Consider the following 54,046-nt stretch of genomic DNA (forward strand, 5'->3'; position numbering starts at 1 on the left):
AAGGCGGATTGTTTATTTGGGTAGAGCTGCCCCAAGGAATCGATTCAGCACATATCTTTTCAGAATGTCTAAAAAATAACGTAGCCTGTGTTCCGGGAACACCATTCTTTCCAAATGGCACAAGAAACAACGCGCTGCGCTTGAATTACTCTAATATGTCTGCTGAACAAATCGTAGAAGGCATGAAGCGCATGGGAGACGTATTGCACCGTGAACTGGCGAGAGAAACGACTGTTTTATAAAAGAAATGAAAAAATTAAATAAAGCCATTTTATTAATTCATGAAATATACGGTGTGAACGATCATATGAAGTTTGTAAAACAGGAATTGTCTAAGTTAGAGGCAGATATTATCTGTCCTAACTTATTATCTAAAGACGTTTCTTATAGTTATGAAGAAGAAGGAATGGCTTATCAAAACTTTGTTCAAAACATTGGTATGGATGAGGGTTCAAGACAAATTACTAACATGTTAATTCAACTAAAACAAGAATATGAAGAAGTAGGAATCATGGGATTCAGTGTAGGAGCCACACTATCGTGGCTATGCAGTGAAAACAATTTGTGTAACTTTGTGATTGGCTGTTATGGATCGCGCATTAGAGATTATGTAAATAGAAGTCCTGTTTGTCCAACTCTTCTTATTTTTCCTACTAAAGAGGAAGCATTTGACGTGGACTATCTAATAAATTCATTAAAGCAAAAAAGAGAGCCGCTTTTGGAAGTTAAAAAGTTTCACGGCTTTCACGGGTTTATGAATCCTTTTTCACAAACTTTTAATAAAGAATCAGCAGACCAAGCCTTCCAATCAATAAGTGATTTTCTCGAAAAAAACTTAGCTGATAACTAGTATTATGCTGAAAGTGATACCTTACAATAAGCAGAAACTGACCCTTTTTCAGTACGTATACCTGTATTAACATTTTCTTTAAACGTATCAAAAAGGAGCGAGGTTATGCTAAAGTCAGTTGAACTTGTAGGACCCAAAGTAAAACTAGTACCGCTTGAAAACATGCATGAGCAAGGACTCTATGAAGCTGCAAAACCGAAAGAAATTTGGGAGCATCTCCCGGTAAAAGTTCATCGTCTAAGTGATATGAAACAGCTGATTGAAAGTTCTTTAAAAGCAAAGCAGGAAGGAAGAGAGCTGCCTTTTGCTGTGTTTGATATAGAGTCACATTCGATTATAGGAAGCACAAGATTTTTAGATATTTCCCTTCCCAACAAAAGCGTCGAAATAGGGTGGACGTGGTATCATCCATCCGTGTGGCGCACCCGGGTTAATACGGAGTGTAAGTATTTATTATTAAAATACTGTTTTGAAGAGCTGAAGCTTCACCGCGTTCAATTCAAAACGGATGTACGAAACAATCGATCTAGAGCGGCTATTAAACGCTTGGGTGCCACGCAAGAAGGCATCGCCAGAAAACACATGGTTTTACCTGATGGATACGTACGAGATTCGGTTATTTTCAGTGTGATTGACGACGAGTGGCCGTTTGTCAAAAAGCGACTAGAAGGTTTTTTACATGCAGCCAGTCAGGGAAATAAAGAAAATGCCAGCAAATAATGGCATGTAGAGATCAAAAGCACAAGCTATAGCTTGTGCTTTTGATCTTTACAGAGCTTCTTTAATAATTTTTTTATAGTAAAGAACAGATAAAATACCAAAAATAGAGTAGAGGACCGTATAGATAATCATGACGATAATCATTGGCATCCAAAGTTCAGTTCCAAACAAAAACCAGCCGGATTGCACGGCAAAATAACTGTGAAGCAAGCCTACGATTAACGGTATGCCGAAATTAAAGAGCTGCTTTATTTTTATTCCGTTTAGTAAGTCTTTTTCGGTAAATCCTAGCTTTCTAAGAATTGTATAGTTTGGTTTTTCATCTTCACTTTCGTCCATTTGCTTGAAGTAAAGAATGCACCCTGACGTGATTAAAAATGCCAGTCCTAGAAAAGCAACAATGAACATGATTAGACCCATAGTCTGCTTTTGGCTCCGTATCATATCCATACGGGAATCATTTAAGCTGTTATTGCTAAATTTCATCTCTCCGAAAAGCTCATTTGCTTTTTGTAAGTTATCTTCATTTGATATGTCTATTCCAGTGTAGATAGACGATTCTTTTTGAATAGAAGGGTCTACATTCTGTTTAAGCTCATTAAATACAGCATCATCTACAATGGCAGTAGGCAAACCGCCCCCTGTAAAATAAATAGATAGAAGAAACTTTCGCTTTAATCCTACAAACTTTTGCGGAATTACTTTTTGCTTTCCTTTTAGCTCAATACGCCCTGAATCTTTAAATGCCATTGTTTTTTGAAGCATATTATTATAGCCGGTAAACAAGGTTTCGTTTTGAGCTAGATTTATGCCATTAACGGATTTTTCACTAATCATTGGAATCATCATAGCGGACGAGTCCACCATTGGACTTTTTAGTTCATTTTCTAAGATGTTTTTTACGTTTGCTTTTACTTGGATGACGTCGATCTTTTTTTCTGTGTATGCTATTTTCTTTCCATCCAGCGCCGCTTTAAACGAAGCGACGTCTTTTGTATTATTGATAGAAAAATCGTTAGGTACATAGTCTCCAGCCGACTTTTCAGCAGAGTAATAGGAAATGTAGCTCAAGCATAAAAAACCGATAGCAAGAGCGGATACGGTTGTAATAACCGTTAGCAACAGTGCGTTTGATTTCATGCGAAACATAATCGAAGAAAGAGATAATACGTCGTTAATCGACAAATAGCCTTTTTTGCTTTTTCGCATAAGATTTAATAAAAAGCGAACGGACCCTTTATAAAACAAATAGGTTCCGATGATAACCGAAGCTAAAATGGATACCATTGCGATGGACAAAGCATTCATGCTTGTAAAAGATCCGTCAAACAATTTAGCAGAAATATAGTAGCCGGAAGCAATAAAGATCATGCCAAGAATTCCAATAATAATTTCAAGAATACTGATTTTTTTTGTTTTGCTTTCTGTTGATGACGTAACGCGGAATAGTGCTAAAATGGTCTGTCTTTTAATAAAAAGGTAGTTCATCGTCATAATCAGTAAATAGATGACTCCAAACACAATCAGCGTTTGAATCAAGGCTTCTTCTGAGAAGTGAAGCTGGGCAATGCCTTTTGTATCGGTGATTTTAAATAAAATCATGATGATTACTTTTGAAAACGAAAACCCAATTAAAATGCCGACAATCAGCGAGCTAAAGTACAGCATGAAATTTTCAACGGTCAAAATACGAAAAATTTTTATTTTGGTCATGCCAATTAGCTGAAATAAGCCAATTTCTTTACTGCGCCGTTTGATAAATATCGTATTTGCATATAATAGAAAGATAGAAACAATGGCTACAAGTAAAACAGAAGCGGCCCGAACGGCTGCGCCTCCTTTAATGGAGCCTTTGGTTGCATCAAGAGCAGGATCATACTGAAGCGTGACAAAAGCAAAATATAAAGCTGCGCTGAAAATCAGTGCAAAAACGTACAAATAATAGTTTTTTACATTCTTTTTGAAGTTGCGGAAAACGAGCTGATTAATATTCATCTTGCACTCCGCCCAGTACGCCTTGCGTTTTCATAATATCTTCAAAGAAGTCTTTTCGCGTTTGGTCGCCTTTATACAGCTGCGTATAAATTTGTCCGTCTTTTATAAAAATGACTTTACTGCAGTAGCTGGCTGCCACTGGGTCATGCGTTACCATCACAATCGTTGCGCTTCTTTTATTATTAAGCTCGGTCAGTTTGTTTAATAAATCGCTGGCTGCTTTTGAGTCAAGCGCACCCGTTGGTTCGTCAGCAAAAATCATACTTGGCTCATGAATAAAGGCTCTTGCGGCAGAGGTACGCTGCTTTTGTCCGCCCGAAATTTCATTTGGATATTTGTCTTTCAGCTCGTAGATGCCAAGCTGTTTGGCTAGCGCGTCAAATTTTTTGTGAGCTACTGCTGAAGGAGTTTTGACAACAGAAAGCGGCAAGAGGATATTTTCTTTGACTGTCAGCGTATCGAGCAAGTTATAGTCTTGAAAGATAAAGCCCAAATGTGTTTTTCGAAAGTTTGCTAACTGCTTTTCTTTCATTCTGCTAATTTCATTTCCTTCAATTTTGATGGTTCCGCCGTTGATTTTATCAATTGAAGAAAGCACGTTAAGAAGCGTCGTTTTACCTGAGCCTGAAGCGCCCATAATTCCTACAAATTCTCCTTTCATAATGGTAATATCTACACCTTTTAATACTTCTTGTTTATTAAATTTATTTCCGTAGCTTTTATGAATATTAGTAGCTTCTAATATGTTCATATGTATTCACTCCTTTGATTCGATACGTTTATTATAAAAAAAGAGACTTTCGTTTTCCTTTGATTCACCGAACAAATGAGGAAAGCATGTGACATTTTTGTCACATGCTTTTTATATCAACAAAATCATTTGATTTAGGAAAGGCAAGCGTAAATGTCGTGCCTTCGTTAAGAACTGACTTCACGCCAATGTGAATCGAAAGAGCGTGCGCCGCTTTTTGAGCGAGATACAGACCCATGCCTGTGGCACGGCTGTCTTCATGCTGAGTAGTGGAGGTAAAACCTTTATCAAAAATGCGCGGCATATCTTGAGGAGAAATGCCGCGTCCGCTATCTTTTACCTCGACGTACACTTGACCGTGGTGCTTGTAGCTTCTAATCATCACGTCAGATTCTTCACTGTACTTGACTGCGTTTGTTAAGAGCTGCCTCATAATAAACGACAGCCACTTTGCGTCACACAGTACACGTTCTGCCTGTATGTCCACATCAAACCCAATATTTTTTTGCATACACCAAGCTTGCAGCGTTTTGATCTCGGTGAAAATAAGGGACTCTAGATCCAGGTGCTCAATATACATATCATTTTCAATAAAGAAAATGCGCTTTTGATGCAGCTGCTGATCAAGTAAAAAGTGAATACGGAGCCATTCGAACGTCAAGTTCGCTTTAACTTCTCGATTTTCTAAGCGTTCAATTATTAAATGCATCGCAGTTAACGGCGTTTTAATTTCGTGAATCCAAGCTAACAGTTCATCTTTTTCCTGCGTCATGTGCAGCTGAATCTGCACGCCATCTTTTTTCGCTTGTTCTAATTGTTGCATCAGATTTCGCTGAACAATCTTTTCAAAGGGGCGCAGCGGATGAGAAAGAGTAGAAGAATCAAAGAAATCCTCTTCATCTTTTAGCTCTTGATAAAATTTTGTCTCTTTATGATAGCGGAAGACGCAAAAAATAAGAAAGACAATTGATGATAAAAACACGATATAAAGAATCGAAGACACAGGAATGGATTCATCAATATAAGCGATAAAAAGCATAAAAAGATGCATCATAAAAAAGAAAAGAATCCAGCTTAGACGCTCGCGAATAAAGAGTTTAATCATAGCGTTCCTCTTCAATCGCTACGTAGCCTTGACCAACTTTTGTTTCAATAAACGTTCCTAGTCCAATTTCATCTAACTTTTTTCGCAGGCGATTGACGTTTACCGTCAGCGTGTTGTCACTGATAAACCGTTTATCTTCCCACAAACTATTAATCAGCTCATCTCGGCTTACAATCGTATTCTTTTTATGGATTAAGCATTTTAAAATAAAGATTTCATTTTTGGTTAAATCAATAGCTGTAGATCCCGCTGATACTTTATTTTTTTCGTAATCAATCGTTGCGCCTTGCCACGAAAGAAGGTTTACTTGTTCAACGCTGTAGTTATATACGCGGCGAAGAAGGGCCTGTATTTTTGCTACAAGCACATCAAAATGAAACGGCTTTTGCACAAAGTCGTCGGCTCCGAACTGCATAGACATCACCATATCAGAAGGGTGATCACGTGAAGATAGGAAGATGATAGGGATTTTTGAATGAGAGCGAATCATTCTGCACCAGTGAAATCCGTCATACTTTGGCAGCTGAATATCCATAATAACTAAATCAGGTTTTACTTCACTAAACTCCTGCATAACGCTGCTGAAATCACGAATACCGTAAACATCATACGACCATTGCTCCAAACGCTCTTTCAGTTCGTTAAACAGCGTTGCATCGTCTTCAATTAAAAGAAGTTTAAACAATAACACGTACCACGCTTTCTGTTTTTATACTTATTTTATAGCAATATCCTTTTATTTACCATATGTGACAGTAGATTCACCGGCTTTCTTATTAAAATGTGAAAGAATAGCTTCCGACGAGCATAGCTTATAAACATATATTGAATGCTAGTGAGAAAAGGAGAGCTGCTATGAAAGCAATGGTATGTACAAAGTATGGTAAACCAGATGTTCTTAAGCTTAAAGAAGTGAAAAAGCCGGATCCGAAAGAGAATGAAATACTGATAAAAGTTCATGCCACCACGGTCACATCGGGCGACTGCAGAGTGAGGAGCTTTAATAGTCCACTATTATTATGGCTTCCTATGAGAATAGTTTTAGGATTACGGAAGCCTAGAAAACCAATACTAGGCGTAGAGCTGGCTGGAGAAGTAGAAGAAGTCGGAAAGAACGTCACACAGTTCAAAAAAGGTGATCAGCTTTTTGCGATGACAGGGATGAAGTTCGGAGGATATGCTGAATATATCTGCTTACCTGAAAAAGGAACAATAGCCGTAAAGCCAGAGAATGTAACCTATGAAGAAGCCGCCTCTATTTCTTTTGGCGGCACGACGGCTTTGCATTTTTTTAGAAAAGGAAACATTCAAGCTGGACAAAAAGTGCTTATCTACGGTGCTTCAGGCGCCGTAGGAACTGCCGCTGTACAGCTTGCCAGCCATTACCGAGCCGAAGTGACAGGCGTGTGCAGCGCTAAAAATAGTGAATTAGTAAAATCTTTAGGAGCAGACTACGTCATCGACTACCAAAACGAAGATTTTATTAAAAAAGAAGAAAGATATGATCTTATTTTTGATGCCGTTGGAAAACTTACAAAAAACCAGTGTAAGGAAGCGTTGACTCTAAATGGACGCTTTGTTTCAGTCGAAGGGCAAGGAATTGCGAAAGTGCAGACGGAAGATTTATTACTTCTTAAAAAGCTGATGGAAGAAGGGAGGATAAATTCAGTGATTGATAGATGTTGCTCTTTAGAACAAATTCCAGCAGCTCATGAGTACGTAGAGACCGGACATAAGGTAGGAAATGTGGTTGTAGTTTTAAAGGAATAAAACTACATATTTGAAAAGCTTATTTGACTTACCCGGATAGTAGGTATAACATGCAGATAAGTCAACTAAACAGCTATTTAAAACCGATCGACCAGACGACTGGAGATGCTTTGAACAATCAAAGCATCTCTTTTTTCCAAGTATTGATTTAATTATAGGAGATAGCAAGGAAGATGTAGAAAGAAGATATAGAGAGCTTGCCGCTTCAATTCCAATTGATCATGCCATTACATATCTATCTCGTTTTTTTGATGACTACGACTTTCATCAATTTGACGTAGACGTACCGTTTCCAGAGTTAGGGGATATCGGAGCCAATGCCTTTCAAAGTACTACAAATAAAATTAAACAAGCGGCGGCTGCTAGGAAATTAACGTTAAGAGAAGTCGCGCTTGAAACAATTTTGCCTCGTTCGCCGTTTTCAGGAACACCTGAGCACGTAGCGGATGGATTTGTGCTTCGTCCGTTTATGAGCGAGACGTTTCATCAATTTGTGGAAAAAGTGGTGCCTATCTTACAGGAGCGTGGGCTTTACGACACTTCATATGAAAGCGATATGCTGCGCGGAAATTTAAATCTTTCCGTTCCATCCAATCGATATAGTCAAACAAAGGGGGAGTTTGTTTATGGCAGTCAAATCAATCGGTGAATACAGCGTAACAGAAAGCTTAAAAAAGCAGGTAATTGAGTGGAGAAGACACTTTCATCGCTATCCTGAATTATCGTTTCAAGAGCATCGAACGGCTCAGTTTGTTGAAGATACGCTTCGTTCGTTTGGAAGCTTTAGCATTACGCGTCCTACAGCAACAAGTGTAGTGGCTAGATTAGTAGGAAAAGAGAAGGGAAAAGTGGTCGCGATTCGAGCGGATATGGACGCGCTGCCGATTGAAGAAGAAAACACGTTTGCATTTGCTTCGGTTCATAAAGGCGTGATGCATGCATGCGGACACGACGGTCACACGGCTATTTTGCTAGGAGCAGCTTCTGTACTTTCTCAATTAGGAAATGAATTTGAAGGAGAAATTCGCTTGATTTTTCAACACGCAGAAGAGCTGCTGCCCGGGGGAGCGCAGGAACTTGTCAAAGAAGGGGTAATGGAAGGTGTGGATTATGTAATTGGTACGCATTTGAATTCTGGTCTTCCGGCCGGAGAAATCGGCGTGCTTGCAGGTCCTATGATGGCTTCGCCTGACACGTTTAATATATCGATTAAAGGAAAAGGAGGACACGCCGCAGCGCCTCATGAAGCAGTGGATGCTATTGTTGTAGGAGCGCAAATTGTTACGAACCTGCAAACCATTGTTTCAAGAACGACGAACCCAATCGATAAATTAGTCGTATCGGTTACACAATTTCACGGAGGAACTACGCACAACGTACTTCCTGATAAAGTGGAGCTCAACGGTACCGTTCGAAGCTTTGACGCCGCTCTACGAGAAAGAGTTCCGGCACAAATCGACCGGATTGTAAAAGGACTAACAGAAGCCTACGGTGCAGAGTATACCTTCACATATGAAAAAGGCTACCATCCCGTCATTAACTCTGAAGAAATTACGCGTTTAATTGAAGAAACGGCTATCGAAGAATTTGGAAAAGAACGTGTTAAAACGCTGTCTCCTAAAATGGGGGGAGAAGATTTTTCAGCTTACCTGCAGGAAACGGAAGGAGCTTTTTTTAACATTGGAGCGCGAAATGAAGAACAAGGCGCTGTATACCCTCATCATCACCCGAAATTTACCGTAGATGAAGCCTCGCTTGAAGTTGGAGTAAAGATGTTTTTGCGCGTTACTGAAAAGCTGTTGGCTCGTTAAAAAAAGAACAAGAACCTATTTGGTTCTTGTTCTTTTTTATGTATTCTTACTTCGTATCTTTATAATTCGTCGCAAATCCTGCTGCAATCAAACCAATTAGACCCAGCACTCCTACAATAACCGTTATGACCACTATGTTCACCTCAATTGCTCTTAATAATGCGTTTCCATTTGTTTAATTTTACCATGAGTCTTCATGTGAAAGAAGTTTTTCTTTTAAAGGCTCTAGCTTTTTGAATTTTTGATCGTAGCTTTGTCGTTTTAACATGTCATTAGTGATGATTAACGCATCTTCTTTACGCCCTGCATACAAGTAGGCTTCAATGACTTCGTCAAATCCTTCTGAGTAAGGAAATTTTTCATATTTTGCTAGTTTAAATGAGGCGTCGTAGTGTTTCGTTGAGTCTTTATATTGCTTTAGTTTTAAAAGCATACGCCCGTTTGCTAAATGTAAATCAGCTCGTTCTAAATCGGTAAGGGTATGGAGTTCAATCCCTTGGTTGCGTATTTCAAGCGCATCGTCATATCGCTTTTTTTCTTCTAGCTCAAATGCTTTTTCGTAAAAATGGTCAAATTTTGTTAGCGGCCTTTTTGATTTATAGAACTTGTAAATGCCGTATAGGATCAAAAGCAGTAACCAAAGCAACTTGTTCAACTCTCTTCCATTTCTTTATGTATAATATTTATATTAAAGGAAATTAAATTCAATTGATAGATTTATTGAAAGAAAGACGTTTTTGGGGGGGATACGATGGTCATCAACCAGCAGATTTACCATGTGAAAGGACTTCAGTACATCATTCGCCCAGCTTACATTAGGGACGCAGAAGAACTGTCTCACCTAAGAGTTCAGCTAGACGGAGAAACGGAAAATTTAGATCGGGAACCAGGAGAAGGGTATATGGACAAATCGGATTTTGAAAAACTTATTCAACGTGACGCGGAAAGTAAACGAAACTTATTTGTAGTAGCGGTTGTACATAATAAAATTGTCGGATTTTCAAGGTGCCAAGGCAACGAGTTGAAACGATTTGCCCATAAAGTAGAGTTTGGCGTATGCGTCGCAAAAGCATGTTGGGGATACGGAATTGGCAAAGGTCTTTTACAGCAATCCATACTGTGGGCAGATGACGCCGGCATGAAGAAAATGACGCTGAACGTGCTAGAGACCAATAAAAAAGCCATTGATTTATATGAAAAGTTCGGATTTGAAGTAGAAGGAGTATTAAAAAATGACAAGGTGCTGTCAGACGGTAAGTGCTATAGTACGGTTGTAATGGGGAGGTTTAATGGATAAGAGAACAAGGCGCTGGAAAAACAGCGCCCTGTTCTCTTATTTTTTCGTTTCACGAACCCATTTCACAATATCATCAATGACATAAGAAGGAATGTTGGCTGAAACAGCATATTCATCGGGCGTGCTTTTTTCACCGCTTCCTTCTGTAAAAAAGTGGTTGAGCTTTGGATAAAGCTTAAAAGAAGTGTTGGAACGCTGAGACAAGCTTTGCTTCCAGCCTTCAAAATCCTCGGTCGTTACTTGATAATCACGCGCTCCTTGTAAAAAAAGCAGCGGCGTATGCTGAGATTTTGCAACTTCTGCAGGGTGCCAGTGAGCTAAGTCATACCAAAAATAAGGCGTGCCAAGCAGAAATTCTTTTGGCGGCTGAGCTGGCGAAAAGCTTGGGTCTTGCAATATGGCAAACTGCTGCTGGAAAAAAGCAAGCTGCTCTTTCGGAAGCTGATTCAGCGAGACAAGATAGGCAAATTGTTCGAGCATTAACTCTGGAAGTGTGCGGCTCGGTGCAGCAAGTAAAACAGAGCCGCGAACGCTTTTATCCGGCGTTTGATTTAAAATCCTAGGCATCATCATGCCGCCTTGACTGTGTCCCAGTAAAAAAATATTGCGGTTGTCGATGCCTTTTTGTTTTGCCATTGCTTCCACTGCGAGTACGGCATCATCCGTTGTTTCATCGTCAACGTTTATTTTATTTTCACCGGACATTTTAGCTGTATGTTCGTATGTACGCTTATTATAGCGTAAAACGGCGATTCCTTGAGAAGCCAGTCCTGAAGCCAGATCTCGAAACGGCTTTAAGCTCATAAAGGTTTCATCTTGATCAGAAGGACCTGATCCGTGAACTAAAATGACAACGGGTACATTTTGATGTTTTGAACGTGTTGGAAGAGTGAGCGTTGCTGGAAGTTCGTAAGGTGCTTTGCCGATTGAAAGCTGTTTTTCACTGTAGTTCTTAGGGGTGTCATAAGGCGGTGTGAAAAATGAAAACTGGCGCTCCTCCGGTACGATTCGCCAATCATCAATTTGACGATTTTGGCTAAAGCGAACGGTTAAAGTAGCTGATACGTGTTCAAATTCAATGGGAATGTCTATGTTTCGATGAACGGTATTGACGTCACCTTGTACAGCTGTACCAATCTTTTTTACAGCACCCAGCTGAGCTGTTAGAGATGACCACCATGTTTTTAAGTTGTCTTCACTCATTTTTGCCTGCAGGCTGCGGTTAAAGTAGCGCGTAGCTTCTTTTGTTTTTCCGTTCGCTACATTCGTTAAAAATGCATTTGCTCGTTTGACTTCGACTTTTGCTGAGTGATGAGCAGCATTCGCCGCTGCTTCAGCTTGAACGGTTGAAGTGGATATAGGGAGTACTTGAAACCCGAGTGCTAAAGAAACAGCGAGTGGAAGGGCAGCTTTTACTTTTTTCATACATCATCCTCCTTGGCAATTCTTTTACTCTACCAGTATACCAATTTTAGGTAAAAAGAGTCATGTCATTCTGAGATAAAAAGAAAGGCGATGCGCCGTAAATATGGTAAAATAAAGAAGTTTAATTATTTAGAAAATTAGAAATAAATTCAGAGGTGTAAAAGAGGAGGAGCTTTTTATGAACTATGATCCGCAGTATCATCCGTATCGATCATCCCGAGTGCCGGTCTATGCTAAAAAAGAAATGGTAGCTACATCTCAGCCGCTCGCAGCGCAGGCAGGTCTTGATATCTTAAAAAAAGGCGGCAATGTCATTGATGCAGCAATCGCAGCAGCGGCGAGTCTTACCATATTAGAGCCCGCATCAAATGGAATCGGAGGAGACGCTTTTGCGCTTATTTGGACTAATGATCAGCTTTACGGACTGAATGCTAGCGGGCCTTCCCCGCAGTCTATTTCCATTGACGCACTGAAGGAAAAAGGATACAGGGATATTCCTAAGTACGGAATGATTCCGGTTACGGTTCCTGGTGCTCCGGCTGCTTGGGCTGCTTTATCGAAGCGATTTGGCAAACTGCCTCTTTCTCAAGTGCTGCAGCCTGCCATTCAATATGCCAAGGAAGGATTTCCACTAGCTCCCACTCTCGCTAAACAATGGAAGCAAGCGTAAGATACGTTTAAACGAGTACATACAAACGAAGAATTTGAGTCATGGTTTCAAACGTTTGCGCCAAATGGACGAGCACCAAAAGCAGGAGAGATGTGGTCATCTACTGATCACGCTCGTACGCTTGAGCTCATTGGTGAAACAAATGCAGAAGCATTTTATAAAGGTGAGCTTGCAGAACGTATGGATGCATTCAGCAAAAAATATAGCGGCTTTTTATCCAAGGAAGATTTAGCTGCTTATAAGCCTGAGTGGGTGAATCCTATTTCCGCTCACTACCGTGGATATGATGTGTGGGAAATTCCTCCGAACGGTCAAGGGCCTATTGCGTTATTGGCATTACATATCGTAAAAGGCTTTGAGCTTCAAGAAAAAGATGCGGTGGATACGTATCATAAACAAATCGAAGCGATAAAGCTTGCGTTTGCGGACGGAGAAAAATACATTACGGAAGAAGCGCAAATGACCGTACCTGTCAGCGAACTGCTGTCTGATACATATGCAAGCTATCGCCGCAGCCTTATAGAAGAGCATGCCCTGCAGCCTGAAGCAGGAGAACCTGTTGGAAGCGGAACGGTGTATTTAGCCACCGCTGATGAAGAAGGCAACATGGTTTCATTTATTCAAAGTAATTATATGGGTTTCGGTTCTGGAATCGTTGTGCCAGAAACGGGAATTGCCTTACAAAACCGCGGACATAATTTTTCAATGGATCCTAATCATGATAACTGCCTTGCTCCTAATAAAAAAATGTTTCATACCATTATTCCAGGCTTTCTCACTAAAAATAATGCACCAGTAGGACTTTTTGGCGTGATGGGAGGGTTTATGCAGCCGCAGGGGCATATGCAAGTTGTTATGAATACGATTGACTTTCACCTTCATCCTCAAGCCGCTTTAGACGCGCCAAGATGGCAGTGGAAAAAAGATAAAACGGTGCTTGTGGAGCCGGCTTTTCCTTCACACGTAGCACAAGCGCTTGAACGAAAAGGACATAAAATTGAAGTAGCCGTGGATTCGATGGCATTTGGGCGCGGACAGATTATTTGGAGAGACCCTGAAAGCGGCGTGCTATGCGGAGGAAGTGAATCACGAACGGATGGATTTGTAGCTGGATGGTAAGAACAAAATAGATCAAGGAAGAAGCCCGTATTGAGTAGAGTCGGGCTTTTTTTCATGTCTCAACCATATGTATAAATCCCTTCAAAGAACTGAAAACTAAAACACATGTACGTACGTAAAGAGAACGTGATTAGAACAACCGTCTTAAGCTGCCAATCGACATGAAGGTATACTACCAACACTTGGTGAAAGGAGCGAAAAGGTTATGAGAAATAAAAAATTTGAAGTGGATTTTTTACGTGCAATGCTGATTATAGGGCTGGGAATGCTCCCTTTTTTATTTAGAAAACCACCGATTAAAGACTGGCTGCTGGCTTATGTATTTAACGCATTAACAAATGGTATTATTGATAAATTTATTGTCTCTCACGGCCTTCTTCGATATCCAACTCGCTTACTGAAAAAACAGTTTAGAATTAATGTATTGTTCGACTTTTTACTGTATCCTAGCATATCCGTTATGATTAATCAGGCTACGTATCACGATAAAGGGTTAAAAATTTTATATAAAATTGTACTTTTTACGATTCCCATGTTTTTTATTGAATTATGGGCTGAAAAACGAACGAAGCTTATCGAATGGAAAACAGGCTGGATGTGGTACCACACCTTTATTAGCGTAACGTTAAAATCCTATCTTAACCGGCTGCTGATTGGATGGATTCGGAAAATTGAAAAGAAGCAGGACGAAACGAAAATAAAATAACATTAGTTCTAAAAACGACGTTAGAGAGGTGAACAAAGGTGCATATTTCTGTCCTTCTATGGCTGATTTTTCAAAATATCCACAAAAAAACTTGGAACAAAATACGCGAGCTGTATGCCGGGGTTTTATACGTGAGCTTTTTTAATATTCTTTATTACTTTTTGTGTAACGATAAGTTGCTTTGGGATTTTAAATCTTCTTATCTTCCATTAAAAGGACTGCGTATTTTACACCTTATATTTATTACACCTCTCATGATTTTGTCGTTCTTAGCTACCTATCCGTCTACACTCGCTAAGCAGGTGAAATATATTACAAAATGGGTATGTACAGCTTCGTTTGTAGAATGGGTTGGGCTCAGGTGTAAGGGGATTACATTTAGGCACGGCTGGCATTTGGGGTGGTCAGCGCTTATTTATGTAATGATGCTTATCTTCTCGAGATGGTTTCAAAAAAAGCCCTTTGCGGTCTTACTGCTATCGGTTTTTGCAACAGTAGTTCTCAGCATTATTTTTAAAGTTCCCATTAGCAAACGAATGCTAAAACATCCGCTGAAACGAGTATTAACTCGGCCTTTAAAAGATCATGTGACTCAAGCTGTTGCTAACAAAATAAAGAGAAAATGCCTGCTTCTAAAGCTGTTTTCGTAAGTGCCTGCTCTCTGTAAAGAGCAGGTTTTTTAGCTCACGGGAGGAATAACGTCCGTCAGCAGCAGAATGAAAAAAATCAGGCCCACTCCCGTAAAGCTTAAAGAAGCAAGAAAATAAGCCGTCCAGCGCAAACGAAACGGATTATGTTCAATATTGGCTCCAGACATTAACCTCATGGAATGAGTTTTATAGTGAGAATGAGCGCTGTTGCTTCCGCTGCTTGAAAACCAAAAAGTCAAAACTGAAAACAAAAGTCCGCTAAAAAACATAAGCTCAATAAAGCGAATAGACAAAAATGATGAGCACGCATAGGTTAATCCAGCTTCAATAAGCAGGGTAATAACAAAAACAAGCTGAGGTTTCTTCAAAAAATCCCCCCCTTTTTCTCTTTGTCCACTTTTAACTATACAATAATTTACATGTATAAAAAGTCTCAAAAGTGCTTTTATTATGATATAATGGTAATTATTGTATGTTTGAAAGGTATTCAAAGTCGTGCGCATCACGATTAGAAGTTCTTTTATAATAATGACACTGATGATAGACACAGCGTTTAGTTTCAAGTACGTAGAATGAAAGTGAGGAACATGTATGGACTTAGGAGAGACAGTGATTGCCATACTGGCAGCAGGAGCACTCTTGGTATACGGTACGTTAGAGCTTTGGTTTGCACCTCGTAATTCTTCTTTTTTTAAAGGGTGGAAGCAAAAACTGGCCGTCATTTTACCGTTATATGGAGTTACATTCGGCATATGGTTCGCGTTTTTTTCGTAATACAAAGTCTTAAAAAAAGGAGGAATGAAAAATGGAAATCAATTCATACCTCATTCGGTTTTCATGTATGCTGATGCTGATGTTTGGAGGATTATTTATTATACGGTATGTAAAAACAGGTGATTTTTATTTAGATCAGCTTCTTGTCTTTGGAGCGGGTTTTGTTCTGTTTATCGGCTCACTTATTTGGAAAAGAAAACATCAGCAGCAAGGAAATAAAGAAGCTTGTTAAATTTATAAAAATGTGACAGTATAAAACAGATAAAAAAACGTAATCTCGTGACCTTGCTAACGTTTACGAGCTGCTGGAGGAAAAGAAAATGAATGTACCTAATTGTCCAAGCTGTCAATCACAGTATACATATCAAGATGGAAACCTGTTCATCTGCCCAGAGTGTGCGCATGAATGGGGGCAAGATGAAAAAGCAGAAAGCACGGAGGAACAGCTTACTGTAAAAGATGCAAACGGTAATGCTTTAAAAGACGGAGATTCAGTTACTGTCATCAAAGACTTAAAAGTAAAAGGAAGCTCATCGGTTGTAAAGATCGGAACGAAAGTAAAAAGCATTCGTTTAGTAGAAGGCGATCATAACATCGACTGCAAAATTGATGGATTTGGAGCGATGAGCTTAAAATCTCAATTTGTGAAAAAAGCATAACGATAAAAAAGTCAGGATGAAGAAGACTTTCATCCTGACTTTTTTCTATGTATTTTAACTGGCAAGATAAAATATATAGACCAATTTGTCTATTTTAGAAGGAATCTAGCTAAATGTCCCGAACTTACTTAAAGTGTCTGATGATTTGGATATTAATGGAATAGATGTCCGTTTCATGAAGACAAAGGGGAGGGAGAAATGTGAAAAAGTTTTTAGCGTTTCAAATTTTAATTGCATTAGTAATTGGAGCTGTTATCGGGCACTTTTTTCCGGACTTCGGGATGGCTTTAAGACCGGTAGGAGACGGGTTTATCCGCCTCATTAAAATGATTGTGGTGCCGATTGTCTTTTCAACCATCGTCATAGGTGCTGCGGGAAGCGGAAGTATGAAACAAATGGGGAGTTTAGGGTTAAAGACGATTATTTGGTTTGAAATTATTACTACCATCGTATTAGGAATTGGGCTGCTGCTAGTGAATTTGCTAAAGCCCGGAATAGGCCTCGATCTTTCTCATCTTGTTAAAAAAGATATCGGTGAATTGTCTCAGTATACCGACAAAGTCGTGGACTTTAAACAAATGATTTTGAACATCATTCCAACGAATATCGTAGATGTGATGGCAAAAAATGATTTGCTGGCCGTGATTTTCTTTGCTATTTTATTCGGTGTTGCTGCCTCAGGAGTTGGCAAAGCATCTGAACCTGCAATGAAATTTTTTGAATCCACCGCTAAAATTATGTTTAAATTAACGCAAATTGTTATGGTTACAGCGCCTCTTGGTGTATTAGCGCTGATGGCCGCATCTGTGGGGCAATACGGCATTGTACTTCTGCTTCCAATGCTGAAGCTAATTGGAACCGTCTTTTTAGGCCTTTTTATTATTTTATTTGTTTTATTTCCGCTTGTTGGGTTTTTGTTCAAATTCAACTACTTTGAAGTATTCAAAATGATTTGGGATTTGTTTCTTATTGCGTTTTCAACAACAAGTACGGAAACGGTGCTGCCACAGCTGATGGAGCGGATGGAAAAGTACGGATGTCCTAAACGAGTGGTGTCGTTTGTTATTCCGTCCGGCCTTTCGTTAAACTGTGATGGCTCCACGCTGTATTTATCCGTTTCATGCGTCTTTTTAGCACAGGCTTTTAATATTGACATGCCCCTAACTCAGCAATTATTTATGATGCTTATACTCGTGATGACAAGTAAAGGAATTGCGGCTGTCCCGTCAGGTTCACTTGTTGTGCTTTTAGCTACAGCCAACGCAGTAGGTCTGCCGGCTGAAGGAGTCGCAATCATTGCAGGAGTGGACCGCATCATGGATATGGCCAGAACAGGAGTTAACGTTCCAGGCCACGCCATTGCCTGTATCGTCGTCTCGAAATGGGAAAAAGTATTTCGAACCCAAACACCAATTCCGCCTGCATCTCACACGGAATCTCTATAAAACCAGCCCCGCTTTAGCTCATAAAGCGGGGGTTTTTTGTTAAATCTCCAAACATTTATTAACGATGTAGACTAGAGTAATTTGCCATACTCAGCCCTACTCAAAAAAAGAGCACGCGCCGCTCAAGTCTAAAAAATGCCCTGTGACTGTTTTTTGGTCACAGGGCATTTTTTTAGATGAATGTTCACAAAATGTTCACTTACGAAGAAGGAAGATAAAAAGCTATACTAAGCCAAGTAAAAAACATGAAAAGGATGAGGAATGTGCCAACAACTAAAAAAGAAAGTATGTATTTTGGAATGATGATGTGCGGAGGGATGGTGCTTGTGATGACGATGTATAACATGTTCATAAATGATGTCATCGGGCATATCACACTTGCAGAAGGTATTTTGAATTTGGTTATCACATTTGTAGTTGCCATGATTATCGAAACTTTCTTAGTAGGACCCGTAGCAAAAAAAGTAGCATTTTCACTGCCATTTGATAAGTCTAAACAGTTAAAAGTCGTGTTGATTTTATCATCATGTATGGTGATTGGAATGGTGCTTTCTATGTCTGTATACGGATTAATTACGATGTCACTTGCGAAAGGTTTAGACGGAGAGCCGATTCTTTCAAGCTATGCGTTGATTGTTATGAAAAACTTTATCGTAGCCTATCCGCTTCAGCTCCTCATTATGGGACCTTTAGTTCGCGGATTGTTTATGAAATTTGTTAAGAAGAATCCCGCCGCTGCTTAAGTCAAAACCCTAAGAACGCCTATTTTCTTAGGGTTTTGTTGTGCAAAGCTGTTCAGTCAGAAGAGAAGAAAATTCACGTAAAGCCGCCGATACAAAGGCATCTTTTCGCGTAATAAAAAAAGTAGGAACCTTTCTATACGGCTCTGGCAGCGGAGTTAACGTTAATGAATTATAGTTAGATACAATGGATTTCATCATTACAGCTACGCCCATACCTGCTTTTACACACCCAATAATGGCTTCAATCGTACCAAATTCTAATATGCGTTTTGGAAACACCCCTTCTTTTGTCAGCAGCATTTCTAACGTATGTCGATATGTGCATCCGCTGCTGAAAGCTAATAGGTTCATATCGTTTAGGCTGTAAAGAGAAGGAAGAGGATGCCGGCTCACAAGTACAAGCTCTTCATCTCGAGTAAATAAAGAGTTTAGATCGGGATGTTCACAGCTGTCTGCCACAAATGCGCCTTCAAGTTTTCGTTCTAAAACCAGTTGAATAAGAACATCGGTTGTATGTGTTTCTAAGATGAAGTCTACATCAGGATAGGCAGTGCAATAAGTAGAAAGCAAAGGCGGCAGCCGAAGAGCCGCGGTGGATTCAGTTGCACCTATTTTTAAAGGTCCTATCGGCGTGTGCGAGCTGCTTTGCACAGCTGCCGTGGCTTCATTGGTTAAACGAAGAATTTGTTCAGCATAACGATGCAACAGCTCTCCGCTGGAAGTTAACGTTACCCCTTTACCGCTTCGTTGGAAGAGCTGTATACCCAGCTCCGCTTCTAATTGCTGAATTCGCATCGTCACATTCGACTGCACGTAGCTTAAGCTTTTGGCAGCTTTTGAAATGTTTTTTTCTTCTGCTACCGTTGTAAAAACAAGCAAATCTTTTATATCCATCAAATCTCCTCCTGCAGCTATCATTTTTATTGATGACTTTTATCTTTATTGCTTATTTTACATGATATCACCGCTATTCTACACTGAAAGTAAAGGTGGAGGAGAGAAAATGAGCAGACAAAAAGCTTCTTATAAGTGGATGATTTTATTTATTGCCACGCTTTCTCAGGCGTGTGCAACGTTTGTCACGTATGGGGTAGGACCATTGGCAGCGCTTTGGCAAAGACTATATGATTTATCGCAGTTTCAAACAGGACTGCTCGTATCAGCCGTTCAAATTGGTCCGATTTTTTCCATGCTGTTCTTTGGAAACTGGATGGATCGCTATGGAGAAAGATGGCTTGTAGGAGGAGGATCTATTTTGCTGGGGATAAGCATGCTTTTTGCCTATAGAGCCGATCATTATTTGTATCTAACAGGCGTACTTCTTGCAGCGGGCGTGTGGTATGGAACAGCACAGCCAGGAGGAAGCAAAGCCGTGGTGAAGTGGTTTCCTTCTCATCATAGAGGCCTTGCCATGGGAATTCGGCAAACGGGAATTCCCATTGGAGGCGCTGTTGCTTCCGCGGCATTACCGCTGGTATTTTATCAATACGGGTGGCATGGGGCTGTTCTCGTACAGGTTGCGGCAGCTATTGGGGGCGGTCTTCTTTTTTTAGTATTCTATCGAGAATACCCATCATCGCCAGAAAAAAAAGAAACATTTACGCTTCGTCAAAAAATCATGCGTATTTCTCAAGATAAAACGCTCTATTCCTTATTCTTTGTAGGTATTTCAATGATTTCCCTTCAAATGATCATTGTGGCGCACTTTATAAGCTATTTAACGAAAGCCATAAAGATGGATTTTGCTTCAGCGGGCATGTTGCTGAGCGTCACGCTGTTAGGGGGAATGATTGGAAGAATTGCTTTAGCTTGGGTAAGCGATCATGTGTATAACGGAAATCGAAGAACACCTTTGCAAGCGACGGTTTGGGTGACTGTAGGACTAATCATAGCTATTTCTTATATTGGATTTACTTTGCCTTTTTGGCTACTAGCTGCAGTTTGTTTCAGCCTTGGCTTTTTTGCAATTGGCTGGTTTAGTTTGTTTATCGTGTTAATAGCAGAAAAAGCCGATGATCGTTTTATTGGTTTAACAGTAAGCATTGCGTTAACGCTCAATCAATTTGCCATCGTGTTCGCACCGATTTGGTTTGGACTCCTTGTGGATGGGTTCCGGAGCTACGCGTTGGCTTTTAGTACGGTTGCATGCTTCATTGCTTGTGGAGGGATATGGTTAAAAAAAGAGCGAGTTCATTCATTTTTAAATAAAAACGTCACTAAATGAAAAGTGATTTGGCGTTATTTATTTAGGAATACTTACTCTGTAAAACGTTTCAAAGTAATGCTCTCGGGTACACACAACATTAATGAGGAGGAGATAGTATGGAAGCAAAAGTTAAGAATGTTGTGGGAGTATATGAAACGGAACAAGAAGCAATTCATGCTGTAGAGAGTTTAAAAAAAGAAGGATACGCATCAGAAGAAATATCTATCATAGGTAAACATAAAAAGACTAAAAAAGTTCAGAAAGAAACGCATACAAAAGCAGAAGGCGCAGCAACTGGAGCGCTTACCGGAGGTACGCTAGGGAGCTTGACCGGAATATTAGCAGGTGCCGGCGCTCTTGCAATCCCGGGAATAGGTCCAATTGTAGCGGCTGGTCCGATTGTAGCTACATTAACAGGTGCAGCAGCTGGTGCGAGTGTAGGAGGTCTGTCAGGTATTTTAGTCGGTATGGGAATTCCAAAACAGCAGGCCGAGCACTATAATGATTCTGTTAAAGAAGGCAGCCTGCTTGTTTTAGTAGACAAAGAAGACTGGGATCATGATGGAAACCCGAAAGCGCCTTTAACCGGAATGATTTTATAGAACGTATGATATGTAGGAGAAAGCTGTCGCAGTGCGGCAGCTTTTTTTATGCGCTGATTTTGTTTAGGTGAAATTGACGTACAATAATATTCCATAATAGTTAAAAATATCAAAATATATCATGGTGTATCGAGTAATAATATGCCTTAAATTATAATGTAATATTATTGTAACAATAATGTATTTATTGTTTTATTTTGGAATTTGAAATTCAATAAAAGCTTTAACAACGGGATTTATGCGCAAAATACATCCATAAATTAACTGTAAACTATTATACGAAGTAGAATAATTTTCTAATTTATTTTCAAGAATTAATTTTTAGCAAATTATTCATGTTTGAAAGATGGTTAAAAAGTATATTTCAAAAGTATGTTTACTTAAAAAGTTAAGCAGGTTGATTAGTAGCATCATTCATTTAGCTAAATTTCGAAAGGAGCTGCTAAAAATGAGTATTCAAAAAAGTACAGATAGTTCTAGTTTAGCAGAAGTGATTGATCGAATTCTCGACAAAGGAATTGTCATCGATGCTTTTGCCCGAGTATCACTCGTAGGAATTGAAATTTTAACGATTGAAGCGCGAGTCGTTATTGCAAGTGTCGATACGTGGCTTCGCTACGCAGAAGCGGTCGGGTTATTAACCGACAAAGTAGAAGAAGAAGGGCTGCCTGGCCGAACAGAAGAGCGAGGTGCAGGGCTTAGCTTTTAAGTCTTTTAATCGCAAGAAAATTCATTAAATAAATAATAATAAGAGAAAAGAGGATGAAACATGTCAACAACTGATAATAATGTGCAAAATGAAAAACAAGAAAATCAGCAGCAGGAAGAAAAAACGCAAAACTCTTTAAATCTTGCTATTTTAGGAGGCGTAGTAGGAGCGGGAATTGGCCTTCTTTCAAGTCCTCAAACGAGTAAAAAAGTACTCAGCCGCTTAGGACAATCAGAAATTGTACGTGCGACAGGACAAGAGTTAAGAAGAAACGCACAGGATATTCTAACGCAGCAAGCGATGGGAGCATTAAGACAGACGGCTACAGGCTATCTTGAAAAAGACAATCTAAGCAAGCTGCTGTCACCTAAAAAGAAAAAAGAAGAAACATCAAATGAACAGGGAAATTCGCAGGAAGAAGTCAGCCAAAGCGCAGAAATGGAAACGTCTCAGTACGAAGAGCTAAAAGAAGAAAATAAAAATATGAACGACCAGCTGCAGCGCATTGAAGAGATGCTAAACAAACTCATGGACGCGAAGAAGTAAGATATCCGTCCTTAAGGGGAATTTCATGGATAAAAAAGATGTGGAGAAAGCAGCCTTAAAAGCAGGAAAAAAGATCATCGATCATACGCCTGAACCTGTTAAGGAAAAGGTAGAAGAAAAGGTTAAAGAAAAAGCGAAAGAAAAATTTGTCGAAAAAACTGAAGGGAAACTGCAGGAAAAAGCAAATGAAGCGTCGGAAAAACTGCAGGAAACAAAAGAAAAAAATGCCCAAAAGGTACACGGCAAAGGGGAAGGCGCAAAAGAAAAGCTTCAAGACGTCTTACTATCAGTAAAAGATAAGCTTAGCGATGTGAAAGAAGCTGGAGAAAACTTTCAAGAAAAAGTTTCTTCTTCAGACGATAAAGAGAAGTCAAAAAATAAGCGGAAAATAAAAGGCGCAAATCAGATTAAAAAAGCAACGGATATTAAAAGCTCTACTAAGATTAAAAGTTCCAATGATATTAAATCATCTACAGATTTAAAAACAATGGGATCATAAGCGAAAGGAGAAATGAGATATGTCTATTCAAAAAAGTACTAATAGTTCAAGTTTAGCAGAAGTCATTGACCGTATTTTAGATAAAGGGATTGTTATTGATGCTTTTGCAAGAGTGTCTGTGGTAGGGATTGAAATTTTAACAATTGAAGCACGAGTGGTTATTGCCAGTGTTGATACATGGTTACGCTATGCAGAAGCAGTAGGGCTTCTTCGTGACGACGTAGAAGAAAACGGTCTTCCTGAACGTTCAAATTCAAGTGAAGGACAGCCGCGTTTTAGTATTTAGTATTTAGTATTTAGTATGAAATGATACGGAACCTTCCTTTTTTAAGGGTGGTTCCAGCTTTTAGATTTAACTATTGGAGGCTACTAAAGATGGAAATTAAAAAAATTATGCAAGCCGTGAACGACTTTTTTGCTGAAAACGTAGCTCCTCCTCATAAAATTACCTCGGTGGAAACTACTGAAGATGAAGGCTGGAGAGTTATTGTTGAAGTCATTGAAGAACGAGAATATATGAAAAAGTACGCAAAAGATGAAATGCTCGGAACATATGAGTGCTTTTTAAATAAAGAAAAAGAAGTCATTTCATTCAAGCGACTCGACGTCAGATATAGAAGCGCCATTGGCATTGAAGCATAAACGATAAGATGGCAGGAGGAACGTAAAAATGACCGTCTTAACAGACAAAAGGAAAAAAGGCAGTGGAGCTTTTATACAAGATGACGAGACAAAAGAGGTTCTTTCAAGAGCGCTGAGCTATTTAAAATCCGGCTATTCCATTCATTTTACAGGTCCTGCCGGCGGAGGCAAAACCTCCTTAGCGCGAGCGCTTGCTAAAAAGAGAAAGCGTCCTGTGATGCTGATGCACGGGAATCACGAGCTCAACAACAAAGATTTAATTGGCGATTTTACGGGCTATACGAGTAAAAAAGTGATCGACCAGTACGTTCGTTCAGTCTATAAAAAAGATGAACAAGTGAGTGAAAACTGGCAGGATGGCCGTTTACTTGAAGCTGTAAAAAATGGCTATACGCTGATTTATGATGAATTTACTCGGTCCAAGCCGGCAACGAATAATATCTTTCTATCAATATTAGAAGAAGGCGTGCTGCCGCTGTACGGAGTAAAAATGACTGATCCTTTTGTACGCGTGCATCCCGATTTTCGCGTCATCTTCACAAGCAACCCAGCTGAGTATGCCGGCGTATATGATACGCAAGATGCGCTTCTTGATCGACTAATTACCATGTTTATTGATTATAAAGATATCGAGAGAGAGACAACGATTTTAACGGAGAAAACGGACGTAGAAGAAGACGAAGCGCGCGCCATTGTAACGCTCGTAACAAACGTTCGAAACCGCTCTGGAGACGAAAACAGCAGCGGACTTAGCCTGCGGGCTTCGCTCATGATCGCTACTCTTGCCACGCAGCAAGACATTGCTATCGATGGAAATGACGAAGATTTTCAAACGTTATGTATGGATATTCTGCATCATCCGCTTACCAAATGTTTAGACGAGAAAAATGCAAAAAGCAAAGCCGAAAAAATCATTTTAGAAGAGTGTAAGAATATAGACACTGAAGAAAAGTAAAGGAGCTTGAAAACATGAGTGAAACAAATGAAACAGGCATTTATATTTTTAGCGCCATTCAAACGGATAAAGACGAAGATTTTGGATCGGTAGAAGTAGAAGGAACAAAAGCTGAAACGTTTTTGATTCGCTACAAAGACGCGGCGATGGTAGCAGCTGAAGTACCGATGAAAATTTATCATCCTAATCGTCAAAATTTATTAATGCATCAACACGCGGTAGCAGCGATCATGGACAAAAATGATACGGTTATTCCGATCAGTTTTGGAAATGTATTCAAATCAAAAGAAGATGTAAAAGTTCTTTTAGAAAACCTTTATCCGCAGTTTGAAAAGCTGTTTCCAGCCATCAAAGGAAAAATTGAAGTCGGTTTAAAAGTAATTGGAAAAAAAGAATGGCTCGAGAAAAAAGTAAACGAAAATCCTGAGCTTGAAAAAGTATCAGCATCCGTAAAAGGAAAATCAGAAGCAGCCGGTTATTATGAGCGTATTCAGCTTGGAGGAATGGCTCAAAAAATGTTTGCTTCCCTGCAAAAAGAAGTCAAGACAGATGTGTTCTCTCCGCTTGAAGAAGCAGCGGAAGCAGCAAAAGCAAATGAGCCAACGGGCGAAACAATGCTTTTAAACGCATCTTTCTTAATTAACCGAGAAGATGAAGCGACGTTTGATGAAAAAGTGAATGAAGCGCATGAAAACTGGAAAGATAAAGCCGATTTTCATTACAGCGGTCCTTGGCCTGCTTATAATTTTGTAAACATTCGCCTAAAAGTAGAAGAGAAATAACGTGCTTCACAAATTAGTAACCGCACCTATTAATCTTGTAGTGAAAATCGGCGAAAAAGTACAGGAAGAAGCTGATAAACAGCTATATGACCTTCCGACGATTCAGCAAAAACTCATTCAGCTTCAAATGATGTTTGAGCTTGGTGAAATTCCGGAAGAAGCGTTTCAAGAAAAAGAAGATGAGCTGTTAATGAGGTACGAAATCGCGAAACGCAGAGAAATTGAACAATGGGAAGAGCTGACAAAAAAAAGAAATGAGGAATCCTAGATGGGAGAATTACTGTATTTATACGGTTTAATTCCAACAAAAGAAGCAGCAGCCATAGAGTCGTTTCCATCTTATAAAGGGTTTGACGGAGAACATTCACTGTACCCAATAACGATTGATCAGGTGACGGCTGTCGTTTCTGAGCTGGATGCTGACGCCTATTCAGAAGAAGTGATTAAAGAAAAAATGGAGCAGGACATGAGCTGGCTGCAGGAAAAAGCATTTCATCATCACGAAACGGTAGCCGCTTTGTACGAAGAATTTACGATCATTCCATTAAAATTTTGCACCATTTATAAAAGTAAAGAAAGTCTGCAGGCAGCTATTGAGATTAACAAAGAAAAGCTAGAGAATTCACTGACCCTGCTTCAAGGAAATGAAGAGTGGAACGTGAAGATTTACTGTGATGATAAAGAGCTTAAAAAAGGAATCAGCGAAACGAATGAAAGCGTGAAAGCGAAAAAACAAGAAATTAGTGAATTATCACCAGGGAGACAGTTTTTTGAAAAGAAAAAAATAGATCAGCTGATTGAAAGAGAACTAGAGCTTCACAAAAATAAAGTGTGTGAAGAGATACATGACAAGCTCAAAGAACTGTCGCTTTATGACTCTGTTAAAAAGAATTGGAGCAAGGACGTAACGGGTGCAGCTGAACAGATGGCGTGGAACAGCGTGTTTCTTCTCCCGTCTCTGCAGATCACTAAGTTTGTAAACGAAATAGAAGAGCTTCAGCAAAAGCTTGAAAATAAAGGCTGGAAATTTGAAGTGACGGGACCATGGCCGCCCTATCATTTCTCGAGCTTTGCGTAAAGTGAGGAATTAACAGTATGTCTCTTAAACAATCCATGGAGAATAAAGATATTGCTCTTATTGATATTTTAGATGTCATTTTAGATAAAGGAGTCGCCATTAAAGGAGACTTAATCATTTCCATAGCCGGCGTCGATTTAGTGTATTTGGATTTGCGGGTGCTTATTTCTTCGGTTGAAACGCTGGTGCAAGCAAAAGAAGGAAATCGCAAACCGATCACTTCTGAACAATTTGATAAACAAAAGGAGGAATTAATGGATGCAACCGGTCAGCCAAGCAAATGGACGAATCCACTTGGATCCTGATCAAGCTGAACAAGGCTTAGCGCAGCTTGTGATGACAGTTATTGAGCTATTGAGGCAAATCGTTGAACGTCATGCCATGAGGCGGGTGGAGGGTGGAACGTTGACGGACGAACAAATTGAAAACTTAGGAATTGCACTAATGAACTTAGAAGAAAAAATGGACGAGTTGAAAGAGGTGTTCGGTCTGGACGCAGAAGATTTAAATATTGATCTTGGACCGCTAGGCAGCCTGCTTTAAGCGGTCGGTAGGAGGAACAGTATGGCAGTCGAACATAATATGCAGTCAAGTACGATTGTAGATGTGCTCGAAAAGATTTTGGATAAAGGAGTCGTTATAGCGGGGGACATCACCGTAGGGATTGCAGATGTCGAGCTATTAACGATAAAGATCCGCTTGATTGTGGCTTCGGTTGATAAAGCAAAAGAAATCGGCATGGACTGGTGGGAAAATGATCCTTATCTCAGTTCAAAAGGAGCCAATAGTAAAGCGCTCGAAGAAGAAAATAAAATGCTGCATGAGCGGTTAAAAACGCTTGAGGAAAAAATAGAAACGAAACGTTAAAAACTGTACGCTACTTAAAAAATGGAGGGATTTACAATGGCAACTGAAACAAAATTAGATAATACACAGGCAGAAAACAAGGAAAATAAAAATACGGAAAACGGTTCAAAAGAAAAGAACGGTTCAAAAGCAAGCAAAACAACAAGCAGCGGGCCAATCAAACGAGCGGTAGCAGGAGGCATCATCGGTGCAACGATTGGATATGTATCCACTCCTGAAAATCGAAAAAGTCTTCTTGACCGCATTGATACGGACGAATTAAAAAGCAAAGCATCCGATTTAGGAACAAAGGTAAAAGAAAAATCAAAAAGCAGCGTGGCCAGCCTGAAAACATCTGCGGGAAGCTTGTTTAAAAAAGATAAAGATAAATCAAAAGATGATGATGAAAACGTAAATTCTTCTAATAGCGAAACAGAAGACGATAACGTTCAAGAGTACGACGAGTTAAAAGAAGAAAATCAAACTCTTCAAGACCGTTTATCACAGCTTGAAGAAAAAATGAACATGCTTGTTGAGCTTAGCCTCAATAAAAACCAAGACGAAGAAACAGAAGATACAGATTCCGACGAAGAAGAGAATGATGAGAACGAAGAAAACGAGCAGGACGATGAAAACGAAGAAGAAACATCTAAGCCTCGTAAAAAGAATAAAAAAGAAGCTGAGCAAGAAGAGGAAGAAGAAAGTGAAAGTGACGAAGACAGCGAGGAAGAAGAGGAAGATTCTCGTTCAAACAAAAAAAATAAAAAACTAAAGACAGAAGACGAAGACGAAGAAGAGGAAAGCGAAGAAGAAAAAAAGGAAGCGAAACCAAAAAAGTCAACAGCTAAAAAATCAAAAAATACAAAAGCAAAGAAAAACACGGATGAAGAAGATGATGACGCAACATCTCTTTCTAGTGAAGACGACACAACAGCCTAAGGCGTAAAGGAGGAAAGAAAGATATGAGTACAGGCCCTTCTTTTTCAACTAAAGACAATACGCTTGAATACTTTGTGAAAGCTTCTAATAAACACGGCTTTTCACTTGATATTTCATTAAATGTAAACGGCGCTGTGATTTCCGGTACCATGATTTCAGCAAAAGAATACTTTGATTACTTAAGCGAAACGTTTGAAGAAGGCAGTGAAGTGGCTCAGGCGCTAAGCGAACAATTCTCTTTAGCAAGCGAAGCGAGCGAATCAAACGGAGAAGCAGAAGCCCATTTTATTCATTTGAAAAATACAAAGATCTACTGTGGAGACAGTAAGTCTACTCCTTCAAAAGGAAAGATCTTTTGGAGAGGGAAAATAGCAGAAGTAGACGGGTTTTTCTTAGGAAAGATTTCTGATGCAAAATCAACGAGTAAAAAGAGTTCATAAAAAACGGCGGGGTGATTGCCCCGCCGTTTTTAGTGATGTGATGACATGTGCAGCTTCTTTCTTCGATACATGAGCGGAGTCATCTTCATTTCTTTTCGAAACTGGTTAATAAAATAGCTTGTACTATTAAATCCTACTTGATAGGCAACGTCCGTCACATTTGCTTCTGCTTGCTGCAACATAACTAAGCTTTGCTGAATTCGATAGTTTAATACATAGGTCAAAGGCGATTTTTTTAACGTTTTCTTAAAATATCGACAGCATTCAGAACGGCTCAATTGACCGGCTTTGGCAATATCATCGAGCGTGATCTTTTCAGCAAAGTGCAAATGAATCCAATTCAGCATTTGCTTCATCCGCTGATTTTTGATCATTTCTTTTTCATTATATTTCAGCTGCAAACCGTTAAGAATTACATTTTTCCACAGTATGCTGAGTTCAGAGGCAATCTCTATTTCATAGTGATGCGGCTGCTTATGAATCCATGTGTATATCTTATGTATAGACTCTAACACATTATTCCCCCACGCTTGCTTTGGACTGATGAATAAATGTGGTAGATTCGTTGCATGAATGTAGGGATAAACGTAATTTGTAAAAAGCTCTTGCGGCACAAGAAAATGAGGAGAAACATTTAAACAAATGTACACGCAGCCGGATTTGTTTATGTCCTCAGTCATATGAAGACATCCGCTGTTAATAAACAGTCCGTAGCCTTGTTTGACAGTCACTGTTTTTTCATTTATTTGAAAAGACGCATCACCTTTTATAACCAGCACAAACTGAAGCTCATCATGCCAGTGAAGAGGGATGTAGCCGTTTATGTGATCGCCGACCGTCGTTTGATAACATGCTACTGGCAGCTCAACGGTGCGATGGGTCGTTAGCTCTTTTAAGTTTTTATCAATTTTAAAATGGGCTGCCGGCATACACAGTCACCTCAATATATTTATATTTTTAAATGCAATATGCGTATTTTCCGCCCCGTTTTTCACTTATTATAACACTATTCTTATAATAAAAGTGAGGGATAAAAGATGAACAATCTCAGTAGAAAAAAAGGGTTCTTCTTTGTAACAACTGGAGCTATATGTTGGGGGATGGGAGGAACGGTTGCTCAAAAACTTTTTCAAGAATTTGAAATCAGCGTGGACTGGCTTGTTTCAGTAAGGCTGCTCATTGCGGGTGTTTTGCTGCTAATGATTTCATGTATAAAAAGGAATCGTTCTCACGTATTTGGAGTATGGAAGAACCGAAAGTCAGCTTTTCAGCTCGTCGTTTTTGGGGTATTTGGTATGCTTGCCGTTCAGTATACGTATATGGCTTCTATTAAGTATGGAAATGCAGCAGTAGCTACGCTGCTGCAGTATTTATCACCGGTGATGATTATCATTTATTTGCTTTTGCGCAAGCAGTCCATATTTACGCGACAAGACGTCATCGCTGTTCTGCTGGCACTGGGAGGCTGCTTTTTTTTATTAACAAACGGCTCTATTTCGCAGCTGTCTGTTCCTGTATCTGCCGTTGTTTGGGGAGTGCTGTCCGGTGTAGCGGCAGCTTTTTATACGCTGTATGCGGTGCCGCTGATCAAAAAGTACAGTTCGCTTGTCATCGTTGGCTGGTCAATGGTAATTGGGGGAAGCGTAATGAGCTTTATTCATCCTCCTTGGGAAGCGTCAAGCTTATCACCAATAACCTGCGTATATATTTTATTTGTCATTATTTTTGGCACGATGCTTGCTTTTTGGTTTTATGTAGAAAGCCTGCAAAGTCTTTTACCTAAAGAAACGAGTTTGCTTGGGAGTTTAGAGCCTTTAGCCGCTGTTATTACAACCGTTGTTTGGCTGAAAGAGCCTTTTGGTTTTTATCAATGGATTGGCACAGCTTGTATTATTGGATTAGTTCTATTACTCACACGAACGAAACAAGCATCTTCTGAAACGACACTTTCAGCATAAATAGGGGCTTGCTAAAAGAAGAAGCAAACCAATGTCACTTTGCCGCCGAATCTGTAGAAACTCGTTTGACTTTTAAAATCTTTACATATTGAATAAACACTCTTTCTTTTGTAGAGACATTTAATTTAGCAAGTCTTGATGCGTCATCTCGGTTTTTAGCAGATTCTATCACAAAAGTTCCTTTGATTTTGGCTTCATCTTTTAGAACGGAATACTGTATTTCAAATCGTTTTGCTTTCGTTTTCTGCATAGTGATTGATAAGCTCCTTTGCCTGATAGATTAATGTATTGCTATGAAATAAGCTTCGATAAAAAGGAAGAAAAGAACGTAACATATACTACTAAATGAAATGCAGAGCGGCAGTGACTTTTATCACACCACAACCTAGTATTTCATCTTTTTACCAAAAAAGATAGGGTGTTTTCCCGTCGCTGCTTATAAAATCTTTGATTCTTTCTGCTTGACCTAGAGTTAACTCTATGGTTTATCTTGTAGTAGTATCATTTCAAGGAGGGGCTTTATATGAAGTATCATACAATTGCTAATACTGACTTACACGTATCAAATTTAATTATGGGAAATATGCGTTTAACAGAACTTTCTTTACAAGAAGCAGAGAAGCTAATCCGCACAGCGATGGAAGAAGAAATTAACTTTTTTGACCATGCTGATATTTACGGTCCTGATTATGTAGGACAATGCGAAGAATATTTTGCAAACGCTATACAAATGAATTCAAGTCTTCGTGAGAAAATGGTGATTCAAAGTAAATGCGGCATTAACGCAGCGAAAAATTACTATGACTTTTCAAAGAAGCATATCATAGACTCTGTTAACGGCAGCTTGGAGCGTTTAAAAACGGATTACTTAGATCTTTTATTACTTCATCGTCCAGATCCGCTAATGGACCCTGAAGAAGTAGCAGAAGCGTTTAATGAACTTCAAAGCAGCGGAAAGGTACGTCACTTTGGTGTGTCGAACCACAACCCAGCGCAAATTGAGCTGCTTGAAAAATACATCAACCAAAAGCTTGTCGTAAACCAAGTGCAGTTCAGCATCGCACATACGCCAATCATTGACTCTGGTATTTCTTTAAATATGGGCATTGACCAAGCTGTGAACCGCGACAGCAGCGTGCTTGAATATTGCCGTTTAAATGATATAACGCTTCAAGCATGGTCGCCATTCCAAAACGGATTTTTTGAAGGACCTTTCCTCGGCGATAAAGAGAAATTTGGAAAGCTAAACGAAGTGATTGATCGCATCGCAAATAAATATAGCGTGACGAATACATCGATTGCCGTTGCGTGGATCACAACTCATCCTGCAAACATCCAAGTAGTGCTTGGTACTACAAATATTCAACGTATGAAAGATGCAAGCAAAGGTTCAGAAATCAAGTTAACGCGCGAAGAGTGGTACGATATTTATAAAGCCGCTGGCAACATGGTGCCTTAAGCGCTTTAGTTCTTAAAATAAAACAGGTAACTCCGTTCGGATATGGAACGGAGTTACCTGCGTTTTACGATAAGTAACTACTGGTTAAGCTAGAAAAAGATTTAGCAGCAGCTCAATTATTTTGGTGACGCCGAGACCTAATAAAAAGGCAATAAAACCGCCAATTACAATGGTAAGCATCATGTGAGCAGTATTCATCGTATCATCCTTTCTGATTTGAATGTATGTTGCTGCTTGTACAAGAAGTTTGCAGCATAAAGAGCGCAGTGAAGAAGACTATAAAAGAATAAATCCTCGAGATAACTGAAGGTCAAGGCAAAGTCATCATGTTTTTCTGAGAAGGTTAAAATGTAGGAGGAAGCAATATGACGTATACCATTTCACAAGTTGCAAAGAAATTGAACGTGACAATTTATACCATTCGCTATTATGATAAAGAAGGGCTTTTTCCATTTTTAGATCGTACAGCGTCAGGGAATCGTATTTTTAAAGAACAAGATATTGAATGGATTGATTTAATTTCCTGCTTAAAAAGCACGGGTATGCAAATCAAGGACATTCGGACGCTTATTGAAAACTGTACGCTTGAAAATGCCGTGCTTGATAAAAGTCTGCAAATGCTGATGGATCATAAAAAAGCAGTGCAAAAAGAAATCGAAGAAATCCATCACAAGCTTGAGACGATTGATTACAAGATTAAGCACCTGCCGGAAATGTACGAGCGAATTGTTAATAAGCCTTCAAACTAAACAAAAAAGGAAGCGTAAAAATGATCGAAAAAGTAGTACCTTTTACTGCAGAGAATATGCAGCAGTGCATTGACTTGTATCTAGATGTATTTACAAGAAAGCCATGGAATGAACAATGGACGGAAGAATCAGCTAAAGAAAGGCTGACTGATTTACTGAACACACCTAAATTTATCGGCTATTTATTTTATGACCAAGGCGATTTGATTGGCATGATTGCAGGTCACGCGAAAAAATCATACAGCGGTATGACCTTTTACGTGGCCGAGCTTTGCGTCAGCGCAAGCGTGCAGGGAAAAGGATATGGTTCAGCTATCTTAAGCCGGTTTGAGAACGAACTTCAAAGACACGATATCAACAGCTTGTATCTCTTGACGGCGACTGGAGGAGCTGCACAGGCTTTTTATGAAAGAAACGGCTATACTGTAAACAATCAGCGGGTCGTCTTGAAAAAATCGTTTGGTTAATGTGTAGCATCTACATAGAGCAGGAAGAGAGTTGCACAGTGACTCTCTTTTTAATTACTCTTTTTATCTATTAATATGTAGAAGAAAGGGAAGTATGAACAAGAAAAATAAGGTAATGAGAAGGCGTAAAACAAGAAATGATAGATTAAAAAGCCAGCGGTTTTTTCTCAGTAGTGAGTCTCATAATGAGTACACTTAAAAACAGTGCCCATTATGTGGACACTGCTTTTTCATAATAAAGTGGAAAGCTAGCTTTTGGTAAAAAAATTAGTGAAAATGAAGCGGTTCATCATTATTTCTAATGATTAGCAACCGCCAAATCCTCCCCAGCAAGCACAGCCGATGATGATTAATAAAATGAATAATACGATGATTAAAGCAAAGCCACTGCCAAACCCGCAGCCGCCGCCGTAACCGTAACCGCCATAACCACAGCCACCATAGAAGCCCATATATTTCACCTCCAAGTTCTGAGTACATTTTTAACATATGCCCGAAATACAAAAGTGCTCCAAAAATATCCAATGATTTCAATGAAAATAAAAAAAGATAAGAAAATAAGATGGACACGGTACTTTTTTTCACTTTCTACATAGGATGAATCATCCCAAGATCTCATATATGAGCCCCCATGTTATAACGAAGCAGGCTAATAGCACTTCCTCCTTAGCCTGCGTACATAATGAAGTAGAAGCCGAAGAATTTTTTCTTCGGCTTCTTATTTTTTACTATGAAATCAACACGTTAGTACTTTCCATATACATTCTAAGTCAGGATCCGCTTCTTTTTGTATGTATTAGGTACTAAAGAGAAATCGAGCTCATTTTCATATAAACCTAGTAATTTGCTTTTTTTCGTAATTCTTTTCCCTTATTTTCAGCATAACCAAGATATTTGCCCAAGACAGCGAATAGGTAAATGCATATTCTTGGGTGAAAGCAAAAAACAAAAAAACGGAGGTTTCTCTTATGAATTCAGAAATGCATTTTTTACCTACTATGTATTCTCAAGATCATCATCAACTTCAACACGCGGATGAAAGGTTTATTGGCAGACCGTTTGGCTTTGGCAGACCGTTTGGTTTTGGACGCCCGTTTGGCTTTGGCTTTGGCAGACCATTCGGCTTTGGCTTTGGCGGTCCATTTTTAGGAGGATTAGCAGGAGGGCTAGTAGCAGGCTCACTGTTATCACCATATGGCTATGGCGGTTACGGCTACGGTTACGGTTACGGTGGTTATCCGTATGGCGGCTACGGCGGTTATGGCTTTGGCTGCGGCTGTTAAACGCAAGTAAAAGAAAAAATCCCGGAAGAAGTATTTTTCACCTTATTCTTTTCTATAAAGAAGTCTGTTTTGGAGCGTAAGGCTTTATATCCATCCACAGTTAATCAGAGCGTGCACCCCACTTAATATAAAAAACCATCTGGTGATTTTCCAGGTGGTTTTTGCGTGGAATTTTTTATGTAGTGAAGAAATTATATATTTACGCACTTACTGGGGGTCTGTGTCTAAAGCAGAAGATCACGACATGATGTTTATCAATACTTTAGTCGTGCACTTTATATGCTCATGGTATTAAGAGTCATGATTAATTCTATTGTATAGAAGATTCGTTTAATGACTGGCTTCTTTAATTACCTGCTTACTATCCTCGAAAAGCTTAACCCACATACTTTCACACTGCTGCATGCAAAAATTAGCTTATATTGGGCATAATAGAGAGAAGAAAGGAGGCGTTTGCATGATGGATTTATTATCTGGAAACCCTTATTGGCAAACAACTGTAGCGAAGCCGCCTGTATACCCATCTCTAGAGGAAGATATTGAGTGTGATGTTCTTATTATTGGAGGAGGAAGTTCAGGTGCACAGTGTGCTTACTATTTATGTGAGCAGGGGCTTGATGTTGTGGTTGTTGATAAACGTAAAGCAGGGCATGGAAGTACAATTGTAAATACCTCTCTTATTCAATATTTAGGAGATAAATTGTTTTACGAATTAGTCAACACGTTTGGAGAAGAAAAAACAGTCCGTCATTATAAGCTGTGCGAACAGGCTATTACAGATATTGAGGAAGCAGCTAAAAAGCTTCCGATTAATGCAGAATTTATAAGAAGAGACAGCTTGTATTACGCAAGTTATGAAGAAGATGTCACGAAGATAAATAAAGACTACTTTTATATGCAAAAGCATGGATTTGAAGCTGAAATTTTATCAGAAGAACAAATTGAAAAAGACTATGGATTTAAAAAACGAATGGCAATGCTTATTAAAAATGATGCAGAGCTGAACCCTTACAGCTTTACACTCGGTCTATTAGAGTACGGAAAACAGCATGGGGTTCGGATGTTTCAAGAAACAGAGATTGTCGGTCAAAAGTTAGAAAAAGATGAAGCTGTATTTTTCACTAAAAATAAATCACAAATCAAAGCTAAACATGTCATTATGGCAGGAGGCTATGAAAATCAAGAATTTAAGAGAGAGAAAAAAGCTGTACTCACAAGTTCCTATGCTATCGTTACGACTCCTGTAAAGGAGTTTACAGGATGGAAAAATCGAAATTTAATTTGGGAAACCGCTCGACCGTATATTTACATGAGAACAACTTCCGATAATCGAGTCATTATAGGCGGTCTTGATGAAAGCACGATTGTGCCGCAAGAACGTGATGCTAAACTCGTTCATAAAAGAGACAAACTTTTAAAAGAGTTCAATAAGCTTTTTCCTCATCTTCAAGTCGAAGCTGATTATTACATAAGTGCTTATTACGGAGGCACTCATGACGGCCTTCCCCTCATCGGAATATATGACGAAATGCCTAACTGTTACTTTCTAAGCGGATATGGAGATAACGGAACGGTGTATAATATGGTGCTAGCTAAAATCATAGCAGAACATATCATAACGAAGAAAAGCAGTGATTTAGAACTTTACATTCAAACAAGAAAAGTTTAATATGTGAGAAAATGGAAGGTTTTTAAAAAAGCCTTCTTTTTTTTACATACATTTCTTGAAGTAGAGGAGAGACATAGTATGATAGAGGGTCAGACTATTTATTTACGCCCGTTAACTGTCAGCGATGCGTACGACAGCCTTCGGTTGCAAAATGACAATCGCGGCTTTTTTGAACAGTTTTCTATGATTCGAGAGGATTCCTTTTATACGTTGGAAGGCCAAGTAGAAAAAATTAAGCGCCATGAACAGAACAGAAAAAACGATCAAGAATACTATTTTGGTCTTTTTCAAAAAGAGAATAATAAGTTAATTGGCACCATTAGTCTTTTTCAAGTGATGCGAGGATCTTTACAAAGCGCGCTTATCGGCTATTTTCTAGATCAGCATCATGGTGGAAAAGGATATGCAACAGAAGCGGTAATAGCGCTTGTTGACTATGCGTTTGAAGAACTGCATCTTCACCGTATTGAAGCCGGCGTCATGCCACGTAATGTGCCTTCTCAACGCGTACTCGAAAAAGCAGGATTTCATAGGGAAGGAATCGCTAGAAAAAATGTAAATATTAATGGCATATGGGAAGATCATCAAGTCTTGGCTATCCTTAACCCTAATGATGAAATAGAAGAAATAAATGAGTTCTTAAAATTTTGATATACGTTTTTACATTTAAAATTTATAATGAGAATAAAAGAATAGAACAGTCTATATTTAAATAGTAGGTGACTAAGGTAATGGAAGAGAGGAACATCAATGAAAAAGCCGTTTGGGATGTATTGCAGATGGCTAGCGAAGTAGTCGGAAGCAGGACGCTGTTTGTAGGGATTTTCGACGAACAATTTTCAGTTATGAAAGCCTTTAATAAAGAAGGGGGAAGCCTTGTAGAGGATGGACTGACGCTGCCGCTAGAGCTTGCGGTATGCAACTTAGTCACGTGTGATGAACCCCTTGTTATTCCCAATACAAAACGCGATGTTAGAACGTCTAATTTAGCCATTATTGATGGTGCCCGGGTAGGTTCTTATTTAGGAACACCTATTGTGCTAGAAGACGGGAGAATGTTTGGTACCTTATGTGCGGTCGATCCGGATCCTTATCAGTTTAGCGAAAGTGAAATTCAAGGGTTAAACCGTCTGGCTGGTATTTTGTCTCATATTATTTATAAAAATCAAGCGGCTGTTTTGCCGAAAATTGAAGAGAAAATTCTGCAGCTTGATAAGCTGGCACTCGTAGGACAGCTAGCAGCAGGGTTAGCGCATGAGATTCGAAACCCGATGCAGTCGGTGCGCGGCTTTATTCAATTCTTATTTAATGAAAATGAGCAGGCAGAGCCTTTTCAAAAAATTGTTCTTGATGAACTGGATCGTATGAATGAACTTATTAACAACTTCTTGCTTGTCACACAGCCAACAGCGCCTAAAAAAGAAATCGTATCGATTGTAGAAGTTATTCATGATACCGTTGCTTTCTTGAAAAGTGAAGCTGCGCTGTATAATGTTGAAATGAACGTGAGAATAGAAGGCGCCATTCCACTTGTATCAATCGATCCTTCTCAAATGAGACAAGTGTTTATGAATCTTTTGAAAAACGCCATTGAAGCAATGGAGAAAAAGAAACGCGGCGAAATAAATCTTATTATCAAAGAATGGGAAGGTTGGGCTCTTATTGATATTCAAGATACCGGTTCTGGCATTCCGCTGTCTATTATTAACAAAGTAGGAAATCCGTTTTTCTCAACAAAAGATGGAACAGGCATGGGATTAGGGCTTTCTATTTGTAAAACCATCATCAACGAGCATAACGGTACGCTTGCGATTGAAAGTGATGAGAACGGGACAGTAGTGACGGTGAAGCTTCCTTTGACGCTTTAAGATAAAACAAAAAAGAAAGGAGAGCAAGCACTCATCCTTTCTTTTTTTGCTGACTTTTTTAATATGCTGAACTGTCTTCGATCCAGTATTCATAGTCTTCCGCATCTTTTTTGTTTAACTTTTTGCCGTTGATGTAAATTTTGTCCCATTCGTAAATTTGTTTATCCAAATAAACGTTAAATACAATGCGTACATGCTCTTTTTCTGTATAATCGTAGCCGGTAAATTGTACAACGTGATGACGGCCTTCTTTTTTAATATAGCTCCATTTTGGATGATCGTTGTACGTTTCAAGCGTAATTGCTTCGTCGCCGTAGCGAACTACATCTTTAATATTTGTTTTTGTTGGTAAATATGATAATCCTGCTCCGACTCCAAACGTAATTACAAGCGCTAAGATACTTAAACCAATAGCAATTCCGATGTGAGTGCCGCCTTTTATTTGCAAATAAGCTTCTTTCCGCTGCTCGGGCTGAGCTTCGGCTCGAGCTAACACGTTTTTAACGTGCTTATAATACCAGCGGTTGGCACATAGCCCTGTAATAAGTGAAGCACCGCCGAATACAATTGCATCGGACCACTCTGGTATGTCTACAAAGCACAAAAGGGAAAACCAAATTACCTCAATAAGCGTTAAAATAAAAAAGTGCTTATACATTTTTCGATATGCAAACCAAGCGCTTGTCAGAAAAAAGGCTGCCCAGTTCCACGTGTTGTTTTTAGCTGGATTAGCTGTTTTTCCCCACTTCAAATCATAATAGGACGTATTTGTTCGAACTACTTTATGCTCTTCTTCAAAAGAAACGAGTTCATTTACTGCTTGTTCTTCCATTTAAAACACCTTTCATTGGTTATAATCTATCATCTAAAATGACTCTATTATTATACATTATTTCTAGTATTTTTCTATTCTTCCTTAAATTATTTTTAAAGTAAGAATATTTGCGCTGTGGATTTTTTAATGGGAACTTTCATAAAAAAGAAGAATATGGTAGATTTGAAGAAAAAGGAGCTGCCCAACGTGAATCGTTTAAAGAGAGCCCTGCATCAATCGTGGTCAATTCATTCAAGCACGAAGTGGACGGCTGACAATCCTGCCAAAGGACAGTGCGGAGTGACAGCTCTTGTCGTTCAAGATATCAAAGGAGGAGCTATTTTAAAAACTCCTTGTAAAGAAGGCTGGCATTTTTATAATCAGCTTGATGAACAGCGCTATGATTTTACACAAGAACAATTTCGTGAGCCTCTCCATTACGCAGACATTTTATCCAGTCGGGAAGAAGCGTTTATGGATACGAATGAGGAGCAATATGAGGCTTTAAAGAAAAATGTAATGACCTATTTTATACATGAAAATTTGCTTTAGAAAGGAACACATAAATGAAAAGTATTCAGTATTCCATTGTTGATGTATTTGCACAGAGAAAATATACGGGAAATCAGCTCGCTGTTTTTAAAGACGCAGGAAGACTTTCAGATAAAGAGATGCAGCAAATGGCTAAAGAAATTAATTTCTCTGAAACGACGTTTATTACGTCGGCTTCTCCGCAAAAAGGAGAATATGACGTGCGGATTTTTACACCTAATGAAGAAGTGCCATTTGCAGGCCATCCGACGCTCGGTACCGCTTATGTTATCCGAGAAGAACTAGAAGAAAGAGATACAGAGGAGCTTACTCTTCATTATAAAGCAGGTCCTACGCCTGTTACATACGATGAACAAAAAGATGTACTGTGGATGACACAAGGTCAGCCGACGTTTGGGAAAGTGTTAGATAAAAAGCAGGTGGCGGACGTGTTAAACCTTGATGAAACTTATATTGATATGCGTTTTCCCGTTCAAGAAGTATCCACCGGTCTGCCGGTCATTCTTGTCCCTTTAACATCATTAGAAGCTGCTAAAGAGATACATGTAGACAAAGAAAAATATTTCAAACTGATAGAAAACATGGAAGCAAAAGCAATTATGGTCTTTTCGCCGGAAACCTATCACCAAGACCATCACGTAAATGTGCGAGATTTTGCCGATTACTACGGCGTTCCAGAAGATGCGGCAACCGGCAGCGCCAACGGCTGTTTGGCAGCATATTTAGTTAAATACGGTTATTTTAATCAGCAAGCTATTGACATATGTGTAGAACAAGGATACGAAATAGGAAGACCTTCACTGCTGTATGTAAAAGCTAGTTATGATGGAGAGGCTTTTCACATTAAAGTAGGCGGAAAAGTCGAGATGATTGCGCGCGGTGAATGGATTTTGTAACAAGATGTTCATCTACTGTTCACAATAAGCCCTTATCCTAATAAAAACGCAATATGACCACGGCGTTTGGTTACACTAGTAAACAGATAGATACTGAAAGAATAAATGATGGCGGCCAAAAGGCCGCCATTTTAAATGCTTGATAAAAGGAGTGGCAGAAAAAATGATTCACATTTTACTGGCGGATGATGATGCCCATATGCGGCAGCTGGTTCGTCACTATTTGCAGCTTGAAGGCTATATGGTGCATGAAGCAAAAGACGGGGAAGAAGCTTCGGGTCTGCTTGCTAAGCAGCACATTCATTTAGCGGTTGTCGATATTATGATGCCTCATAAAGATGGATATCAAGTGTGCGAAGAAATACGCAGCTATTATGATTTTCCCATTATTTTATTAACGGCAAAAGATCAGCTCGAAGACAAAGAAAAAGGCTTTTTAGCAGGAACGGATGACTATGTGACAAAGCCGTTTGAACCAAAAGAATTGATTTTCCGAATTAAAGCACTGCTTCGCCGGTACGAAGTGGTAAATGAAAAAATGATTGTGCTGAACAGCACCTCTATCGACCGAAAAAGCTATGAAGTGCACTGCAACGGACGACTGTTCATTCTTCCAATGAAAGAATTTGAATTATTAGCTCAGCTTGCGAGCTATCCAGGAAGAATTTTCACAAGAGAAGAATTAATCCATCTCATATGGGGAGCGGATTTTAATGGAGATAACCGCACAATCGATGTACACGTAAAAAGGCTGCGCGAGCGGTTTGAACATACCGATGATTTTGTCATTACGACGGTTCGAGGAGTCGGCTATAAGCTTGAGGTGAGGACAAAATGAAGACGCTCTATTTGCGGATTGTGCTGACGACCATTGCTGTAATGGTATTTAGCAGTCTCCTCGCGTTTATTCTAGCAAACGTTTATTATCAGTACAGCTTAAAACCGTATAACGACCAAAAGCTTACCCGTATGGCAAAAGACATTGCGAGCTTTTACGAAAGCAATAGAGGCGTGGATCAACAAGCTTATTTACAGCATATTAGTAAATTGGGCTATCAAATATATGTAGTGGATAGCACCGGACATAAGACGTTTTACGGACGGGAGTTTAGAAACCAGCGCTTAGAAAAGAGTGCTGTCAAACAAGTGTTAGATGGCAAAATGTATCACGGAATTGCAAACTTTCCTTCACAGGTGTTTGTGACGGGGTTTTTTGATAATGTGTTAGCCAATACCATCGGCGTGCCGTTAAAAGGAGAAAGTAATAAGCAGCAAGCGCTGTTTATTCGCCCAGATATTCAGCTGCAGTTCGGGGAAATGCGCATTTTTTTCTCAGTTATTCTACTGCTGATGATTGTATTAAGTATTTTATTTGTACTTATTAGCACGCGTTATTTAGTAAAACCAATCGTCAAGCTAACGGAAGCGACAAAGCAAGTGGCAAAAGGAAAATACAACGTCGAGCTGTACGTAAAGCGCCGAGACGAAATCGGCGCGCTTGCTTCACATTTTTCTGAAATGGCTAAAAGTTTAGAGCAGCTTGAAGAGATGCGCCAAGAATTTGTATCGAACGTGTCACATGAAATTCAGTCTCCGCTGGCGTCCATTCAAGGGTTTTCGAAAACGCTCCGTTCTGCTGATCTTTCTGATGAACAAAGAAATGAGTATCTGTCTATTATTGAAGAAGAAAGCCGGCGCATGTCGTCGCTCAGCAAACAGCTGCTTACGCTTGCTTCACTTGATAAAGAAAGTGAGCATATTGACAAAAGCACGTTTGACGTTGCAGCTCAAATCAAGCAAGTGCTGTTTATGACGGAGTGGAGCTGGCGTGAAAAAGAGCTGGCCATTGAAATGGACCTGCCTTCAACGATGATTTCAGGCGATCAAAAACTGCTTCATCAAGTGTGGACAAACTTAATTACAAACAGCGTAAAGTTCACGGGAGAAGGAGGAACGCTGTCTCTTCGCGTTGGCATGGAAGACACGCATTGCCACGTTGAATTTCAAGATACGGGAATCGGCATGTCAAAAGAAAGCCTCCCGCATATTTTTAATCGTTTTTATAAAGAAGATCAAGCAAGAAGCCGGACGGAAGGAAGCAGCGGTCTTGGTTTAGCGATTGTAAAGCAAATTGTCGAGATGCACGGAGGTTCCATTCACGTTGAAAGCGAAAAAGGAAAAGGCAGCATTTTTCACGTCTATCTTCCGAAAATGTAATGAGCCGTTCATCTTCCATTCATTTTCTATTTTTATACTTTAAATAGAATTAAAAAAGGAGATGAAAGAAACATGTTTTTGGCTTTACGTGAATTAAAACATGCGAAGCTGCGCTACTTACTCATTGGCGTGATTATGGTGTTAATTGTATGGCTTGTACTTTTTGTATCGGGCTTAGCAAAGGGGCTCTCTTCTGACAATGCTTCAGCTGTTCAAGAAATGAAAGGAAAGTACGTTGTGCTTCAAAAAGAAGCGGATCAGCGCCTGACGCGCTCTGTTTTATCAGCAAACAAAACAGAAGATATTCAACAACTAAGCGGAAAGAAAAAAGCTGAGCCGCTTGGTGTAATGATGACAGCCGTTATAAATGAAGGAAAAGAGAAAAAAATAGACGCCTCATTTTTTGCTGTAAGCACGAGCGGCTTTTTAGCTCCGAATGTAACAGAAGGGAAGATGATTACGGAGGACGGGAAGCATGAAGCCGTAGCGGACTCTTCGCTAAAAGAAGAAGGAGTAAAGCTCGGTGATACGATAAAAGACACGGCTTCAGGAAAAAGCTTTAGGATTGTTGGTTTTACAAAAAATCAGTCGTTTAGTCACGCGCCTGTTATTCATATTAATCTTACAGAGTGGAAGACAATTGAAAGCACAGGTGCCTTTAACGCAGTGGTATTAAACATGAACGATAAAAAAGCACATGCTCTTCAAAAAAAGGAGTCTAACATTAACGTGATTAGTAAAGACGAAGCGTTAAAAGGAATTCCTGGCTATCAAGAAGAACAAGGCTCACTTTTAATGATGGTCGCGTTTCTGTTTATCATTGGAGCTTTTGTCTTAGCCGTTTTCTTCTACGTAATGACGCTTCAAAAAATGAATCAGTTTGGCGTGTTAAAAGCGATAGGAGCAAAAACAAGCTATTTAGCGCGAACGATTTTATCTCAAGTGGTTGTGTTAACATTATGCAGTCTTGCTATTAGTATTGGACTGACGTACGGAGTAGCTGCTATTTTACCGGATTCGATGCCGTTTCACTTGGACGTGTCCCTGATCGCAGGATGTTCGGCGCTGTTTGTAGCTGTTTCTGTACTGAGTTCATTATTATCGCTGTATCGCGTAGCAAAAGTAGATGCGGTTGAAGCGATTGGGAGGGCTGTTTAATGAGTGAAGAAAAATTAGTTTTAGAGAGTGTTAGCAAGTCGTTTGGAGAAGGAGAAAACGCTGTAGTCGTGTTAGATGACCTATCGCTGCGTGTAAAAGCAGGAGAGCTTGTGGCGATTGTCGGTCCTTCTGGTTCTGGGAAAAGTACCTTTTTATCCATTGCAGGCGCACTGCTTTCACCGTCTAGCGGACGCGTGATGATTGATGGAGACGAGATTAATAACATGTCTTCAGCGCAAATGAACAGCATCCGTCTGAAAAAAATCGGCTTTATCTTTCAATCAGCTAATTTAATTCCGTATTTAACGGTTCGCGATCAGCTGCTTCTTGTCACGGAACTAGAAGGAAATCGAGACAAAGAAGCCAAAAAGAGAGCGGATGATTTGCTTGAAAAGCTAGGGCTTGCTCATCGCAAGCATCACTATCCTGAAAATCTATCGGGCGGAGAACGCCAGCGGGTAGCGATTGCAAGAGCGTGGATGAATAACCCTGAAATTATCTTCGCAGACGAGCCGACGGCAAGCCTGGATTCAGAGCGAGGAAGAGCAGTCGTGCAAATGCTCGCAGATGAAGTAAAGCTGAGAGGCAAATCAGCTGTAATGGTTACGCATGACCAAAGAATGCTGGATTTATGCGACCGCGTTGTGTGGATGGAAGATGGGAAATTAGTGGAATCAACTAGCATGCAAGTTTAAAAAAGAGGCTGGGACAAAAGTATGTTAGACGAAGTGAAAAACGAACCATTCATCAACATGTTTGATGAGCGGTTCGTTTTTTTTTGTGATAGTGCCTATCGTTTTATCTGTTTTGTTCCTTCTAGCAGTTGATTGGAGGGAAAGACGAAGACTCCTGCGGGAAAAAGACCCCACAGGAGTGTAAGCGACGAGGAGGCTCAGCGGCCGCCCGCGGAAAGCGAAGTCTTGCACGGAAATCAACGGCGGTGTCTAAAGCAGTTCAGCTCATAAGACAATGCTATTTAGGAAAGAAGAAAATAAGACACAGGAAATGAAAAAGCCATGAAGAAATAATAAAAAGGTGATGAAATGATGAGAAAAAGGAGTGAAAGCAATGATTAAAAAAGTCGGTCAAATTATGGTATATGTAAACGATCAAGATCAAGCGGTAAAGTTTTGGACAGAAAAAATGGGATTTCAGGTTATGTCCGAACAAAAGAATGAACAAGGCATGAAGTGGATCGAGCTAGCACCTGTAGCTGGTGCCGAAACAACCATTATCCTTCATAACAAACAGCTAATAGCAAAAATGCAGCCAGAATTAAATGTCGGGACTCCTTCACTGCTGTTTTTTACAGAAAATGTGGATGAATTATATAGTGATTTAACAGCTAAAGGCGTAACGGTGGGAGAAATCGTATCTATGCCTTCAGGGCGAGTCTTTAACTTTTCAGACAGTGAATGTAACTATTTTGCAGTTATGGAAAACGCGACTATGAAATAAAAGAAAAACAAAAAACACCGGGAGCATATATATTCTTCTCGGTGTTTTACACGTAGTACAGGATGAATTACTCTTCATTATCATTAGTAAAATTAAATTCAATTAGCTTATTTCGCCCGCACTTTCCTGCGATTTGTCCTTCTTGATTCGCATTTTGCCCGCCATTTTTGGCAATTTGTCCACCTTGAGATGCATTTTGCCCGCCGTTTATAGCAATTTGTCCGCCTTCATATGCAATATTTGTATAATAATTAATAGTTACACAGCATGTTTTTTTCTTGTGGGGACGCTTTTTAAAGGAATAATCGCTTTCTACATAATATTTGTCATCTGCTGAATTGTAGTAGCAATAATATTTTTTTATAGGATTCACTCCTTTCGTCATAGTTGTTATATTTTATTCGTTATTTAAAGGTATGCTTGTACACCTGTGTATTCATATTCGTTTTAATTTCCTAGAATTTAATAAATCAAGGAGTGAGATCTTTGATGGTGAAACTAATAGGAGAAAAAGTGTTGCTAAGAGAAGCGACAGAGGAAGATATTAATGAACTTTATTATTGGAAATACGAAGAAAAAAAACAAGAAGCAAAAAAGTGGAACGCTCCTTATATAACAGAAGAAAAGCTTACGAAAAAAGAATATATGAATTTACTGGACAAAGAGCATGAGCTTTTTCCAGGCGTTCCTCGACTCCTTGCGGTCATCATTGATAAAAAAGCGGTGGGAACCGTAAGCTGTTACTGGTTGGACAAGCAAACAAACTGGCTGGAAACTGGAATTGTCATTTACGACTCAAATTATTGGAGCGGAGGATACGGAACGGAAGCTTACCGCATGTGGATTGATTTTTTATTTGAGTCTACACATTTACATAGACTCGGTATGTCCACGTGGTCAGGAAACATCAGAATGATAAAAACAGCTGCAAAAATAGGCATGAAAGAAGAGGCGAGAATCAGAGAAGCACGTATCGTAAACAGTGAACGTTTTGACAGCATCAAAATGGGAATGCTGCGAAGGGAATGGGAAAGTCATCGCAGTAAAAGATTTTATTATGAAAGAACACAGAGATAAATTAGAGCGCTAATATACATTGTCTAATTATTTAAAGCTTCTTCCTTTTTGAATGGAAGAAGCTTTTCTTATGTTCAATCATGTCATTTGTGAGATCTAGCGTGTATAAAATTAAAAGAAGGAACGTTTATATAGATCTTCTCCAAACAGTTACTGTGTTAAAAACATCAGGGGGGAAATACATGCGGCTAAACTTTAAAGAATCTACAAAAAGAAGCGTGAAAAAGGAGAGAACGCTGCGATTTACGCTAAATGTAATCGGAATATTTATGTTTATAGGGGTTTTAATCAGATGGTGGACTGTTCCGTTCGCTATTAGTAATAATCTCGAAATTTATTATAATCCAGATTTTCAAATGAAGCCCAGTGAGTGCAAGGAATTTCTTGCATTTACACTAGGCGCAGCAGGCGTGTATTTTAGTTTAATAAACATCTACTTTTTAGGCAAAACAGGTAAAAAACTAGTCTATACCGTTCTTGTTTTACTGGCTGTCTTTAACCTCTATATGATGCTTACACTTCTTGCTGTAGCTACGTATTAAAGGCGTGTGTGCAGCTTAAAAGAAAGAGGTCAAACTTCCTTTCTCCCTTAAATGGTTTTACGTTTTTTCTATGTAAAAAAACAGATAAGTCTTCAAACGTCTTCATTAGCTGAGCTTCCATATTACTTCCATCTTTTGATATTTTCACTGACACATATGTAAACATTATGTACATTTTTACTTTCATACAATTCTATCAAATTTATCATTTGTTCGATGTAAATAAACCATCTGGTAACATCAATCTTACACATAAAGAATTAACAGAAAAAGAAAGTAAACATTTAAAGAAAGCTTTTGCATAAGTAATATATACCTTGAACTTCTTGTACCAAATACTTACTAACGCTACCGGAGCAGATAGCGATTTTCTAAGGTTTGGGTGCATTACAAGAATGTTCAAACCATTCCATACCAATGAAGGTTGGTGTACTTGCTACAAGCGCTTGCTTACATAGAAAGAGCTGTATGTGTGGTTGTCCCGAAAGGATACTTCTGTAATTTGTATGGCTAACCGACTCCGTTGAACGGGAAGGGTTCCTAAGTCTTTGGAGATTTTAGGAATCTCCTACTTTAAGCTTGCTAAGTGGGGGTAGTTCAATAAAAGAACACAGATATTACGAGTACGAAGAAAACTATTTTTGGCTTGCAGCAAGCGAAGATTTTAGTAAGCTAATTATTCAAGAACCTGATATGGAGAGCTTATTTGGAGCTAAAAGCGAAGACGAAAAACCGGCAACAAAAGAGCTGTTAAGTCAGTGGCTCATTCATACCGAGGCTTATAAAAAGCAATTAAACCAGCATATTAATGACTGCAAAAAAAGTAATGAAACAAATGAGGGCATAACGGCTGTTTTAGAAAAGTTGCTGACTATATCAGCAGCAGACATTGAACAAGTCCCAATTGAGAAATTAGCTGCCTCACGAGCAGTTTAACTTGAAAAATAGGTAACTATTCATAGCTCTAATAGGTAAAAGATGCTTCGTTTAAAACCCGAAGCATCTTTTTTCATTCTTTATAAAGAGGGGGTTATCTTTAGAATGCTCTTTCAGGAGGCGGTTTCTCAATGATTAAAGACATCTATGTCACGTTTTTGGACTTAAGACAAGCAAATTCAACTATGTAACTTTACGAAAAGAGCCTTAGGAAAATAAAGGATAGTAACAAAAACGACAATATTGTCGTTTTTTTATTGACGAAATAACCAGAGAAGGGTACATTATATTAACACGACATAGTTGTCGTTTTAATATAATGTCCCCTTCTCAGGTTAATACGTCAATAAAAAAACGACAATATTGTCGTTTTTTTATTGACGAATTAACCTGAGAAGGGTACATTATATTAAAACGACATAGTTGTCGTTTTAATATAAGGAGGCTGAAATGATGCTTATTACGATGTTAACAACAGGAACTCGAGGAGACACCCAGCCTTTTATGGCTTTAGGATTAGAGCTAAAAAAGAAAGGATACCATGTACGGATTGCCGCTTCAGAAGCTTACCAAAACTTCATAGAATCGTACGGGTTTGAATATGCCATGCTTCGAGGAGATGTTTCTAAAATTATAGAGAGCGGAGCAGCAGACGACGCAATTAATGCAGACAATCCTCTCAAATTTTTTTCAAGCTTAAAAAATGAAAAGATGATGGGTATGATGATTAATATACAAGAAGATTTGCACAAAGCATGCAAAGGAGCCGATGCAATTGTATATCATCCAGGTGCGGCAATTGGTTACTTTGCTGCTAAAGAGATGAATATACCAAGTATCTTAGCCAGCCCTTTTCCAATGACACCAACAAAAGACTATCCAGCTTTAATTTTTTATGATCGACCACGATTTGGAAAAATATACAATAAGCTGACGCATCGCATTTTTGAATGGGGATTTTGGAAAGTAGTAAGTGGTCCTTTAAAAAAATATTGGGTTCAGCAGCATGGAGAAGGACCTGAAGATTTTTTATGTCCGTACCCAAAGCAGCGTACAGCAGCTAACCCAACTATTATTTCATCAAGTCCCGCCGTATTTTCCGTATCTAAAGATTGGCCTGAACACGTTCATTCCTACGGAAATTGGTTTATGGACAGTGACCATAGCTATGAGCCGGAAGAGAAGCTGGAAAGATTTTTAAAGGATGGAGAACCACCGGTTTACATTGGATTTGGCAGTGTTGGGGATAAAAAAAACGCAGACGAAACGACTGCTTTAGTGATTAAAGCCTTAAAACTTGCCGGGAAACGAGGTATCATCAATATAGGAGGAAGTGGAATGAATCACACGAGGGAGATAACAGAAGACATTTTATTTGTAAAAGATATCCCTCATGAGTGGCTGTTTCCTAAAATGTCTGCCGTTGTTCATCATGGAGGAGCGGGAACAATAGCCGAAGGCCTTCGAGCTGGGGTTCCAAGTGTTATTATTCCTTATGGAAATGACCAATTCGCTTGGGGAAGAAAAATTCATGAGCTAGGAGCTGGAGCAAAAGCCATTCCTAGAAAAGAATTGACGGCTGAAAAATTATCCGCAGCTATTTCCTATACGCAAGTTAATGAAATTCAATCCAAAGCACAAGAAATCGGAAAACAAATCCGAGCTGAACAAGGAGCCGAAAAAGCAGCTCAGGTGATTATTAATACACTCGAGACATTCGGGAATAAATAAAAAGTAAGCGAGCGTGAAAAAAATGCCAAAAGTAAGGGAAGGATACGCTGAAAAAAAGAAGCAAGAGATTTTAGAAGCAGCCAAAAGAGTATGCAAGAGCAAACCGGTGCATGATGTAGCCATGCGAGATATCGTTTTGGAAGCTGGAATGAGTCAAGGAGGCGTGTACAAATATTTTTCAAACCTTGATGAAGTATTTGTCGGACTTCTTAATCAAGAAAGCGTCAGCTATAAAGTAAAAGATAAAATTGAAGCCCTGCTTCAGACAAAGAAAGATCCTTTTGAAATGTTACATGATTTCATTATGTATATTGGAGAGCATATCCAAGAATCGATGACAGCAGGAGGAGAAATTTACTTTGAAATAGTAGCGTTGTATTCAAAAGACCCTCAGCGTTTTATGAAAATTGAAGATCAGCTAGTTGAAGTATCAAACCTTAAATATATTCAAAAAAAGCTTCACGACTTTATTACGGAACAAATAGAAGTAAAGAATTTTTCTCCGGCTGTACCAGCAGATGACCTGCTAGCTTTTATGGCTACAACCGTCAACGGAATTACACAAAATCCAGCGCCGGTTTACAACGTCGATGAACAGAAACAAGTTGCAGAAGAGGCAAACGTAGAACGTCATATCAATACGCTGTCAATAGCTGTCCGAAAGCTGTTAGGTGAATAAGTCACATCTGCAATCTTGAAATGTTCCCTATCGTATTGCTAGCAGCGTTAAGTATAGTGAGAAAAAAGGTACTCACTTCTTCGTCTCCTTTGAATAGTTTTGCAAAAATTAAGCATAATACGACTGCAAACTATATTTAAGGAGATGGAAAAAATGAAAAAAGGGCTTATCATTGCTTCTTCAGTTCTTTTTCTTTCAGGCTTAGCTGCATGTGGAGGAAATAAAGACAATAACGCAATGGACAATACTCAAAATGACTTACGCAACACTTCTACAAACGACGGGGTTGATAACAATATCCCAATGGATAACACTGATCAGCCGACCAAGTCAGTTGAAGCAGCGCAAAATGTAGAAGATATGAAGGAAGTTGACGATGCATATGTGCTTCGCGATAATAATAACGCCTATGTAACGGTAGACTTAGCTGGAAATGACGCAGCGGACAACAATGATAACGGCAAGGTAAACACCGTAACGTATAACGGGGATACTTATCATGAAGTTTCAACTGATTTTGAACAAAAAATTGCGGACCGCGTAAGAGAAGCAGATAGTAAAATCGACAAAGTATACGTGGCGTTTGTAAACACGGGCTTAGACAATATGAACAACAACAATAACGTACCTGGCGTAGATAAAAATGACAAGATGTATCGAGATGATGAAAAAGACAACAACCGTGATCCAGAAGATATTGTAGAAGATCCAAAAGATATGATGGACCGTAACAACAAAGATCAATAACATCAAAAAGGCCTCTGAATCACCAGAGGCCTTTGGTTCATTAACTAAGTTCAAGTAAAGAAATAAAAATCGGAAGAACACAGCAAGAAACGGCTGAAATAAAATCAAGCTCGTTCTGTTTTTTGCAGAAAGCGTGAACTCCATCAAAATAATTGTCAGGATACTCATGAAAAGCGTTGCATAAAAAAGAAAATCGCGCTGACTTTCCACTAAAAACAACACCGCATTTAAAATCAAAATAACGGCATAAAGAAACTTAAGCAGCACGTGAAGCTGCATGCTGAATTTATTCTCTTGTTTGCAGCGCAAGATATAGACAAAAAAGAAAATAAATAAAGTTAATTGCCATGAGGCAGGAAGTAACTGCTGCCATAGATTGTCCAAGAAACTCATTCCTCCTATAAAACGATGATGCATATATGTAACACACACGTTTTTATTTTAAAAGTGAAGAGTATCTTTAGGCAAGAGCAATTTTTCTTTTTTTATTCTTTTTCTTATACAGGCTCTCAACATAAAAAAAAGAACGGTCGCGATGACCATTCTTTTTACTTCACTTCAATTAAAACCTTCGTGCCGTCTGGAAACTCATCCACTTGATGTGAGATCCAAGACCCGGCGCCTCGGTTGTCTGAAGGCTTTACATATTCAATATCTGCACCGTTTCCGCCTTCTTCACAAAAGGCCATCGGAAACTCATCTCGATCGTAGCCGCTTTTAGTCGGAATGCCTTTTAAAGATTCACGGCGGTTTTCTTCAGCACCGTCTCGGTCGATTGTACAAACAGCCGATTTTCCTTTATCGATTGCATGTTGAATGTGCGCTGCAGTTTCAGGGTAACGATCAGCAGGGAAGGTAATTACTTCATCGTAGGAGGTATTCGTTGAAGAGTTCTGCTCTAACGGATTTCCTTCAATCATAACAATAACGGCTAATACTAAAATTAAAATACCAGAAACAATTTTTTTCAATCTGTAAAACTCCTTTATAAAACGTTTATCACTTTTATTTTAAAGTAATAAGAAAAAAATGTAAAAACATATAATGGAACTAGCTAGAATTCATAAGAGAAATATAAGCTCACGTTCAGCCGCTAAACGTGAGCTTATGTCTAATGATGAGAGTGATGATGATGCGTTTCATTTTCAGCTGGCTGCAGTGAACGTAACTCTTCTTTCGATAATTTGCCTACTGCGACTTGCTGAGTAGGAAGGATGTGCTCACCGCGGGCATTAATATCGGTTTTAATATAGTAAATACCATCCTCTTTAAAGGTTGCTTTTGCTTTATACATACTGCCGTCATAATGTGCCTTTGCTGTTTCAACTTTACCGGGAGCATCTTTTTTCCACACTTTAAACTGAACGATTTTGGCATCATCCACCGTTTTATTTTCTTGCATTACGTGCACTTCTAGTACCTGTGTGCTCTGTGGCTCTATATTTTCAGGAAGCATCACATGCGCAGACAGAGGCTTTGGCTGCTTGTAGAGCTGGTCTGCGTTACTGTTTACAGAGCACGCGGAAAGTACAAGCGTACTGAGTATGACCAATCCGGGTATTTTCCATTTGTTCATTGTTACTGCACCTCACATCGTTTCATAAATCATGCGTTTAAAAACCGCTTCAATGCTGGAATTCGTTTGATAACAAAGAAATCTAAAAGCCACACGATAACTAAGGACAGTCCGACTAAAGGAAAGAGGATACCAAACACGACGATTATACACGTCACAATTCGCATTGTATTTCCTTCAGGAACTTTTGGAGCCCCCATATTTTTAGCAGGCTTCCGTTTCCACCACAGTAAGGCCCCGCTGATAGCGATACCAGCAATTCCGATACAAATAATAAGCCCTATAAGCTGATTGATAAATCCAAACTGTGTGCCTTTATGAAGCGTAATACCAAGCGCAATCAATTTGCCCATAAATCCATAGTTGTCGTACCGATAATCGGCTACCACAGCTCCGGTGTATTGATCAAGGTGAATAGTTGCTTCATCCTGAGCTCTTGGTGAAAAAACAGAAAGCGTATACACGCCTTGAGGCTCTTGTGGAATGGAAATGGTGTAGCCGTCGTGAATATGCTGTTCTCTTGCAATCGTGACAATGTCATCAAGCGATACTTTTGTATAGTGCGAAGCTGTGGAGCTTGGCACTTCTAACGTTTCAGCTCCCCAAGGTACGTCCGCTACATCTTTTGTTTGCACGGTTGAAGTAGGAGCACTGCCTACCCAAATAGACGGAGGGTATCCAACGCCTGCGTTTGTGGCGATTTGCTGAAACGCATTGCCCCATAGTCCTGACCACGGAAGTCCCGTTAGTACAAGAACAAGCATCCCGGCTGAAATCCAGAAGGCCGGTACTGCATGAAGGTCGCGCATCAGTACGTTTTTACCTTTTGAAAAACGAGGAATCAGCACGCCTTTTATTTTGTCTTTTTTACGCGGCCACCATAAAAAAGCACCGGTTACAATTAAGACAATTGCCCAGCAGGCCGCAAGTTCTACGATACGATCACCGGCTGTTCCTGCCATCAGCTCTCCGTGGAACTCTTCAATTTGATTCATCAAGCGACTCGAATCATCTAATTTCCCTATGATGTGACCATTGTGAGGGTTAACAAAAATCGTATATGTACTGTCTTTTAATGAAATTCCTACTTCTGAAGAACAAGTAGAGCGCTCACTGGGCTTATAAGTCATCACATCAGCGTCTGGATATTTTTCCTTTACAGCCTGTACTTGTGCTGAAGGGGATACGGACTGTGACTGAGCTTGTACATGATACAAGTCGTGATACAGTCTTTCTTCAATTTGAGGCTTGAATAAATACATCCCGCCAGTAACAGCTAATATAAGAAGAAACGGAGTAAACACTAAACCTGCATAAAAATGCCAGCGCCATATGGCTTTGTATAGACCTTGAGAACGCGCCGTGCTTTTTTTAGCTGTACTCGCTGATTCTTCGCGCTTTTCCTGCATCATTTTTCTCTTTTCCTCCTTTTTACTAACTAACGTGCTTTTATTATAGAAGGAAAGGGAGAATTAG

General features: G+C 39.3%; 68 protein-coding genes and 2 pseudogenes (1 of these 70 running past the window's edge). 53 read left to right on the plus strand and 17 right to left on the minus strand.

The features are described from left to right. The 3 genes from ACOZIR_RS07885 to ACOZIR_RS07895 all read left to right on the plus strand — a co-directional run. Window positions 1–242: the 3' end of a PLP-dependent aminotransferase family protein gene (locus ACOZIR_RS07885; RefSeq protein WP_310877903.1), read on the plus strand. The gene continues 961 nt to the left of window position 1, outside the view; the window shows 242 of its 1,203 coding nt (coding positions 962–1,203); the start codon falls outside the window, past its left edge; it ends in the stop codon at window positions 240–242. Between the two features lie 5 nt (window positions 243–247). Continuing rightward, window positions 248–850, plus strand: a complete 603-nt coding sequence (locus ACOZIR_RS07890) for a dienelactone hydrolase family protein (RefSeq protein WP_045290675.1) — start codon at window positions 248–250, stop codon at window positions 848–850. A gap of 105 nt (window positions 851–955) precedes the next feature. After that, entirely contained in the window at window positions 956–1,570 is a 615-nt protein-coding gene (locus ACOZIR_RS07895) for a GNAT family N-acetyltransferase (protein ID WP_045290673.1), read from the plus strand. A gap of 48 nt (window positions 1,571–1,618) precedes the next feature. On the opposite strand, the gene ACOZIR_RS07900 is transcribed toward ACOZIR_RS07895, so the two are convergent. From ACOZIR_RS07900 to ACOZIR_RS07915, 4 genes are all read right to left on the minus strand, one after another. Beyond that, window positions 1,619–3,565, minus strand: a complete 1,947-nt coding sequence (locus tag ACOZIR_RS07900) for an ABC transporter permease (RefSeq protein ID WP_045290671.1) — start codon at window positions 3,563–3,565, stop codon at window positions 1,619–1,621. Then, window positions 3,555–4,316: an ABC transporter ATP-binding protein gene (locus ACOZIR_RS07905; protein WP_045290669.1), complete on the minus strand. Its 762-nt coding sequence runs from the start codon at window positions 4,314–4,316 to the stop codon at window positions 3,555–3,557. Before ACOZIR_RS07905 ends, ACOZIR_RS07900 begins: the two co-directional genes overlap by 11 nt. A gap of 100 nt (window positions 4,317–4,416) precedes the next feature. Next, window positions 4,417–5,421: a sensor histidine kinase gene (locus ACOZIR_RS07910; RefSeq protein ID WP_045290666.1), complete on the minus strand. Its 1,005-nt coding sequence runs from the start codon at window positions 5,419–5,421 to the stop codon at window positions 4,417–4,419. Continuing rightward, window positions 5,414–6,106, minus strand: a complete 693-nt coding sequence (locus tag ACOZIR_RS07915; RefSeq protein WP_045291047.1) for a response regulator transcription factor — start codon at window positions 6,104–6,106, stop codon at window positions 5,414–5,416. The genes ACOZIR_RS07910 and ACOZIR_RS07915 overlap by 8 nt, the downstream gene beginning before the upstream one ends. Window positions 6,107–6,276: 170 nt before the next feature. Here ACOZIR_RS07915 and ACOZIR_RS07920 point away from each other — a divergent pair, with 170 nt between their 5' ends. The 3 genes from ACOZIR_RS07920 (at window position 6,277) to ACOZIR_RS07930 (ending at window position 9,002) form a co-directional block, all read left to right on the plus strand. Then, window positions 6,277–7,191, plus strand: a complete 915-nt coding sequence (locus ACOZIR_RS07920; RefSeq protein ID WP_045290663.1) for an NAD(P)-dependent alcohol dehydrogenase — start codon at window positions 6,277–6,279, stop codon at window positions 7,189–7,191. 403 nt (window positions 7,192–7,594) lie between these two features. After that, the gene (locus ACOZIR_RS07925) at window positions 7,595–7,840 is read left to right on the plus strand and encodes a hypothetical protein (RefSeq protein WP_237758399.1); all 246 of its coding nucleotides are present in this window, start codon (window positions 7,595–7,597) and stop codon (window positions 7,838–7,840) included. After that, entirely contained in the window at window positions 7,818–9,002 is a 1,185-nt protein-coding gene (locus ACOZIR_RS07930; RefSeq protein ID WP_421535546.1) for an amidohydrolase, read from the plus strand. Before ACOZIR_RS07925 ends, ACOZIR_RS07930 begins: the two co-directional genes overlap by 23 nt. 181 nt (window positions 9,003–9,183) lie before the next feature. On the opposite strand, the gene ACOZIR_RS07935 is transcribed toward ACOZIR_RS07930, so the two are convergent. Then, window positions 9,184–9,657, minus strand: coding sequence for a hypothetical protein (locus ACOZIR_RS07935; protein WP_237758398.1), 474 nt, complete (start codon window positions 9,655–9,657; stop codon window positions 9,184–9,186). Window positions 9,658–9,753: 96 nt separating this feature from the next. Here ACOZIR_RS07935 and ACOZIR_RS07940 point away from each other — a divergent pair, with 96 nt between their 5' ends. Further along, the gene (locus ACOZIR_RS07940) at window positions 9,754–10,299 is read left to right on the plus strand and encodes a GNAT family N-acetyltransferase (protein ID WP_421535547.1); all 546 of its coding nucleotides are present in this window, start codon (window positions 9,754–9,756) and stop codon (window positions 10,297–10,299) included. A gap of 36 nt (window positions 10,300–10,335) precedes the next feature. Here the strand turns inward: ACOZIR_RS07940 and ACOZIR_RS07945 are convergent, their stop codons facing one another. Next, entirely contained in the window at window positions 10,336–11,724 is a 1,389-nt protein-coding gene (locus tag ACOZIR_RS07945) for an alpha/beta fold hydrolase (RefSeq protein ID WP_045290654.1), read from the minus strand. 178 nt (window positions 11,725–11,902) lie between these two features. Here ACOZIR_RS07945 and ggt point away from each other — a divergent pair. From ggt to ACOZIR_RS07960, 3 genes and pseudogenes are all read left to right on the plus strand, one after another. Beyond that, window positions 11,903–13,513: pseudogene (gene ggt / locus ACOZIR_RS07950) on the plus strand (gamma-glutamyltransferase). Window positions 13,514–13,718: 205 nt separating this feature from the next. Then, window positions 13,719–14,219, plus strand: coding sequence for a CBO0543 family protein (locus ACOZIR_RS07955; protein WP_328120917.1), 501 nt, complete (start codon window positions 13,719–13,721; stop codon window positions 14,217–14,219). A gap of 38 nt (window positions 14,220–14,257) precedes the next feature. Next, entirely contained in the window at window positions 14,258–14,869 is a 612-nt protein-coding gene (locus ACOZIR_RS07960; protein WP_045290650.1) for a CBO0543 family protein, read from the plus strand. A gap of 29 nt (window positions 14,870–14,898) precedes the next feature. Here ACOZIR_RS07960 and ACOZIR_RS07965 read toward each other — a convergent pair whose 3' ends face one another. Continuing rightward, a complete protein-coding gene (locus ACOZIR_RS07965) occupies window positions 14,899–15,237 on the minus strand; it encodes a hypothetical protein (RefSeq protein ID WP_328120919.1) in 339 nt (112 codons plus the stop codon). Window positions 15,238–15,460: 223 nt separating this feature from the next. On the opposite strand from ACOZIR_RS07965, the gene ACOZIR_RS07970 reads away from it, so the two are divergent. The 5 genes from ACOZIR_RS07970 (at window position 15,461) to ACOZIR_RS07990 (ending at window position 18,490) form a co-directional block, all read left to right on the plus strand. Then, window positions 15,461–15,643, plus strand: coding sequence for a hypothetical protein (locus ACOZIR_RS07970; protein ID WP_328120921.1), 183 nt, complete (start codon window positions 15,461–15,463; stop codon window positions 15,641–15,643). Window positions 15,644–15,674: 31 nt separating this feature from the next. Further along, on the plus strand, window positions 15,675–15,875 hold the full coding sequence (locus tag ACOZIR_RS07975) for a hypothetical protein (RefSeq protein WP_221784064.1): 201 nt from the start codon (window positions 15,675–15,677) through the stop codon (window positions 15,873–15,875). Between the two features lie 88 nt (window positions 15,876–15,963). Continuing rightward, window positions 15,964–16,302: a zinc ribbon domain-containing protein YjdM gene (locus ACOZIR_RS07980; protein ID WP_045290646.1), complete on the plus strand. Its 339-nt coding sequence runs from the start codon at window positions 15,964–15,966 to the stop codon at window positions 16,300–16,302. Window positions 16,303–16,502: 200 nt separating this feature from the next. Next, on the plus strand, window positions 16,503–17,747 hold the full coding sequence (gltP, locus tag ACOZIR_RS07985; protein WP_114896031.1) for a glutamate-aspartate/proton symporter GltP: 1,245 nt from the start codon (window positions 16,503–16,505) through the stop codon (window positions 17,745–17,747). A gap of 263 nt (window positions 17,748–18,010) precedes the next feature. After that, window positions 18,011–18,490, plus strand: a complete 480-nt coding sequence (locus tag ACOZIR_RS07990; protein ID WP_045294312.1) for a hypothetical protein — start codon at window positions 18,011–18,013, stop codon at window positions 18,488–18,490. A 27-nt stretch (window positions 18,491–18,517) separates the two neighbouring features. On the opposite strand, the gene ACOZIR_RS07995 is transcribed toward ACOZIR_RS07990, so the two are convergent. Continuing rightward, window positions 18,518–19,384 (minus strand): LysR family transcriptional regulator, encoded by an 867-nt coding sequence (locus tag ACOZIR_RS07995; RefSeq protein WP_328120926.1) that lies wholly within the window; start codon window positions 19,382–19,384, stop codon window positions 18,518–18,520. Window positions 19,385–19,493: 109 nt separating this feature from the next. Between ACOZIR_RS07995 and ACOZIR_RS08000 the strand changes: the two genes are divergently transcribed. The 16 genes from ACOZIR_RS08000 (at window position 19,494) to gvpU (ending at window position 28,734) form a co-directional block, all read left to right on the plus strand. Further along, window positions 19,494–20,714 carry an MFS transporter gene (locus ACOZIR_RS08000; protein WP_328120928.1) on the plus strand — a complete coding sequence of 407 codons (1,221 nt, stop codon included), beginning with the start codon at window positions 19,494–19,496 and terminating at the stop codon, window positions 20,712–20,714. A gap of 98 nt (window positions 20,715–20,812) precedes the next feature. Then, window positions 20,813–21,298 (plus strand): general stress protein, encoded by a 486-nt coding sequence (locus tag ACOZIR_RS08005; protein ID WP_328120929.1) that lies wholly within the window; start codon window positions 20,813–20,815, stop codon window positions 21,296–21,298. Window positions 21,299–21,746: 448 nt separating this feature from the next. Continuing rightward, window positions 21,747–22,007 carry a gas vesicle structural protein GvpA gene (gvpA, locus tag ACOZIR_RS08010; protein WP_013058000.1) on the plus strand — a complete coding sequence of 87 codons (261 nt, stop codon included), beginning with the start codon at window positions 21,747–21,749 and terminating at the stop codon, window positions 22,005–22,007. A gap of 60 nt (window positions 22,008–22,067) precedes the next feature. Next, window positions 22,068–22,553 (plus strand): GvpT/GvpP family gas vesicle accessory protein, encoded by a 486-nt coding sequence (gene gvpT, locus ACOZIR_RS08015; protein WP_328120932.1) that lies wholly within the window; start codon window positions 22,068–22,070, stop codon window positions 22,551–22,553. A 25-nt stretch (window positions 22,554–22,578) separates the two neighbouring features. Continuing rightward, window positions 22,579–23,052 (plus strand): gas vesicle protein GvpQ, encoded by a 474-nt coding sequence (gene gvpQ, locus ACOZIR_RS08020; RefSeq protein WP_328120935.1) that lies wholly within the window; start codon window positions 22,579–22,581, stop codon window positions 23,050–23,052. 19 nt (window positions 23,053–23,071) lie between these two features. Further along, entirely contained in the window at window positions 23,072–23,338 is a 267-nt protein-coding gene (gvpJ, locus tag ACOZIR_RS08025; protein ID WP_013057997.1) for a gas vesicle structural protein GvpA, read from the plus strand. A gap of 89 nt (window positions 23,339–23,427) precedes the next feature. Continuing rightward, window positions 23,428–23,694 carry a gas vesicle protein GvpO gene (gvpO, locus tag ACOZIR_RS08030; protein ID WP_045294307.1) on the plus strand — a complete coding sequence of 89 codons (267 nt, stop codon included), beginning with the start codon at window positions 23,428–23,430 and terminating at the stop codon, window positions 23,692–23,694. A 28-nt stretch (window positions 23,695–23,722) separates the two neighbouring features. Continuing rightward, window positions 23,723–24,649, plus strand: a complete 927-nt coding sequence (gvpN, locus tag ACOZIR_RS08035; RefSeq protein WP_328120938.1) for a gas vesicle protein GvpN — start codon at window positions 23,723–23,725, stop codon at window positions 24,647–24,649. Between the two features lie 14 nt (window positions 24,650–24,663). Further along, entirely contained in the window at window positions 24,664–25,431 is a 768-nt protein-coding gene (locus ACOZIR_RS08040; RefSeq protein WP_328120940.1) for a GvpL/GvpF family gas vesicle protein, read from the plus strand. A gap of 1 nt (window position 25,432) precedes the next feature. Beyond that, complete coding sequence (locus ACOZIR_RS08045) at window positions 25,433–25,699, plus strand: gas vesicle protein GvpG (RefSeq protein WP_013084016.1); 267 nt, start codon at window positions 25,433–25,435, stop codon at window positions 25,697–25,699. After that, a complete protein-coding gene (locus ACOZIR_RS08050; protein WP_328120942.1) occupies window positions 25,700–26,509 on the plus strand; it encodes a GvpL/GvpF family gas vesicle protein in 810 nt (269 codons plus the stop codon). 17 nt (window positions 26,510–26,526) lie between these two features. Beyond that, on the plus strand, window positions 26,527–26,814 hold the full coding sequence (locus ACOZIR_RS08055; RefSeq protein WP_013057991.1) for a gas vesicle protein: 288 nt from the start codon (window positions 26,527–26,529) through the stop codon (window positions 26,812–26,814). Continuing rightward, a complete protein-coding gene (locus ACOZIR_RS08060; RefSeq protein ID WP_013057990.1) occupies window positions 26,768–27,052 on the plus strand; it encodes a gas vesicle protein K in 285 nt (94 codons plus the stop codon). The genes ACOZIR_RS08055 and ACOZIR_RS08060 overlap by 47 nt, the downstream gene beginning before the upstream one ends. Window positions 27,053–27,073: 21 nt before the next feature. Next, window positions 27,074–27,376, plus strand: coding sequence for a gas vesicle protein (gvpJ, locus tag ACOZIR_RS08065; RefSeq protein ID WP_045294301.1), 303 nt, complete (start codon window positions 27,074–27,076; stop codon window positions 27,374–27,376). 36 nt (window positions 27,377–27,412) lie between these two features. Continuing rightward, complete coding sequence (gene gvpT / locus ACOZIR_RS08070; protein ID WP_045294299.1) at window positions 27,413–28,294, plus strand: GvpT/GvpP family gas vesicle accessory protein; 882 nt, start codon at window positions 27,413–27,415, stop codon at window positions 28,292–28,294. 23 nt (window positions 28,295–28,317) lie between these two features. Beyond that, window positions 28,318–28,734, plus strand: a complete 417-nt coding sequence (gene gvpU, locus ACOZIR_RS08075; RefSeq protein ID WP_013057987.1) for a gas vesicle accessory protein GvpU — start codon at window positions 28,318–28,320, stop codon at window positions 28,732–28,734. A gap of 29 nt (window positions 28,735–28,763) precedes the next feature. On the opposite strand, the gene ACOZIR_RS08080 is transcribed toward gvpU, so the two are convergent. Further along, window positions 28,764–29,663, minus strand: a complete 900-nt coding sequence (locus ACOZIR_RS08080) for an AraC family transcriptional regulator (protein WP_328120943.1) — start codon at window positions 29,661–29,663, stop codon at window positions 28,764–28,766. A 108-nt stretch (window positions 29,664–29,771) separates the two neighbouring features. Here ACOZIR_RS08080 and ACOZIR_RS08085 point away from each other — a divergent pair, with 108 nt between their 5' ends. Further along, a complete protein-coding gene (locus ACOZIR_RS08085; RefSeq protein ID WP_045294295.1) occupies window positions 29,772–30,692 on the plus strand; it encodes an EamA family transporter in 921 nt (306 codons plus the stop codon). A 34-nt stretch (window positions 30,693–30,726) separates the two neighbouring features. Here ACOZIR_RS08085 and ACOZIR_RS08090 read toward each other — a convergent pair whose 3' ends face one another. Further along, window positions 30,727–30,942, minus strand: coding sequence for a hypothetical protein (locus ACOZIR_RS08090; protein WP_013057984.1), 216 nt, complete (start codon window positions 30,940–30,942; stop codon window positions 30,727–30,729). A gap of 273 nt (window positions 30,943–31,215) precedes the next feature. On the opposite strand from ACOZIR_RS08090, the gene ACOZIR_RS08095 reads away from it, so the two are divergent. From ACOZIR_RS08095 to ACOZIR_RS08105, 3 genes are all read left to right on the plus strand, one after another. Next, window positions 31,216–32,151, plus strand: coding sequence for an aldo/keto reductase (locus tag ACOZIR_RS08095; RefSeq protein WP_328120944.1), 936 nt, complete (start codon window positions 31,216–31,218; stop codon window positions 32,149–32,151). Window positions 32,152–32,516: 365 nt separating this feature from the next. Then, a complete protein-coding gene (locus ACOZIR_RS08100) occupies window positions 32,517–32,900 on the plus strand; it encodes a MerR family transcriptional regulator (RefSeq protein ID WP_421535548.1) in 384 nt (127 codons plus the stop codon). Between the two features lie 20 nt (window positions 32,901–32,920). Further along, on the plus strand, window positions 32,921–33,367 hold the full coding sequence (locus ACOZIR_RS08105; RefSeq protein ID WP_045294291.1) for a GNAT family N-acetyltransferase: 447 nt from the start codon (window positions 32,921–32,923) through the stop codon (window positions 33,365–33,367). Between the two features lie 305 nt (window positions 33,368–33,672). On the opposite strand, the gene ACOZIR_RS08110 is transcribed toward ACOZIR_RS08105, so the two are convergent. After that, a complete protein-coding gene (locus tag ACOZIR_RS08110; protein ID WP_013057978.1) occupies window positions 33,673–33,819 on the minus strand; it encodes a YjcZ family sporulation protein in 147 nt (48 codons plus the stop codon). 516 nt (window positions 33,820–34,335) lie between these two features. On the opposite strand from ACOZIR_RS08110, the gene ACOZIR_RS08115 reads away from it, so the two are divergent. The 4 genes from ACOZIR_RS08115 to ACOZIR_RS08130 all read left to right on the plus strand — a co-directional run bounded on the left by ACOZIR_RS08115 (window position 34,336) and on the right by ACOZIR_RS08130 (window position 38,187). After that, a complete protein-coding gene (locus ACOZIR_RS08115) occupies window positions 34,336–34,650 on the plus strand; it encodes a hypothetical protein (protein ID WP_411305752.1) in 315 nt (104 codons plus the stop codon). A gap of 460 nt (window positions 34,651–35,110) precedes the next feature. Further along, the gene (locus ACOZIR_RS08120) at window positions 35,111–36,319 is read left to right on the plus strand and encodes an NAD(P)/FAD-dependent oxidoreductase (protein ID WP_045294289.1); all 1,209 of its coding nucleotides are present in this window, start codon (window positions 35,111–35,113) and stop codon (window positions 36,317–36,319) included. Between the two features lie 78 nt (window positions 36,320–36,397). Further along, a complete protein-coding gene (locus ACOZIR_RS08125; protein ID WP_328120727.1) occupies window positions 36,398–36,970 on the plus strand; it encodes a GNAT family N-acetyltransferase in 573 nt (190 codons plus the stop codon). Window positions 36,971–37,050: 80 nt separating this feature from the next. Next, window positions 37,051–38,187 (plus strand): ATP-binding protein, encoded by a 1,137-nt coding sequence (locus tag ACOZIR_RS08130; protein ID WP_328120726.1) that lies wholly within the window; start codon window positions 37,051–37,053, stop codon window positions 38,185–38,187. Between the two features lie 58 nt (window positions 38,188–38,245). On the opposite strand, the gene ACOZIR_RS08135 is transcribed toward ACOZIR_RS08130, so the two are convergent. Continuing rightward, window positions 38,246–39,019 (minus strand): DUF2628 domain-containing protein, encoded by a 774-nt coding sequence (locus ACOZIR_RS08135; protein WP_328120724.1) that lies wholly within the window; start codon window positions 39,017–39,019, stop codon window positions 38,246–38,248. A gap of 156 nt (window positions 39,020–39,175) precedes the next feature. Between ACOZIR_RS08135 and ACOZIR_RS08140 the strand changes: the two genes are divergently transcribed. The 8 genes from ACOZIR_RS08140 (at window position 39,176) to ACOZIR_RS08175 (ending at window position 45,282) form a co-directional block, all read left to right on the plus strand. Next, a complete protein-coding gene (locus ACOZIR_RS08140; RefSeq protein WP_045294281.1) occupies window positions 39,176–39,553 on the plus strand; it encodes a YunG family protein in 378 nt (125 codons plus the stop codon). A 14-nt stretch (window positions 39,554–39,567) separates the two neighbouring features. Then, window positions 39,568–40,449, plus strand: coding sequence for a PhzF family phenazine biosynthesis protein (locus tag ACOZIR_RS08145; RefSeq protein WP_045294280.1), 882 nt, complete (start codon window positions 39,568–39,570; stop codon window positions 40,447–40,449). Window positions 40,450–40,612: 163 nt separating this feature from the next. Further along, window positions 40,613–41,287, plus strand: coding sequence for a response regulator transcription factor (locus ACOZIR_RS08150; RefSeq protein ID WP_045294278.1), 675 nt, complete (start codon window positions 40,613–40,615; stop codon window positions 41,285–41,287). Next, the gene (locus tag ACOZIR_RS08155; protein WP_045294276.1) at window positions 41,284–42,666 is read left to right on the plus strand and encodes a sensor histidine kinase; all 1,383 of its coding nucleotides are present in this window, start codon (window positions 41,284–41,286) and stop codon (window positions 42,664–42,666) included. Before ACOZIR_RS08150 ends, ACOZIR_RS08155 begins: the two co-directional genes overlap by 4 nt. Before the next feature lie 72 nt (window positions 42,667–42,738). Further along, the gene (locus tag ACOZIR_RS08160; RefSeq protein WP_045294274.1) at window positions 42,739–43,824 is read left to right on the plus strand and encodes an ABC transporter permease; all 1,086 of its coding nucleotides are present in this window, start codon (window positions 42,739–42,741) and stop codon (window positions 43,822–43,824) included. Then, window positions 43,824–44,519, plus strand: coding sequence for an ABC transporter ATP-binding protein (locus ACOZIR_RS08165; protein WP_045294273.1), 696 nt, complete (start codon window positions 43,824–43,826; stop codon window positions 44,517–44,519). The genes ACOZIR_RS08160 and ACOZIR_RS08165 overlap by 1 nt, the downstream gene beginning before the upstream one ends. A 128-nt stretch (window positions 44,520–44,647) precedes the next feature. Next, window positions 44,648–44,833, plus strand: coding sequence for a hypothetical protein (locus ACOZIR_RS08170; RefSeq protein WP_080890224.1), 186 nt, complete (start codon window positions 44,648–44,650; stop codon window positions 44,831–44,833). Between the two features lie 59 nt (window positions 44,834–44,892). Next, window positions 44,893–45,282 carry a VOC family protein gene (locus ACOZIR_RS08175; RefSeq protein WP_045294271.1) on the plus strand — a complete coding sequence of 130 codons (390 nt, stop codon included), beginning with the start codon at window positions 44,893–44,895 and terminating at the stop codon, window positions 45,280–45,282. Window positions 45,283–45,349: 67 nt separating this feature from the next. Here the strand turns inward: ACOZIR_RS08175 and ACOZIR_RS08180 are convergent, their stop codons facing one another. Continuing rightward, window positions 45,350–45,655 (minus strand): hypothetical protein, encoded by a 306-nt coding sequence (locus ACOZIR_RS08180; protein WP_237758539.1) that lies wholly within the window; start codon window positions 45,653–45,655, stop codon window positions 45,350–45,352. 116 nt (window positions 45,656–45,771) lie between these two features. Here ACOZIR_RS08180 and ACOZIR_RS08185 point away from each other — a divergent pair, with 116 nt between their 5' ends. The 6 genes from ACOZIR_RS08185 to ACOZIR_RS08210 all read left to right on the plus strand — a co-directional run bounded on the left by ACOZIR_RS08185 (window position 45,772) and on the right by ACOZIR_RS08210 (window position 50,994). Beyond that, the gene (locus tag ACOZIR_RS08185) at window positions 45,772–46,359 is read left to right on the plus strand and encodes a GNAT family N-acetyltransferase (RefSeq protein WP_045294269.1); all 588 of its coding nucleotides are present in this window, start codon (window positions 45,772–45,774) and stop codon (window positions 46,357–46,359) included. A 182-nt stretch (window positions 46,360–46,541) separates the two neighbouring features. Beyond that, window positions 46,542–46,901: a hypothetical protein gene (locus tag ACOZIR_RS08190; RefSeq protein WP_045294267.1), complete on the plus strand. Its 360-nt coding sequence runs from the start codon at window positions 46,542–46,544 to the stop codon at window positions 46,899–46,901. 579 nt (window positions 46,902–47,480) lie between these two features. Beyond that, complete coding sequence (locus ACOZIR_RS08195) at window positions 47,481–47,837, plus strand: hypothetical protein (RefSeq protein WP_237758538.1); 357 nt, start codon at window positions 47,481–47,483, stop codon at window positions 47,835–47,837. Window positions 47,838–48,287: 450 nt separating this feature from the next. Continuing rightward, window positions 48,288–49,568, plus strand: coding sequence for a glycosyltransferase (locus ACOZIR_RS08200; RefSeq protein ID WP_421535549.1), 1,281 nt, complete (start codon window positions 48,288–48,290; stop codon window positions 49,566–49,568). Between the two features lie 22 nt (window positions 49,569–49,590). Continuing rightward, window positions 49,591–50,247, plus strand: a complete 657-nt coding sequence (locus ACOZIR_RS08205) for a TetR/AcrR family transcriptional regulator (protein ID WP_045294315.1) — start codon at window positions 49,591–49,593, stop codon at window positions 50,245–50,247. A 153-nt stretch (window positions 50,248–50,400) separates the two neighbouring features. Beyond that, the gene (locus tag ACOZIR_RS08210; protein ID WP_028409296.1) at window positions 50,401–50,994 is read left to right on the plus strand and encodes a hypothetical protein; all 594 of its coding nucleotides are present in this window, start codon (window positions 50,401–50,403) and stop codon (window positions 50,992–50,994) included. A 162-nt stretch (window positions 50,995–51,156) separates the two neighbouring features. Here ACOZIR_RS08210 and ACOZIR_RS08215 read toward each other — a convergent pair. From ACOZIR_RS08215 to ACOZIR_RS08230, 4 genes and pseudogenes are all read right to left on the minus strand, one after another. After that, window positions 51,157–51,411, minus strand: a pseudogene (locus ACOZIR_RS08215) (hypothetical protein); the annotation flags it as partial. Window positions 51,412–51,542: 131 nt separating this feature from the next. Next, entirely contained in the window at window positions 51,543–51,965 is a 423-nt protein-coding gene (locus ACOZIR_RS08220; protein ID WP_013083984.1) for a NucA/NucB deoxyribonuclease domain-containing protein, read from the minus strand. Window positions 51,966–52,105: 140 nt separating this feature from the next. Then, window positions 52,106–52,570 carry a FixH family protein gene (locus ACOZIR_RS08225; protein WP_045294261.1) on the minus strand — a complete coding sequence of 155 codons (465 nt, stop codon included), beginning with the start codon at window positions 52,568–52,570 and terminating at the stop codon, window positions 52,106–52,108. A gap of 29 nt (window positions 52,571–52,599) precedes the next feature. Beyond that, the gene (locus ACOZIR_RS08230; RefSeq protein WP_310877894.1) at window positions 52,600–53,982 is read right to left on the minus strand and encodes a PepSY domain-containing protein; all 1,383 of its coding nucleotides are present in this window, start codon (window positions 53,980–53,982) and stop codon (window positions 52,600–52,602) included. Window positions 53,983–54,046: the final 64 nt, after the last annotated feature.

Origin of the sequence: Priestia sp. D3YE.R1, from assembly GCF_049199565.1 — a bacterium.
Taxonomy (GTDB): Bacteria; Bacillota; Bacilli; order Bacillales; family Bacillaceae_H; genus Priestia; species Priestia aryabhattai.

Excerpts from the sequence above, each read along its gene's own strand:
- ACOZIR_RS07890 (WP_045290675.1), top strand. The coding sequence starts at position 248 with ATGAAAAAATTAAATAAAGCCATTTTATTAATTCATGAAATATACGGT.
- ACOZIR_RS07895 (WP_045290673.1), top strand. The coding sequence starts at position 956 with ATGCTAAAGTCAGTTGAACTTGTAGGACCCAAAGTAAAACTAGTACCG.
- ACOZIR_RS07900 (WP_045290671.1), bottom strand. The coding sequence starts at position 3,565 with ATGAATATTAATCAGCTCGTTTTCCGCAACTTCAAAAAGAATGTAAAA.
- ACOZIR_RS07905 (WP_045290669.1), bottom strand. The coding sequence starts at position 4,316 with ATGAACATATTAGAAGCTACTAATATTCATAAAAGCTACGGAAATAAA.
- ACOZIR_RS07910 (WP_045290666.1), bottom strand. The coding sequence starts at position 5,421 with ATGATTAAACTCTTTATTCGCGAGCGTCTAAGCTGGATTCTTTTCTTT.
- ACOZIR_RS07920 (WP_045290663.1), top strand. The coding sequence starts at position 6,277 with ATGAAAGCAATGGTATGTACAAAGTATGGTAAACCAGATGTTCTTAAG.
- ACOZIR_RS07930 (WP_421535546.1), top strand. The coding sequence starts at position 7,818 with ATGGCAGTCAAATCAATCGGTGAATACAGCGTAACAGAAAGCTTAAAA.
- ACOZIR_RS07940 (WP_421535547.1), top strand. The coding sequence starts at position 9,754 with ATGGTCATCAACCAGCAGATTTACCATGTGAAAGGACTTCAGTACATC.
- ACOZIR_RS07945 (WP_045290654.1), bottom strand. The coding sequence starts at position 11,724 with ATGAAAAAAGTAAAAGCTGCCCTTCCACTCGCTGTTTCTTTAGCACTC.
- ACOZIR_RS07955 (WP_328120917.1), top strand. The coding sequence starts at position 13,719 with ATGAGAAATAAAAAATTTGAAGTGGATTTTTTACGTGCAATGCTGATT.
- ACOZIR_RS07970 (WP_328120921.1), top strand. The coding sequence starts at position 15,461 with ATGGACTTAGGAGAGACAGTGATTGCCATACTGGCAGCAGGAGCACTC.
- ACOZIR_RS07975 (WP_221784064.1), top strand. The coding sequence starts at position 15,675 with ATGGAAATCAATTCATACCTCATTCGGTTTTCATGTATGCTGATGCTG.
- ACOZIR_RS07980 (WP_045290646.1), top strand. The coding sequence starts at position 15,964 with ATGAATGTACCTAATTGTCCAAGCTGTCAATCACAGTATACATATCAA.
- ACOZIR_RS07995 (WP_328120926.1), bottom strand. The coding sequence starts at position 19,384 with ATGGATATAAAAGATTTGCTTGTTTTTACAACGGTAGCAGAAGAAAAA.
- ACOZIR_RS08000 (WP_328120928.1), top strand. The coding sequence starts at position 19,494 with ATGAGCAGACAAAAAGCTTCTTATAAGTGGATGATTTTATTTATTGCC.
- ACOZIR_RS08005 (WP_328120929.1), top strand. The coding sequence starts at position 20,813 with ATGGAAGCAAAAGTTAAGAATGTTGTGGGAGTATATGAAACGGAACAA.
- gvpA (WP_013058000.1), top strand. The coding sequence starts at position 21,747 with ATGAGTATTCAAAAAAGTACAGATAGTTCTAGTTTAGCAGAAGTGATT.
- gvpT (WP_328120932.1), top strand. The coding sequence starts at position 22,068 with ATGTCAACAACTGATAATAATGTGCAAAATGAAAAACAAGAAAATCAG.
- gvpQ (WP_328120935.1), top strand. The coding sequence starts at position 22,579 with ATGGATAAAAAAGATGTGGAGAAAGCAGCCTTAAAAGCAGGAAAAAAG.
- gvpJ (WP_013057997.1), top strand. The coding sequence starts at position 23,072 with ATGTCTATTCAAAAAAGTACTAATAGTTCAAGTTTAGCAGAAGTCATT.
- gvpO (WP_045294307.1), top strand. The coding sequence starts at position 23,428 with ATGGAAATTAAAAAAATTATGCAAGCCGTGAACGACTTTTTTGCTGAA.
- gvpN (WP_328120938.1), top strand. The coding sequence starts at position 23,723 with ATGACCGTCTTAACAGACAAAAGGAAAAAAGGCAGTGGAGCTTTTATA.
- ACOZIR_RS08040 (WP_328120940.1), top strand. The coding sequence starts at position 24,664 with ATGAGTGAAACAAATGAAACAGGCATTTATATTTTTAGCGCCATTCAA.
- ACOZIR_RS08050 (WP_328120942.1), top strand. The coding sequence starts at position 25,700 with ATGGGAGAATTACTGTATTTATACGGTTTAATTCCAACAAAAGAAGCA.
- ACOZIR_RS08055 (WP_013057991.1), top strand. The coding sequence starts at position 26,527 with ATGTCTCTTAAACAATCCATGGAGAATAAAGATATTGCTCTTATTGAT.
- ACOZIR_RS08060 (WP_013057990.1), top strand. The coding sequence starts at position 26,768 with ATGCAACCGGTCAGCCAAGCAAATGGACGAATCCACTTGGATCCTGAT.
- gvpJ (WP_045294301.1), top strand. The coding sequence starts at position 27,074 with ATGGCAGTCGAACATAATATGCAGTCAAGTACGATTGTAGATGTGCTC.
- gvpT (WP_045294299.1), top strand. The coding sequence starts at position 27,413 with ATGGCAACTGAAACAAAATTAGATAATACACAGGCAGAAAACAAGGAA.
- gvpU (WP_013057987.1), top strand. The coding sequence starts at position 28,318 with ATGAGTACAGGCCCTTCTTTTTCAACTAAAGACAATACGCTTGAATAC.
- ACOZIR_RS08080 (WP_328120943.1), bottom strand. The coding sequence starts at position 29,663 with ATGCCGGCAGCCCATTTTAAAATTGATAAAAACTTAAAAGAGCTAACG.
- ACOZIR_RS08085 (WP_045294295.1), top strand. The coding sequence starts at position 29,772 with ATGAACAATCTCAGTAGAAAAAAAGGGTTCTTCTTTGTAACAACTGGA.
- ACOZIR_RS08090 (WP_013057984.1), bottom strand. The coding sequence starts at position 30,942 with ATGCAGAAAACGAAAGCAAAACGATTTGAAATACAGTATTCCGTTCTA.
- ACOZIR_RS08095 (WP_328120944.1), top strand. The coding sequence starts at position 31,216 with ATGAAGTATCATACAATTGCTAATACTGACTTACACGTATCAAATTTA.
- ACOZIR_RS08100 (WP_421535548.1), top strand. The coding sequence starts at position 32,517 with ATGACGTATACCATTTCACAAGTTGCAAAGAAATTGAACGTGACAATT.
- ACOZIR_RS08105 (WP_045294291.1), top strand. The coding sequence starts at position 32,921 with ATGATCGAAAAAGTAGTACCTTTTACTGCAGAGAATATGCAGCAGTGC.
- ACOZIR_RS08110 (WP_013057978.1), bottom strand. The coding sequence starts at position 33,819 with ATGGGCTTCTATGGTGGCTGTGGTTATGGCGGTTACGGTTACGGCGGC.
- ACOZIR_RS08115 (WP_411305752.1), top strand. The coding sequence starts at position 34,336 with ATGAATTCAGAAATGCATTTTTTACCTACTATGTATTCTCAAGATCAT.
- ACOZIR_RS08120 (WP_045294289.1), top strand. The coding sequence starts at position 35,111 with ATGGATTTATTATCTGGAAACCCTTATTGGCAAACAACTGTAGCGAAG.
- ACOZIR_RS08125 (WP_328120727.1), top strand. The coding sequence starts at position 36,398 with ATGATAGAGGGTCAGACTATTTATTTACGCCCGTTAACTGTCAGCGAT.
- ACOZIR_RS08130 (WP_328120726.1), top strand. The coding sequence starts at position 37,051 with ATGGAAGAGAGGAACATCAATGAAAAAGCCGTTTGGGATGTATTGCAG.
- ACOZIR_RS08135 (WP_328120724.1), bottom strand. The coding sequence starts at position 39,019 with ATGGAAGAACAAGCAGTAAATGAACTCGTTTCTTTTGAAGAAGAGCAT.
- ACOZIR_RS08140 (WP_045294281.1), top strand. The coding sequence starts at position 39,176 with ATGGTAGATTTGAAGAAAAAGGAGCTGCCCAACGTGAATCGTTTAAAG.
- ACOZIR_RS08145 (WP_045294280.1), top strand. The coding sequence starts at position 39,568 with ATGAAAAGTATTCAGTATTCCATTGTTGATGTATTTGCACAGAGAAAA.
- ACOZIR_RS08150 (WP_045294278.1), top strand. The coding sequence starts at position 40,613 with ATGATTCACATTTTACTGGCGGATGATGATGCCCATATGCGGCAGCTG.
- ACOZIR_RS08155 (WP_045294276.1), top strand. The coding sequence starts at position 41,284 with ATGAAGACGCTCTATTTGCGGATTGTGCTGACGACCATTGCTGTAATG.
- ACOZIR_RS08160 (WP_045294274.1), top strand. The coding sequence starts at position 42,739 with ATGTTTTTGGCTTTACGTGAATTAAAACATGCGAAGCTGCGCTACTTA.
- ACOZIR_RS08165 (WP_045294273.1), top strand. The coding sequence starts at position 43,824 with ATGAGTGAAGAAAAATTAGTTTTAGAGAGTGTTAGCAAGTCGTTTGGA.
- ACOZIR_RS08175 (WP_045294271.1), top strand. The coding sequence starts at position 44,893 with ATGATTAAAAAAGTCGGTCAAATTATGGTATATGTAAACGATCAAGAT.
- ACOZIR_RS08185 (WP_045294269.1), top strand. The coding sequence starts at position 45,772 with ATGGTGAAACTAATAGGAGAAAAAGTGTTGCTAAGAGAAGCGACAGAG.
- ACOZIR_RS08190 (WP_045294267.1), top strand. The coding sequence starts at position 46,542 with ATGCGGCTAAACTTTAAAGAATCTACAAAAAGAAGCGTGAAAAAGGAG.
- ACOZIR_RS08200 (WP_421535549.1), top strand. The coding sequence starts at position 48,288 with ATGATGCTTATTACGATGTTAACAACAGGAACTCGAGGAGACACCCAG.
- ACOZIR_RS08205 (WP_045294315.1), top strand. The coding sequence starts at position 49,591 with ATGCCAAAAGTAAGGGAAGGATACGCTGAAAAAAAGAAGCAAGAGATT.
- ACOZIR_RS08210 (WP_028409296.1), top strand. The coding sequence starts at position 50,401 with ATGAAAAAAGGGCTTATCATTGCTTCTTCAGTTCTTTTTCTTTCAGGC.
- ACOZIR_RS08225 (WP_045294261.1), bottom strand. The coding sequence starts at position 52,570 with ATGAACAAATGGAAAATACCCGGATTGGTCATACTCAGTACGCTTGTA.
- ACOZIR_RS08230 (WP_310877894.1), bottom strand. The coding sequence starts at position 53,982 with ATGATGCAGGAAAAGCGCGAAGAATCAGCGAGTACAGCTAAAAAAAGC.